Source organism: Jatrophihabitans sp. (assembly GCF_046262535.1).
GTDB lineage: Bacteria > Actinomycetota > Actinomycetes > Mycobacteriales > Jatrophihabitantaceae > Jatrophihabitans.
Window position 1 is genome coordinate 1 of the sequence record NZ_JBHEMO010000019.1, and the last position, 54,679, is coordinate 54,679.

Here is a 54,679-nt window from a genome sequence, read left to right on the forward strand (position 1 = left end):
CCAGACGGATCTCGGTGCGGCACTGCGCCGGTCCGGGCAGCGCGCGGTGGCCCGGGAGCCGTTGCGGATCGGTCTCTCACTGGCCGAACGGTGCGGCGCGCAGCGCCTCGCCGACCGGGCCGAGGACGAGCTGCGGCTCGCCGGCGCGAAGCCGCGACGCCGCGCAACGGGCGGCGTCGATTCCTTGACGCCCGGCGAGGCCCACGTCGCCCGACTGGCGGCCGGAGGCATGTCCACGCGGGAGATCGCGGAGGCCCTGTTCGTCTCCTCGAGGACGGTGGACAACCAACTGGGGGCCGCCTACCGCAAGCTCGGCATTGCCGGCCGCAGCGAGTTCGCTGCGGCGATGGCCGGCGAAACGTGGGCGGGGCCGTGACCGCCGACCCGTTCGACCTGAGCCGCTTCGTCGCGGCCCAGGACGCCGCCGGCACCTACGACCGCGCCCTCGCTGAGCTCCGCCAGGGCCGCAAGACCAGCCACTGGATGTGGTTCGTCTTTCCGCAAGTCGCCGGACTCGGGCGCAGCGCCACGTCGCGCCGGTACGCGATCAGTTCCCTCGACGAGGCCCGGGCCTATCTGCGGCATCCGCTGCTCGGGCCGCGGCTGCGGGAATGCGCGACCGTCGTGGCGGCGGCTCCCCCCGGCGCTGAGGCGATCTTCGGCAGCATCGACGCGCAGAAGCTGCAGTCGTCGATGACGCTGTTCCTCCGGGCGGCGCCGGACGAAGCGGTGTTCGCGCAGGTGCTGCAGCGGCATTTCGGCGGCCGTCCGGACCCGACAACCGACGGACTGGTTGCCGGCTGACCTCGCCGTTTCCGCCCGCGCTCGTGCGGGTAAAGGTTCTGTGAGGGCAGCTGCCCTCCGTGGTGTGGTCCGTTCGGTGCCGGCCCGAGCGCTCGACGTCGGCGTAGTTCTGCGGCATGCGCACCACGACTGAGCGGAGGTTGCCATGAAGACTCTCGTCATCGTTCTTGTCGTCGTCGCCGTCGTACTGATCGTTCTCGCCGCCGTACTCGTTCCGAAGATGCGGCGCCGCTCGGCCGAGCGCAAGCAGGCGGCGGTCGAACGTCGTCAGGTGGAGGCCCACGATCACCTGCTCGAATCCCAGCAGCACGCGGCACGAGCCGAGGCGGAACGAGCAGCAGCCGCCGAGCAGGCCGCGGCCGCGCAGCGCGAGCGCGCCGAGGCGGACCTGCGGGTCGCCGAGGCCGAGCAGCAGGCCCGCCAGAAGTTCGATGTGGCGAACGAACACGGCGAGAAGGCCCAGACGCTCCAGCAGCGCGCCGCCGAACTCGACCCGCGGCTGCAGAACGGGGAGGGCGGCTCCGAAGTCCGGCGGTGAAGCGGCTCGGCGGCCCCGCTCAGTTGTTCGGTGGTCGGCGCGCGTCGCGCACCGTCGCGACGTCGTAGAACGGCCGTTGCCGATCGGGCACTTCGAACGCATACCCGTCGACGTGCCGTCGGCTCATCAGGACCGCGCCGTCGCGGTGATCGAGCCGCGCTCGGATGTCGATGTCGAGCTGGATCCTGAAGCCGGCCCGCGCGAGTTGCCGGATAACCGGGTCCGTCGGCACTGCCCCGAACGGGTAGATCAGTACGTCGGTGTGCCCGAGTACCGGGACGGCTTCCTTCGCCCACTGCCGGGTGTCCCACGCGATGCTCGACGCGGAGCTGGTGCTGAAGTCGATGTGCCCCCAGCTGTGGCTGGCGATCGTCCAGCCATGCGTCTTCAGCCAATCGGCGAGCGCGGAGAGCCGCGCCTCGGCTGCGGGACGGCTCGGTTCGTGTTCGCCGAACAGACCCTCGTAGCCGGTGACCGCGAGCACGCCCCGCGCTCCGTCTGCTGAGAACTGCGGGTGCCGCTGGATCTCCTCCTCGACGAGCGGGACGACGTCCTGATCGGTGAGCCGCCCGTCCGGCAACTGGGCCAGGACGCGATCGCCGGCGAGCAGGAGACGGGTCGCGAGACCACGCCCGCGGAAGTAGGCGTAGTAGTTGACGTCGTCCTCGGACAAGACCAGTGGCTTGCGTCCGGCCGGTACGAGAACGCGGCCGGAGGCGGCGCGATGGACGTCGACGAGTGTCCAGCCCTTGCGCCACAGGTCGTCGAGAATGCGGCGGAACTCGAGGGCGGTGACGAAGTTGTTGCCGAACCCGAGGCCGAGAGTGTCGGCCGTGAACGCCAGGCGTGGGTCGATCACCAGCGGGTGGACGAACAGCTCCTCGACCGGTCCGCGCCAGACGATCATCCTCATTGGAGCGGGCGACGGCAGCGCCGTGTGTGGACCAACCCGCGAGACCAGCGCGTGCGGTGCCGAACCGGATCGGCTCGGGATCGCGTGAGGTGCCGATCGGCCCTCCGCGCATCCGGCGGCCATCGCCGTTCCCGCGAGAAGCGCGCACGCGATGACGGAACGGCCGATTCGCATGTCCATCTGACAGCCCAGCCCGACGCGGTGTTGCGTAGGGGCGCGCGAAGTCGAACACGCTCGACGGTCTGTCGCCACGCCACCAAAACTGTCAGACCCTGTTCCTATTATCGAATGCATGAGCGAGGCGTTGATCGAGGACGGCTGGGTGCCGCCGGACGGTCCGCTGGTCGCTGACGATGTCGCGTTCGAGGCGGTGCCTGCGGACTGGGCGGTGGTGCCGGGCGGCGATGAGGTGGCGGCGTGACCTGGACCAGCCCCACCGGCCACACCTACCGCGCACCACCAGGCCACTACGACACCCCCGACCAGGCCGACGACCCGCCACCGTTCTAGACGGCGACGGGCAACGAATCCCCCCAACGGCATGACGTTGTCGCGCTGCGTCGCAGGCTCCATCCGTTAGCCTCGGCGGCATGGCAGACGGTGATGAGCGGCCGGCGGAATCCCCGGCAACGTGGGAGAACGTCGTCGTGGGCGAGGCCAAGGAAATCGTCGGGCGCCTGGCCCGCGACAAGGACCTGACCGAGGAGGGCGAGGCCCAGGTTCAGATCGCCCATGAGGTCCGCGACGAGGCCGAGGCAGCAGCCGAGGGCGATCCGCGCGATCAGTAGGGCCTGAACCCGCCCGGTCGCAATGATCTGTCGGCCACGGTCACCCATGCGGGACAGCGTTCCCCAGCGGTTGGGGGCGATCAGGTCACTGCGAGACCGGCCAACGTCAGCGCGGTGCCGATCTCGACGAGGGCGCCGAAGACGTCACCGGTTACGCCGCCGAGGCGACGGGTCGTGTGGAGCCGGAATCCGGTCGTCACGGCCAGCGCAACCGCCTGGGCCACCGGCCATCCGACGACGCTCGCGTCGACCGACCAGGCGAGAAGGGCGCCGGCCCCGAGCACCGCTGCGGTCGAGAGGATCAGTGTCACCGGCGACATGGAGCCGGCCACGTGGGCGCCGAAGCCCGACGTGCGCGCTGCGGGGACGCGGCGGTGTGCGGCAAGCACGACGGCCACCCGGCCGGTCGCTGCGGCCACTGCCAGCGCCGCGGCCGGGCGCCACACCCCCCCATGCAACGAGGTCAGCGCCGACACGTCGATCAGTACCGCGAAGACGACCGCCAGAACCCCGAACGGCCCGATGTCGGAGCGGCGCATGATCTCCAGGGCCTCGGTCGCGGGCGCTCGCGCGCCCAACCCGTCCGCCGTGTCGGCCAGACCGTCGAGATGCAGTCCGCGGGTGAGGAGCGCGAGCAGCGCGATGGCGGCGACGGCACCGACGGACGTCGCTCGGGGCGCCCAGTGCAATACCGCGACCGCAGGCAGCGCCGCCGCCGCGCCGACGGCCGCGCCGACGAGCGGGAACCAGCGCAGCGCAGCGACGGCGTCGCTGCGCCGCAGCTCGGGCGCAGCCCGGACCGGCACGACGGTGAACAGTCCCAGGGCGCCCGTCAACCCGCTCATCGCAGTTGCAGCGGCACGCCGGCGACGACGAGATGTACTTCGTCGGCGATCGCGGCCAATCGCTGGTTGAGCAGGCCGAGCGTGTCCCGGAACCGCCGGCCCGACGCGGTGTCGGGAACGATGCCCAAGCCAACCTCGTCACTGACGGCGACGGCGAAGCGGGACGTGGCTGACCACGCGGCGTCCAGTCGCGCGACCCGCGAGTCGAGCTCGCCCGGCTTCTCGTCGGCCGTCCAGCAACCGCATTCGTCCATCGCCCGAGCGAGCCAGGCCGTGACGCTCTCGACGAGGACGGCCGGCCCGTCCGACTCGAGCACCGAGGCGGCGTCGCCGGTCTCCAGGGTGCGCCATCGGTCGCCGCGGCGCTCGCGGTGCACGCGCACCCGCTCCACCCACTCGGCGTCGGCGGGGTGCGGCGGCGCGGTCGCGAGGTAGTCGGCCTGGGCCGCGTCGGCGAACAGCGACTCGGCGAAGTGCGACTTGCCCGACCGGCTGCCGCCCAGGACGAGCACCCGCTGCCTCATTTCTCGGTGACGCCGGCGGAGTCGAAAGTCGCGACATCGCGCAGCACCCGGCCCGCGCTCTGCACGAGCGGCAGCGCGAGCACGGCGCCGGACCCCTCCCCGAGGCGCAGGTCGAGATCCACGAGCGGCGTGAGCCCGAGCGCGTCCAGCGCGATCGAGGCGCCTGGCTCTGCCGAACGATGCCCCGCGAACATCGCCGAGGTGCTGTCCGGCGCCAGCGCCCGCGCGACGAGCGCGGCCGAGCACGCGATCACCCCGTCGAGCACGACCGGTGTGCGCGACGCGGCTCCGCCGAGGATGAATCCGGCGAGAGCGGCGTGCTCGAGACCGCCGACCGCCGCCAGCACGCCGATCGGGTCGGCGGCGTCGGGCGAGTGCAGTGCGAGCGCCCGCTGCACGACGTCCACCTTGCGGGCCAGTGTCTCGTCGTCGATGCCGGTCCCCCTGCCGGTGACGGCTGAGGGGTACGCGCCGGTGAACGCGGCGATCAGCGCCGCAGATGCGGTGGTGTTGGCGATGCCCATGTCGCCGGTCAACAGGCAGCGGTTGCCGCCGGCCACGAGGTCGCGCGCGACCGTGATGCCGACTTCGAGGGCCCGCACCGCCTCGTCGCGCGTCATCGCCGGCTCCTGCGTCATGTCGCGGGTGCCGGCCCGCACGCGGCGCAAGAGCAGGCCGTCGACCGGTTCGAGTTCGGCCGCCACGCCGATGTCGACGACGACCACCTGCGCGCCGGTCTGCGCCGCCAACGCGTTGATCACCGCCCCGCCGGCGACGAAGTTGGCCACCATCTGCACCGTGACCTCTTGGGGCCAGGGGGTCACACCCTGTGCGTGGACGCCGTGGTCGCCGGCGAAGACCGCCACCACGGCGGGCTCGGGCAGCGGCGGCGGACACTGCCCGGCCAGCCCGGCCAATTGGACCGACACGTCTTCGAGGACGCCGAGCGAGCCGGGCGGCTTGGTCAGCCGGCCCTGCCGCTCCCGCGCGTCGTCCACCGCGCGCGCGTTCGGTCCGCGGATCTCGGCGATCGTCGCCGCCAACAGCGCATCGGTCATCGCAATACCTCCTGTAGGGCGTGGACGAAAGCGGCCGACGTGCCGGCGTCGCGGACGGCGACGCGGAACCAGGTCGGGTCGAGGCCGGGAAAGCTATCGCCCCGGCGCACGGCGAATCCCTTGTCCCGCAGCGTTTTCCAGATCCGTGAACGATCCGTACGGACGAGCAGGAACGACGCGCGTGCGTCGGGGACGACGTCCACGCCAGGCAATGCGGCCAACGCCGCGGCCAGGTGCTCGCGGCATGGACCGAGCGTCTCGGCCCACGCGCGGGCCTGCGCCACGGCAGCCGGCTCGGTACAGGCGACACACGCCGCCAGCGCGGGCGAGCTGACCGGCCAGTGCGGTTGGACCGCGCGCAACTGCTCGATGAGGGGCGGATCGGCCAGCACGTAGCCGACCCGCAGTCCGGCCAGCCCCCAGGTCTTGGTCAGGCTGCGGACGACGACCAGGCCCGGCTCGCCGGCCAGGGATTCGGGTTCGCCCGGCACACAGTCGGCGAAGGCCTCGTCGACCACCACGACCCGGCCCGGCCGCAGTAGCGCCCGGATCGTGTCGGCCGGGTGCAGCACCGAGGTCGGATTGGTCGGGTTGCCGAGCACCACCAGGTCGGCGTCCGCGCGGACAGCGGCCGGGCCGAGCAGGAACGGCGGCTCGAGCAGGACCCGGTCGACGTCGGACCCGGCCGCGCGCAGCGCGAATTCGGGCTCGGTGAACTGCGGATGCACGACGACGGCGGACCGGGTCACGAGCGCGCGGGCGATGAGCACGAACGCCTCAGCGGCTCCGGCGGTGATCAGCACTTCGTCCGGTGATCGGCCGTGGCGGGCGGCCACCGCGGCGATCGCGGCGGTCTGGTCCGGGTACCGGGCCAGGTCGACGGCGGCCAGCCGCTCTCGCAGCCACTGCGGCGGTGTGCCCGGACGCACGTTCACGGCGAGGTCGACGAGCCCCGGCACCGCATCGAGGTCGCCGTGGTGGCGCAGGTCGGTGGTCGAGCGCCCGGAGGTGCCGATGTTCACCGCCGCGCACTTCCGGCGAGGACCGCCTCGTGCACCGCGCGGGCCAGCCGGGCGCCCCACACCGAGCGCGGGCCGGCGAACGGCTCCGGCGGACCCTGCGTCGGGCAGAGCACCGTGACCGCATCCGACGCCGTCCCGGTTCCCGGAATCCCGGCCTCTAGCAACGCCTGACTCTTGGCCTCGGTGGCGGTGACGAGCGCGTTCAAGAGGGCCGCCTCGGCCAGGCGCACGGGCAGCGCCGCGACGATGTTGATGGTGCCCGGTGAGGTCGCGATCACGGCGTCGTCAGGCGCGGCGGCCCAGGTCGGATGTGACAGGCCCACGGTGGCGTCGACCGCGACGCCACCGTCCTCGGCGTGGCGATGGCGCTCGACGTAGGCGGCGGTGAACATCACGACGCCGGTGCCGTTGAGCCCCGCCGAGCGGGCGAGTTCGGCGCCGTGCTCCTCCTGGTCGCGTCGGCCGTAGTCGAGCGGGACCTGCGCGTTGATGACCCAGTGGCGCAGGCCGACGCCGCCGCCGACCGAGGCCGTCGACGCGGCCGTGCGGGCCTGGCTGTACGGCCACACCAGCATCGGCAGCGACGACCCGTTCTCGACGCGATGACGCAGGGTCGGGTTCATGTCGAGACCGCGCGGGCCGGTTTGCTGCGGGCCGACGAGCGTTGCGGCACCACGAGCAGGCCACCGTCGTCGTTGACGATCACCCGCACCCGGCCGCCGAAACACTCGGACAGGACTCGCTCGTCCAGCACCTGCTCGGGCGTGCCCGACGCGATGACCCGGCCGTCCGACATGAGGATCAGGCGGTCGGCGAACTGGGCCGCCAGGGTCAGGTCGTGCATGGCGCTGAGCACGGTGAGTCCCCGCTGGCGCCGCAGTTCGTCGACCAGTTCGAGCGCATCGACGCGGCGGCCGAGGTCCAATGCACTGGTCGGTTCGTCGAGCAGCAGCACCGGCGCGTCCTGGGCGAGCGCGCGGGCCAGCACGACGCGTTGCAGCTCGCCACCGGACAGGGTCGAGAGGACCCGGTCGGCCAGACCGCCGAGGCCGAGCTGGTCGAGAAGCTCGAGGCAGTGCCGGCGGTCGGCGTCGGACTCGACCCCGAAGTAGCTGATGTGCGGGGTCCGGCCGAGCAGGGCGTAGTCCAGGACCGACATTCCGGCCGGCAGCTCGGGTTGTTGCGGAACGTAGGCGACCAGTTGCGCCCGTCGCCGGCGAGTCAGGTGCGCTGTCGACTCCCCAGCCACCCGCAGGTCGCCGGTGTGCCGAACGATCTGTGCCACCGCGCGCAGCAGGCTGGACTTGCCGGCGCCGTTCGCGCCGATGAGCCCCACCCACTCGGCCGCGTCGAGTGATGCGCTGACGTCGCGGACCGCGTCCTTGCCGTCGTAACGGACCCCGACGCGATCGAGGTGCAACATCGGCGGCGTTGTCACAGCACGCCTTGTCTCGTCCGGCGGGACCGGAGCACGAAGAGGAAGAACGGCGCCCCCACCGCGGCGGTCACCACGCCGATCGGCAGCTCCGTGGGTGCCTCGATCGTCCGGGCGAGCAGGTCGGCCAACACCATGAACGACGCGCCGCAGATCATCGCCACTGGCAGCACCACGCGGTAGCTGGCATTGGTCATGAGCCGCACGGCATGCGGGACCACGATCCCGACGAACCCGATCAGCCCGCTGACCGACACCGCCGCTGCGGTACCGAGGGTCGCCGCGCCGACGATGAGCAGCCGGGTCCGTTCCGGGTGGATGCCCAAGGCGCCGGCCTCCTCACCGCCGACCCGCAGCACGTCCAGGATGCGGCGGTGCGCGAGCAGCACGGCGCCGCTGACCACGAGGTACGGCAGGATGAGGCGGACGTCGGCCCACGACGCCACCGAGAAGCTGCCGAGCAGCCAGTTGTAGATCTGGCGGATCTCCTCAGTGTGTTGCTGCTGCAGATACGTCTGCACCGCGGTGAGCATCGCGGCGACGGCCACGCCGGCGAGGATGATCGCGTACCCGCTCGCGCGGTTGCCGCCGACCTCGGCCACGACGTAGGTCAGCACCACCGCGAACACTGCTCCGGCGAACGCAGCGGCCGGAAGCATGAGCGAGCCGGACTTCCCGGCCACGATGACCGCGGTGGCGCCGAGTCCGGCGCCGGCCGCGACGCCGAGCAGGTAGGGATCGGCGAGCGAGTTGCGCAACACGCCTTGGTAGGACGTGCCGCCGGCGGCCAGCATGGCGCCGACCAGGGCGGCCAGGATCACCCGAGGCAAGCGGATCTGCCAGACGATGTCCTGATACACCGGCGCGGCCGAGCTGTGGAGGTGGAGCAGCGGCACGTGCGTCAGCAGGGTGGTGACGACGTCGCCCGGGTTGATGGCGACCGGGCCGATGGCGGTCGCGAGGAGCATGGCGCCGAGCAGGACGAGCAAGGAGACGGCGAGCGGGATCCGCGCCGGATGCGAGCGGCGCACCGGCCGGGCCGCGGTTGCGGCCCGGTCGGCGCGCCCCGACGCGTCCTGCTCGGTCGTCATTCCGCCCTCACGCCGCCGGGTGCTGCTTGATCGCCTGACCGACGGTGCGCAGCAGGTCCACGATCCGCGGACCCCAGCGTGAGGCGATGTCGTCGTCCAGCGCGATCATCCGTTGGCCGGTGACGGCATGGAGTGCCGACCAGCCGGGCCGCTTCGCCACCGTTGCCGGCGTCTGCTTGCAGCATTTGGTGTCGGCCAGGAACACGTAGGCCGGATTCGCCTTGACGATGAACTCGCTCGTGAGCTGCGGGTAGCCGCCGCTGGCCGCGGCCCCCTTCGCGGCATCAGCGATGCTCGTCAACCCGAAGAGCCCGAGCGTCTTGCCGATGAAGGTCGCCGACGTGACCGAGTAGTAGGTCTGGTCGAGCTCGTAGTAGTACTTCGTGCCGGCCGCCGGCTTCGGGGTGTCCTTCACGATGGACGCGATGTCGGCCTTCATCTTGGTGGCCTCGGTCGCCGCGCCGTCGGCATGGCCGGTGGCCTCGCCGAGCTGGGCGAGCTGCGCATACGTCCCCTGCAGGTCAGTGGCGGCCGGCTCGTCGAGGACCGTCATGTGCAGCGCGCGAAGCTGTGCGGCCTGCTTGGGCGGCAGGCCGGACACCACCACCAGGTCGGGCCGGTAGTTCGCCACCGCTTCGGCGTTGAGCTGGTACGAGTCGAGGTTGGTGTGCGGCGCGGTGGTCGGGTAGTCGGAGTTCTTGTCGACGGCCTTGACCTGGCTGCCGGCCCCGATCGCGAAGAGCATCTCGGTGGCTGTCGGCGACATCGAGACGATCGCGGTGGGCTTCTTGGCGATGGTCACCGCGCCGGCTGCGGTCTGGATCGTGACCGGGAACTGGGCCGCTGCGGCCGTCGACGCGGCCGAGGTCTTCGCGCCGCTTGTCTTCGCCGACTTGGCCGAGCCGGAACTGGAACACCCGGCGGCCAGCGCCGCCGTCGCCGCGAGGGCGATGAGGGCCGTTGCAGCCCGCGTTGAGTGGTTGAGCATCTTGCATCCTCCAGTGATTCCCGGAGGACGAAGTGCGCTCGCTGCGACACCAGCCGGATGAGGGCGAGGTCGAACGAACCGCCCTTCCTCCGAGGACAGGTCACGTCGGCGCAGGACAGGCGTCCGGGCTCGCCCCCGTTGCGGGAGCAGTACCGTTGCGGGACAGCGCCGGAATCTCACCGGTCTTCGCTGAACCTGCACCATTCCGGGAGTGCCCGGAACGCTGTAACCGTAGCAGGAACGCGTGCATCGGCCGCCGGCTGACCGGGGCCACTGTGCGGCGCGACACGCGGCGACTCGCCGCCGTTACGGGGCCAGGACGGACGTCAGAACGGGCAGGCCGGGCGGTGCACCGTGCTCGATCAGCGCGGTCAGGGCCGCCGTGTCGAGATGCTGCTGGACGAGGTCGGCGAGCACGTCGAAACGCCGGCGCCGAACGTCGGCGAACGACACGTCGTGCGCGCCGACGAAGCGACGTCCGGTCCGGCCGGCGAGGTCGGCGAGAAAAGCCCGGCGGAAGCCGTCGGCGTCGAACATCCCGTGCCACGTGGCGCCCCGCACCGCGCCGACTTCGCAGCCGTCCAGGAAGGGCGTCCCACCGTCGACCCGCACCCGGCCGTGATGGATGAGATACCCCTCGATCGGCGCGCCGAGCGCCGTGCCGGCCTGGAGCCCGAGCACCTTGTCCGCCCCGAACTCGGCGTCGGCCGGCAGCAGGCCGAGCCCCTCGACGCGTCCGCGTCGGCTCTCGACCTCGTCCACGATCACCCGCCCGAGCATCTGGAAGCCACCGCAGATGCCCAGGACCGGTCGCTCCGCGTGCGCCCGTTCGGTGATCGCGGCCGCGATGCCCGTCGCACGCAGCCAGCCCAGGTCGTCGACCGTCGCTCGGGTACCCGGCAGGATCACCAGGTCGGCGTCGGCCAGCTCGCCCGGCGCCGTGACCAGCCGGACGTCGACGCCGGGCTCGGCGGCGAGCGGATCGAAGTCGGTGACGTTGGACATGCGTGGCAGCCGCACGACCGCGACGCGCAGAGTCTCTCCCCCGACCGGCGGCAGCACCGTCCGTGGCCGCGAGGCGAGGTCGAGGGAATCCTCGGCGTCGAGCCACAGATCGCTGCGCCAGGGCAACACGCCCAGCGTGGGCCGGCCGGTCAGCTCGCGCAGCATGTCCAACCCGGGCGCGAGCAGGCGCGCGTCCCCGCGGAACTTGTTGACGACGAAGCCGGCGACGAGCCGCTGATCCTCGGGCGACAGCACCGCGAGCGTGCCGAACATGGCGGCGAGCAGTCCGCCGCGGTCGATGTCGCCGACGACGACGACCGGCAGGTCGGCCATCCGGGCCAGTCCCATGTTGGCCAGGTCCCGGTCGCGCAGATTGATCTCGGCCGGGCTGCCGGCACCTTCGCAGACGACCACGTCGTACCGGGTGCGTAGGTCGGCCAGCGAATCGCGCACGACGCGCTCCAGTCGTGGCTTGAGGTCGCCGTAGTCGAGCGCTCCGACGTCACCGATCGGGTGCCCGAGAACGACGACCTGCGCGCGGGTGTCACTACCGGGCTTCAACAACACCGGGTTCATGGCGGCCTCGGCTTCGATGCCGCACGCCTGGGCCTGCATCGCCTGGGCCCGGCCGATCTCGGCTCCGTCCCGCGTGACCGCCGAGTTGAGGGCCATGTTCTGCGCCTTGAAGGGCGCGACCCGAACGCCCTGGCGGGCCAGCCATCGGCAGATGGCCGCCGTCAGGACGCTCTTACCGGCATCCGATGTCGTCCCGGCAACGAGCAGCGCCCCCTTCACCGGCGTCTCCCGGTGACGGCGAGCAGGGCGGCAAGGACGGCGGCGGCTGCGGTCACCGCCGCGCACAACCGCCCGGCGCGGCGCAGGTCGTCCGACGTCGGCGGCCGTCCGCTGCCGATGCGTGGCCGGTGCTCCACCCGCCCGGCGTAGGCGTTGGTGCCGCCGAGCCGCAGTCCGAGCGCACCGGCGAACGCCGCCTCGCTGTAGCCGGAATTCGGGCTCGGGTGGTTGCGCCCATCGGCCATCGCCGTTTGCAGGGCCGCGCGGCCGCTGCCGCCCACGACGGGTGCGGTGATCGCGACGAGGCCTGCGGTCACCCGAGCGGGGACGATGTTGGCCAGGTCGTCCAGCCGGGCCGAGGCCCACCCGAACTTCGCGTACCGCGGCGAGCGGTAGCCGACCATCGCGTCGAGGGTGTTCACCGCGCGGTAGGCCAGTAGTCCGGGCAACCCCGCGACCGCCCCCCAGAACAGCGGTGCGACGATCGCATCGCAGGTGTTCTCGGCGACCGATTCGAGAGCGGCGCGGGCGACGCCCCCGGCGTCGAGGGCGGACGGGTCGCGCCCGACGAGGTGGGTCACCCGCCGGCGGGCGCCGGCCAGGTCGTCGGCGGCCAGCAAGTCGTGGACGGCCCGCCCCTCGGTCCGCAACGAGCGTGAGCCGAGGACCACCCAGGTACCGGCTGCGTTGGCGACGACGCACCAGCGTCCGGAGCGGCGCGCGACCGCGCGACCGGCCAGGGCGGCCCCACCGACGCAGATGGCGGCGAACAGACCGCCGCGGGGCCGACGGTCGGCCCACATGCGCCGCTCGAGCGCACCGGCGGCGGTTCCGAAGGCGGCAACCGGATGACCCCGGCGCGGATCCGGGACCAGCGCGTCGAGCGCAGTCCCGAGCAGCAAACCGGCGGCGAGCTCTCGACGGGGCGACACCGCGCGAACCTACCGAGGCCCGCTACCTTGCCTTGCGTGCATCCCAACTGTGCTGCCGTAAACGCTGTGCTCGAACAGGCCGGGGTCGCCGGCCGCGTCCGGATCCTCGACCAACCGGCGCCGACCGCCGCTGCGGCCGCAGCCCTCGTGGGCGTCGACGTCGGCGCGATCGCCAACTCGTTGATCTTCGCCACCGCAGACGACGAACCGCTCCTCGTGCTGACCAGCGGCGCGCACCGCGTCGACACCGGCAAGGTCGCCGCGTTCGTCGGCACCGCCAAGCTCAAGCGGGCCGACCCCGACTTCGTCTACCGACACACCGGGCAGCGCATCGGCGGCGTGGCTCCAGTGGCCCACCCGACGCCGCTGCGGACGCTGGTCGACACCGACCTGGCCCGGTATCCGCAGGTCTGGGCGGCCGGCGGAATCGCGCACGCGGTCTTCCCGACGACGTTCGCCGAACTGCTGCGCTTGACCGGGGGCGAACCCGCTGAGGTCGCGTGACGCCGGGTCGGTGGGGCACGATCGAGGGATGCGATCCGCTGAGCGCCCGCCGATGACCGGCGCCCGCATCGAGGAGTGGACCGGGGGCCAGTTCGGCGCTCGGGTCGACGAGGCCATGCGGATCTACGTCCGGGCCATGCGCTACCCCGACCACACCGGCGTCCAGCGCGCCGTCAGCGCTCGCAAACACGTATCCCTCAGCGGCTTCGCCTGCCGAGCGGCCGTCCTCGACGACGACACCCTCGTCGGCTTCGGTTACGGGTACACGACCAAGCCCGGCCAGTGGTGGCACGACCTCGTCCGCCGGGCCCTCGACGACGTCGCGGGTCGCGAATGGCTGGTCAACGCCTTCGAGCTGTCCGAACTGCATGTGCTCCCGGAGTACCAGGGCCTCGGCGTCGGTCGTCAGTTGCTGTCCACGCTGGCCTCGGGCCTGCCGCACACCGCGATGCTGCTGTCGACGCCGGACAGCGACACCCGCGCGTTCCGGCTCTACCGCGACACCGGATTCGTCGACCTGGCCCGGAACTACCTGTTCCCGGGTGACTCCCGACCCTTCGCCGTACTGGGCGCGCGACTCCCGCTGCGCGATGGTCGATGAGGCGCTGACCTCGCGCTCCTTCCCTGTCCCCGCCCTGTTGGCCGGTGCGGTGGTCGGGCTGCAGATCGCCTATCCGCTGGTGCACGGCGAGGTGCGCGATCACCTGATCGTGGCGATCGTCCTCGTCCTCGCGGCGGCCTGCGTCGCCCACGCGGCACTGACCCGCGGCCCGATGACCGCGGCCGCGGTGCTGCTGCTGACCGTCGTCCCCGGGTTCGCGGTGGAGGTACTGGGCGTGCACACCGGCGTGCCCTTCGGGCACTACAAGTACGCCGACTCACTGGGACCGACGCTGTTCGGCACGCCCCTGCTGATCGGACTCGCCTGGACGATGCTGGCCTGGCCCGCAGCCGTCGTCGCCCGCCGGCTGGTCCACGGCCGGCCGGCCCGCGTCCTCGTCGGCGCCTGGGCCCTCGCGTCGACCGATCTCTTCCTGGATCCGCAACTCGTGGCGGCCGGTGCGTGGACGTGGCGATCTCCGAACCCCCATCTGCCCGGTGTCGCCGACGTCCCGCTCACCAACTTCGCCGGTTGGCTGGCCGTAGCGCTCGTCCTCTCGATCGCGGTGCAGGCCGTTATCGGCGACGGGGCCGACGCCGTGCCGATCGCCCTGTACCTCTGGCTCTACGTGGGCTGGATCGTGGCCCTCGGCCTCTTCCTCGACCGCCCGGCAGCCGCAGGCTGGGGAGCGTTGGGCATGGGCGCCGTCGCCGTGCCGCTCGCGATCCGGTGCCGGCGATGAGCGGGCGGCTCGTGCGGCTCGGATCCGGGCTGGCTGTCGTCGGCCTGGCGCATGCGGTGAGTAACGCCCGCTTGTTGCGCCGCCCGCCCGCGCGTCCGCCCGACCCGCAGATGACGGTGGCGGTTCTCGTCCCGGCCCGGAACGAGGTGGACCGGATCGGCGACTGTGTGCGGTCGGTGGACGGCCAGGGCGCGGTGCTCGTCCTCGACGACGAGTCGACCGACGGTACGGCGACGGCGGCCCGGGCCGCCGGTGCCCGGGTGCTCGACGGGACTCCCCCACCTTCGGGCTGGCTCGGCAAGCCCTGGGCGTGCGCCCAGCTCGCGGCCGCGACCGACGCCGACGTGCTGGTGTTCGTCGATGCCGATGTCCGGTTGGCACCCCGCGCGGTCGCTGCCGCGGTCGCGGTCCTGGACGAGGCCGGCCTCGACGTCGTCTGCCCGTTCCCGCGACAGCTCGCCGGCACGGTGGCCGAGCGGCTGATCCAGCCGCTGCTGCAATGGTCGTGGCTCACGACGCTGCCTCTCCGCCCGGCCGAGCGCTCACCCCGTCCCTCGCTCACCGCGGCCTGCGGGCAGTTCCTCGTCGTGCGCCGAACCGCACTCGAGCAGGCCGGCGGCCACACCGCGATCCGCGATCAGGTGCTGGACGACCTGGCGCTGGTGCGCGCAGTGAAGGCCGCCGGAGGCCGCGGCGGCGTCATCGACGGAACCGACCTGGCGACGTGCCGGATGTATGACGGTTGGCCTGCGCTGCGCGACGGCTACCGGAAGTCGCTATGGGCCGCGTTCGGTTCGCCGGCCGGTGCGGGAGCGGCGCTGACGCTGCTGGGCGTCGCCTACATGGTGCCGGCCGTGGCCGCGCTGCGCGGTTCCCGGACCGGCACGGTCGGGTACCTGGCCGGCGTGGCATCGAGGGTGGTGACGGCACGCCGCACCGGCGGGCGCGCTCTGCCCGACGCATGCGCGCATCCGGTCTCGGTGCTGGTCCTCGGCCATCTGACGGTGCGATCGCTACTCGGCCGCCGGGCCGGGACGCTGAGGTGGAAGGGCCGACCGGTCTGAGGGTCGCGCCACCTGGATCACCGCGACGACCCCGGCTGCGGCCCACACCGAGGCGCACACGAGCAGCGGCCAGTGTGCCGAGGTCACGGCCGCGCTGCCGCACGCGAGCACGGCGCAGATCGCCCAGGTCGGGCGCTCGCCCACCGTGACCCGCGACGGCACCCGGCGCAGCCGCCGGACGCCGTCGACCATGAGCGCGAGGGCGCCGCACACTGCCGCGAACGCGAGTGGCACGCCACAGCGCCACAGCGCCGCCGCGAACGCGACGTCGGAGACCCGGTCGGCCACCGCATCGGCGCGGGCCCCGAAACCGGTGGCCCGGTCAGCGACGAGGGCGACCGCTCCGTCCAGACCGTCACACAGCACGGCGACGATCACGACGACGGCGGCGAGTGCCGGCCACGACCCGGCCAGCAGCACCGCGTCCGCGGCGAACACGACCCCGAGGACGGTGATCGCCGTGGGCGGCAGTCGGCGCAACGGCCGGGCCAGCCACCACATCACCCGTAGCCACGGCGCCAGCAACGGGACTGCCTCCGGGTCGATCCCGTGATGCAGCGCCGACCAGCGCTGCGCCGGCGAGCTCAGAGACGCGCGCCCAGCGCCAGGTTCGCCCAAACCTCGCGCGTCGCCTTCGAGCGGTTCAGCGTGTAGAAGTGCACGCCGGGCACGCCCTCTTCGAGCAGCCGCTCGGCCAACTTCGACGTCTCGTAGATGCCCATGGCCCGTACCGACTTCGGGTCGTGCGCCACCGCGGCGAAGCGGGCGCCGAGCTTGGCCGGGAACGGTGCTCCGGTCAGCTGCTCCGATCGCCGGATCATGCCGATGTTGGTCACGGGCATCAGGCCGGCGATGATCGGCGCGTCGCAGCCCGCGGCCGTCACGCGGTCGCGCAGCCGGAGGTAGTCCTCGGCGATGAAGAACATGTTGGTGATCGCGTACTCGGCGCCGGACCGGAACTTCTCCACCAGCTGGGCGGTGTCGTCCTCGAGCGTCACCGACCGCGGGTGGCCGTTCGGGAACGCCGCGACGCCCACGCAGAAGTCACCGTGTGCGCGCATCAGCCGGACAAGGTCGGACGCGTAGGCGACGCCCTCGGGATGCTGCACCCACTCGCCCTCGGGATCGCCCGGCGGGTCGCCCCGCAACGCGAGGACGTTCGTGACGCCGGCCGCGGCCAGCCCGCCGGCGATCGAGCGCAGCTCGGCGACCGAGTGGCCCACCGCGGTGAGGTGGGCGACCGGGAGCAGCGTGGTGTCAGATGCGATCTGCTCGGTGATCTCGATCGTGCGGGCCCGCGTCGAACCACCCGCGCCGTAGGTCACCGACACGAAGGACGGGTTCAGGGGCTCGAGCTCGCGGATGGTCTTCCACAACAGCCGGTCCTCGTCCAACGACTTGGGCGGGAAGAACTCGAAGGAGAAGGTCGGGCCGTCCTCGGCCAAGTAGTCCCGCACCATTCGCGCCATTCGACCAGCGTAATGTCCGCTCGGTGACGGCGCGGGGCGGATCGCTGATCGAGCGGGTCGACACCGAACTGGCCGCCTTCCTGGACGGCCGCGCTGCAGCGTTCGCCGCCCTCGGTTCCGACCTCCTGCCCGTGTCCGATGCCGCCCGCAGCATGGTCCTCGACGGTGGCAAGCGACTGCGGCCCAGCTTCGCCTACTGGGGATGGCGCACCGTCCGCGACAGCACCGATGACGACAGCGCCCTCGTCACAGCGGCGGCGAGCCTGGAGCTGCTGCACGCGTGCGCGCTGGTGCACGACGACGTGATGGACTCCTCCGACACCCGTCGTGGCCGCCCGGCGGCCCACACCGCGTTCGCCCGCATGCACCGGGATTCCGGGTGGACGGGCAGACCCGAGGCATTCGGCACCGCCGCGGCGATCCTGCTCGGCGATCTGCTGCTGTCGTGGGCCGACGCGATGTTCGCCTCGGTCGGACTCGCGCCCGAGGTGGCCGCACACGCACGCGTCGTCTACGACGAGATGCGTCAGCTCGTGATGGCCGGTCAGTACCTCGACGTGCTCGTCCAAGCGCGCGGGGCCTTCTCGGCCGACGAAGCGCTGCGGGTGATCGAGTTCAAGACCAGCAAGTACACCGTCGAGGGCCCGCTCCATCTCGGCGCCGCCGCTGCGGGGGCCCCCCCGGAGGTGTTCGCCGCGCTCACCGCCTACGGGCTGGCGCTCGGCGAGGCCTTCCAGCTCCGCGACGACGTCCTCGGCGTCTTCGGCGATCCTTCGGTCACCGGCAAACCGGCCGGCGACGACCTTCGCGAGGGCAAGCACACCCTGCTCACCGCGCTGGCGATGGCGGCTGCCGACGCGGAGCAGTCGCAGCTGCTGCGCGACAGCCTCGGCGATCGCGACCTCGACGACGACCAGGTCGAGCGGCTGCGAGGCGTCATCGTCGCGACCGGCGCCCTCGTCCAGGTCGAGCACCGGATCAGCGCGCGGACCGACGCGGCCCGGACGGCCCTGTCCACCCCGGCGATCGGCGAGGACGCCCGCGCGGCGCTCGACGCTCTCGCCCGCGCGGCGACCGAACGGCACGCCTGACTGCAGAAGCGGATCCGTGGGCGGCTCGCGCCGGGTCTGACCGGCGTCACTTCAGGCCGAGCCTCGGCGACCGGGTTGAGCGCGGCAAAGTAGCGTCCGAACCATGCGTACCGTCGACGGCCCCACCGAACACGTGGTGATCGTGGGCGCGGGCCTCGGTGGCTTGTCGGCGGCGCTGCATCTCGCCGGCGCCGGTCGCCGGGTGACGATCCTCGAGCGCGCCGACGTCCCGGGTGGTCGCTGCGGGCTTCTCGACGATCGCGGTTACCGCTTCGACACCGGCCCCACCGTGCTGACGATGCCTGAACTCGTCGCGCGTCCGCTCGAGGCCGTGGGCGAGAACCTGTCCGACTGGCTGACGCTGCACCGACTCGACCCCGCCTACCGCGCCCGCTTCGCCGACGGCTCGACGATCGAGGTTCGCGCCGACGTGGACGACATGGCCGACGAGATCGCGCGAACCTGCAGCGCGAAGGACGCGGCCGGGTGGTTGCGCTACGTCGCGTTCCTGCGCACCCTCTACCGCGTCGAGATGCCGCACTTCATCGAGCGCAACCTCGACTCGCCGCTCCAGCTGGCCGGCCTGCCCCTCGCCCGGCTCGCGGCCATGGGGGCGTTCCGCCGGCTCGCGCCGAAGCTGGCCGGCTACGTCGCCGACGAGCGGTTGCGCCGGCTGTTCTCCTTCCAGGCGATGTACGCCGGATTGGCGCCGGCGCGGGCGCTGGCGATCTACGCGGTGATCACGTACATGGACTGCGTCGAAGGGGTGTACTTCCCCGAGGGCGGGATGCACGCCGTACCGCGCGCGCTGGCCGGCGCGGCGGCGAAGCACGGCGTAGACTTCCGCTACAGCACCACCGTGGCCGCCATCGACGTGCAGGGCGGCCGGGCCCGCGGCGTCGTCACGACCGACGGTGAGCGGATCCCGGCCGACGTCGTCGTGGTCAATGCCGATCTGCCGACGGCCTACGCCGAACTCCTGCCGCCGCAGTACACGCCCCGACGGCTGTCGCGGCTGCGGTACTCACCCTCGGCGGTCGTGCTGCATGCCGGATCGTCGACGTCAGTGGACGGCCTCGCGCATCACTCGATCGACTTCGGCTCGTCGTGGGACACCACGTTCGGCGAGATCATCGACGACGGGCAGGTGATGAGCGATCCGTCCTTCCTGCTCACGACGCCGACGCGCACCGACCCGTCACTCGCCCCCGACGGCCGGCACACCTACTACACGCTCTTCCCGGCCCCGAACGTCACCGGACGGGTGGACTGGGTCTCCGAGCGCACGCGCTATCACGAGCACATCCTCGAGACGCTCGACAAACGCGGCTACTCGGCGTGTACAACCGGCATCGAGGTCGAGCACCTCGTGACGCCGGCCGACTGGCAGGCCCAGGGCATGGCCGCGGGCGCGCCGTTCGCCGCGGCGCACACCTTCGGCCAGACGGGCCCGTTCCGCTCCCCCCCCCTTGACCGCCGCATCGGCAACCTGGTGTTCTGCGGATCGAACGCCCAGCCCGGCGTCGGGGTTCCGATGGTCCTCGTCTCGGGCCGACTGGCCGCCGATCGGGTCACCGGGCCCCGATGAGCTCGACGTGAGCGCCCGGACCGAACTGGACGCAGCCGGGATCGAGGGCCCAGCCCTGCGGGCCGGGTACGCGCGCTGCCGGGCGATCAACGCCCACCACGGCCGGACGTACTACCTGGCAACGCTGTTGCTGCCGCCCCGCAAGCGGCCCTTCGTCCACGCGCTGTACGGCTTCGCGCGGCACGTCGACGACCTGGTCGACGACATGACGACGCGGCTCAGCCGCGGCCAGCGCGCCGAGCGGCTCGAGGAGTGGAGCGCGGACTTCCTCGCCGACCTCGAGTGGGGCTCGACCAGCGACCCCGTCAGCCGGGCCGTCATCGACACGGTGCAGCGGTGGCAGATCCCGACGTCCTACTTCGCCGACTTCCTCGAATCGATGCGGATGGATCTCGACGTCACCGCGTACGAGACGTTCGAGGACCTCACCCGGTACATGTGGGGGTCGGCCGCGGTGATCGGCCTCGAGATGCTTCCGATCCTCGGCCGGGCCGATCCGGGCACCAGGTGGGACGTGCTCGAGTCGCACGCCATCGACCTCGGCACGGCCTTCCAATTGACGAACTTCCTGCGCGACGTGGCCGAGGATCTGCGCCGGGGCCGGGTCTACCTGCCCGAGGAATCGCTGCGCCGGTTCGGCGTCGACCGCGACCGACTGGCCCGTGGGCAAGTGGACGAGTCGATCCGCAACCTGCTCGCGTGGGAGATCGAGCGGGCGCGGGGGCTGTATGCCAGTGCCGCGCCGGGTATCGACCTGGTCGAGGCGAGCTCGCGTGACTGCCTGCGCACCGCAACGACGTTGTACGCCGACATCCTCGACGAGATCGAGCGGGCCGACTACGACGTCTTCAGCGGGCGGGTCCAGGTGAGCGTGGCCCGCCGCGCGGCGGTGGGCATCAGCGGTCTGCGCGGCGCGCTGTCCGCGCGGCGCGCCGCCCCGCCGCGACCCACAGGCTGAGCGTCATCGTCACCATCGCGAACCCGAACAGCAGATCCTCGACCGGTGCGTACGCGATGCGCAGACCGAGGATCTCTGAGCCGTCGTAGCGCACGATGCGCAGACCGGTCAGCAGTCCGTTCACGGCCAGCTGGAATACGAGCACGATCGCGTACGCAGTCCAGAAGGCCTTGCGCCGCACGAGCCCCGTCCGTAGGACGAGGAGGTCGAGCACGACCGCACCGACAGCGCCCAGCACCGCGGCCATCGTGTAATTCATGCTTCATCGCCGATCAGCCACTCCGGCCGCCGAGCGCGGACCGCCTCGAGCGTGAGGACCGCGCAGGTGGGAATGACAAGGAAGAAGAGCAACTCTTCGAGCGGCAGCCGGCCCGGCAGCGTCACGCCGACGAGGTAGTGCGGGTCGTAGTGCCACCAGCGGGCCCGGATCGCGGCGAGGTCCCACATGCTGAAGACGACCAGCACGGGCAAGAGCGCGGCGAGCAGCCGGGGCCACCGCGCGTAGACCCGGGTGCGCAGCACGAACTCGAGCGGCAGCGTCCCCGCCAGGCAGGCGGCCAGGATCAGCACATAGACAGCGCGCACGCCGGCCGTCAGTATCCGGCGACCTGAGCGCGGCGCTTGACCTCGGACCCGCGGTTGGCCCGCAGCGCTTCGATGGCCGAGCCGGGCAGCGACTCGTCCTCGCGGAAGAGCCACTCGACGATCTCATCGTCCTCGAAGCCGGCATCGCGCAGCTGGGTGATCACCGACGGCAGCGACTTGACCACAGCGCCGTCCTGGATGAGCAGCGCGGGCACGCAGCGGACGCCGGCCTCGTTGCGCACGGCGAGCAGGTGGCCGTCACGCACGTACTGATGGACGCGGGTGACCGGTAACCCGAGCGCCTCGGCGGCGGCGGGCAACGTCAGCAACTCCATGGCGACCAGCCTGCCATCTCGCTCAGGGCCGAGCCCAGATGGTGTAGGTGCCGCCGGTGTGGTGCACCTCGCCGCCGGCCGCGTCGAGGGCGGCGAGCAGCGCCCTCTGCAGCTCGCGCAGCCGCTCGGCACCCAGGAGCAGGTGATTGCTCTGCGTGCCGATGTTGCCCACCCACTGCTCAGCCGAGTCCGTCCGCTGCCATTCATAGGTGTGTGTCGTGATCGACGAGAACACGCCAGTGGCCTCCAGCGTCGTCAGGTGAGTCCGGTCGTCGCCCGCGCTGGGTGGGTCGGCAAGTTCCGGCGCGAACCGTCGATATACGTCGTCGACGACGGCCTGCGTCTTCGGATCGAAGTCGGCGAAGTTCCAGAACAGGGCGGCGGTCCCGCCCGGGTTGAGCAGCCCGAGGATCTTCGGCGCGCCGAGCGCGGGATCGACCCAGTGCCAAGCCTGCGCGCAGGTGATGAGGTCGAAGGTGCGCCCCCGGTCGTCCCACTGCTCGAAGCCGGCGACTTCGACCTCGGTGCCGTGCGAGCGGGCCACCGCGGCCATGTGCGGGTCGATCTCGACGCCGAGGACGCGCAGGCCCCGCTCGGCGAGCAGCCGCGACGCCTTGCCGGTGCCGCAGCCGATGTCGAGCACCGCGCTGGGCCGCAGCGCGACGAGATCGTCGATCAGTTCGGTCGGATAGCCCGGCCGGTACCGGTCGTAGTCCGCGGCCACGGCGCCGAACGATTCGGCGCGCTCGCGCTGAGTATGGGTCAGCTCGTCGTGTGGCACTCGACCATCATTCCAGCGCATCATCCTGCATCCGGTCGTCCTCCGCTGTACCGATCCGCCACATCGCGTCCGGCGGCTGCGGCGAGCGCATCTGATCGCCGTCGGTCAGCGGCTTGGCGCCGCCGGCCAGACCGGTGGTGACGGTGCGCGGGAAGGCCGCGCGGGCCGAGGCCCGCTGGACCTCGGCGACCGGCAGTGCGGTGCGCGAGGCCGCGACGACGACGTTGCCGTACCGGCGGCCCTTGCGCACGGCCGGCTCGGCGATCACCAGCGTGTGGGGCAGCACGGCCCGGACGGTCGCCAGCAGCCGGCGGGTATAGGTGACGGGTGGCCCGTCGGCGATGTTGGCCAGGAAGATCCCGTCCGCGCGCAGTACCCGGGCGACGTCGGTCAGGAACTCGACCGTGGTGAGCTCCCCGGGCACCCGCCCACCGTGGAAGGCATCGAGGACCAGGACGTCGGCACTCGCGTCGGCCAGGCCGGTCACACCGGTGCGGCCGTCGAGCGGGCGGATGCGGATCCGGCTCCCGCGCGGCATCGGCAGCCGCGCGCGGACCAGGGCGGTCAGCGCGGTGTCGGGTTCGAAGACGATCTGCGACGACCGGGGCCGCGTCGCCGCCACGTAGCGGGCCAATGTGCAGGCGCCACCGCCGACGTGGGTGACGGCGAGGGGCCCGGCGGGCAGCGCGTCGAGCACGTCGGCCAGCGCCTGGACGTATTCGAAGTCGAGGTAGGTCGGGTCGTCGAGATCGACGTAGGACTGCCGGATCCGGTCGATGGTGAGCAGCCACCCCCCTGGTCGATCGGCGTCGGCGAGCAGTTCCACCCGGCCCAGCGATTGGTGCTCGGCGCCGGTCACGCCTGAGAGATTACGGGGCCCCGACCACGGGAACGGGGGCCCCGGCCCGGTGCGCCCCGACCGGTAAGCGGCGCGACGCCCGTAGAATCGCCGCGTGCAGACGGCGGCAACCGACACCTTGGTCGGCCGCTCGCTCGAGGGCCGCTATCGGATCTTGGAACGTATCGCACGTGGCGGTATGTCCACTGTGTACGCGGCCGTCGACGAGCGGCTGGACCGCCTCGTCGCCGTCAAGGTCATGTCGTCGGCGCTCTCGGCCGATCCCGCGTTCAGCGACCGGTTCGCCCGTGAGGCGCGAGCGGCGGCCCGCCTCACCCATCTGAACGCGGTCTCCGTCTACGACCAGGGACATGAAGTCGGCCCCGACGGTCACCACGTGTTCCTGGTTATGGAGCTCGTCGAGGGGCGGACGCTGCGCGAACTGCTGCGCGAGCGCGGGAAGCTGTCGCCTGCGGAAGCGGTGTCGATCATGGAGCCGGTGCTGAGCGCGCTGTCCGCGGCCCATCGCGCCGGCCTCGTCCACCGCGACGTCAAGCCCGAGAACATCCTGCTGTCAGACGACGGAGTGGTGAAGGTCGCCGACTTCGGCCTGGCCCGGGCGGTCGAGTCCGATGCCGCCGCCACCCGCACCGGGCTCATGATGGGCACGGTCGCGTACTGCGCACCGGAGCAAATCAGCCGGGGCAGCTCCGACCCGCGCTCGGACGTCTACGCCGCCGGCGTGGTGATGTTCGAGCTGCTCACCGGTACGCCGCCGTACAAGGGCGAGTCGGCGATGAACGTCGCCTACCAGCACGTGCACAGCCGGGTACCCGCCCCGTCCTCGCGCGTGAAGGGCATCCCCGACGAGATCGACGAACTCGTCATCGCCGCGACCGACAGCGATCCGACCGGGCGCCCGGCCGACGCCGGCGCGTTCCTCGGCGAGATCGCCGATCTGCGGGCCGCCCTCGCCCTGCCGGTCACACCGGTTCCGCCTCGGGCGCGCCCCCGCGGCCGGTCGGTGCGTCCGGACGCGCGTTACCGCACTCCCGACGGCGACACCACCGAAATGATCAGGTCGCAGAACGGCGACCACGACACGACCGTGGTGCCGCGCCGCCCCGAGCCGGGCAGTGGCGGCGCCGGGCCGACGCGCGACAACAGCGGGCCGCCGCCGCCGGTGGTGATCCGGCCGCCCAAGCAACGCCGCGACGTGCCGGAGAAGACCCGGCGGCGGCGCCGAGCTCTGATCATCGTCCTGATCCTGCTCCTCATCGGCGCGGCGGCCGGCTACGGAGGCTGGTGGTTCGCGGCCGGGCGGTACTCGCACATCCCGACCCTGCGGGGCATGGAGAAGGCCGCCGCGGTGGCCGAGCTGCGCCACGCCGGCTACGACGTGACCGTCCAGCCCGGTCCCGAGTTCGACGCGACCGTCCCGAAGGGCCGCGTGCTGCGAACCGATCCGGGCGCCAGGACACGGGCGGTCCGCGGCACCGGCGTCACGATCATCCTGTCGGCCGGCCCGAAGCTGTACCAGCTACCTGATGTCTCCGGCAAGACGTTCGACGACGCCGTCGGTGCCCTCACCGATCTGGGGCCGCTGAAGGTGGCCACCCAACCTGAGCAGCGCTACAACGACCGGGTACCGCTCACCAAGGTCATCGGGACCTCGCCCCCGGCCGGCACCAAGGTCAGGGCCGACCAGAAGATCACGATCATCGTGTCGCTGGGGCCGCCGATCGTCGACGTGCCCAACATCGCGCCGCAGACGCCGTTCGCCGACGCGCGCAAAGTACTCAGGGCCGCGAACTTCAAGGTGCGCGAGACCACCGAGTTCAACGACACCGTTCCGAAGGACACGGTGATCCGGATCGCCCCGGCCGACAAGGCCCGCAAGTTCAGCACCATCACGGTGACGGTGTCCAAGGGCCCGGAGATGGTGAACGTGCCCAACATCCCGGTCGGTACGCCCGTGGAAACGGCGAAGCGGGCGCTCACCGACGTCGGCCTGGTGCCCGACGTGAGGACATTCGGCGGAGGCACTCCGACCACCGTGCTGGCGATCAGCCCGACATCCGGCGTACCCGTGCACGTCGGTACAACGGTGACGGTCTACGCGATCAGCTGAGGCGCCGACGTCGGCGCCGGCGGAAGATGGGGGCAGCTGGCCGGGCCCCGCGGCCCAGGGGACTCCGGCCGCCGCTGGATAGGCTGACCGAATGGTCATCGTGATGGCGCCCGGCGCCGCGGACGCCGACGTCGCGAACATCGTGAAGCACATCGAGGCGCACAACGGGCAGGCCTTCGTCAGTCGCGGCGTGATGCGCACCATCATCGGCGTCGTCGGCACCGAGGACGTTCTGGAGACCCTGGACGTCGGCGGGCTTCCCGGCGTCGTCGAGACGATGCGGATCACCGCGCCGTACAAGCTCGTGTCGGCGCAGAACCACGCCAAACGCACGACGATCCGAGTCGGCGGCGTTCCCATCGGCCCCGACACGTTCACGTTCATCGCCGGCCCGTGTGCGGTCGAGACGCCCGAGCAGACGCTGGAGTCCGCGCGGATGGCCAAAGGCGCCGGCGCCACGTTGCTGCGCGGTGGCGCGTACAAGCCGCGGACCTCGCCGTACGCCTTCCAGGGTCTCGGCGTCGACGGTCTGCGGATCCTGGCGCAGGTACGCGACGAGGTCGGCCTGCCCGTCGTCACCGAGGTGACCGATGCCTCCGATGTGGACGTCGTCGCCGAGCACGCCGACATGCTGCAGATCGGCACGCGCAACATGCAGAACTTCGGGCTGCTTCAGGCCGTCGGCGTATCCGGCAAGCCCGTCATGCTCAAGCGGGGCCTCACCGCCACCTACGAGGAGTGGCTGATGGCGGCGGAGTACATCGCGCAGCGGGGAAACCTCGACATCGTGCTGTGCGAGCGAGGGGTGCGGTCCTTCGAGCCGTCGATCCGCAACATGCTCGACGTGTCCGCGGTCGCGATGGTGCAGCGGCTGTCACACCTGCCGGTGATCGTCGACCCGTCGCACGCGGCGGGGCGGCGCGACCTCGTGGTGCCGCTGGCCCGCGCCGGTATCGCCGCGGGCGCCGATGGCGTGATGGTCGACGTCCATCCGCACCCCGAGACGGCGCTCTGCGACGGTGCACAGGCGCTGTTCGGCGACAACCTGGCCGAGCTGGCCCAGGCGGTGACGACGATCCCGCCGCTGCTGGGCCGGACGTCGGCCGCCCACCTCGCCGGCTGACCCGCCGTCCGGGTTACTGCTGCGGCGGCGGCGGGGGCGGCTGGTAGCCACCCTGCTGGTGGGGCGGGAAGCCGCCCTGCTGCGGGGGCGGGAAGCCGCCCGGTTGCTGCCACTGGCCAGCGGGCGGCGGTCCGCCGAATGCCGGTGATCCGTAGCCGCCGGATGCGAGCTCCTTCTTGTGCCGACTGCGCTTCACGAAGCCGACGATCAGCAAGACGATTGCGGCAATCAAGAACAGCACGCCGAGGACGATCAGCAGCCCGGCGATGACCGTGCTCTTGGCGATCGAGGTGCCGAACGCCATTTTCGCCCCGGGCGGCGCGGCCGTATAGCCGGCGAACACCTTGTACTTGCCCGTCTCGCTGATGTGGAACTGCCATACCGCGACGCCCTTGTGACCCTTGTAGTCGTAGGTCAGTCGCTTGATCTTGTTGTCCGACCGATTGCCGTAGGGCGTCTTCAGGTCCAGCTCCTTGCCGCTGGGCGAGAGCATCCGGACGACCGGCTCGGGGATCTTGGTGATGCTGCTGCTGACGTCGGATGCCTCGTAGTAGGCGAGGTAACCGCCCGCCTTGGTGAACGTGATGGTGCGCAGCTGCGCCTCGGACGTCGGCGGCGACGTCAGAATCGTCACACGTTGGAAGTTGTTGACCTTGCTGAGGGACTTCTTTCCGGTGACACCACCCACCACGAACAGCACGATGGCGAGGGCCAGGAAGATCCAGCCGAGGCGGAGTGGCGTCCGGCCGCGTAGCCGGGTGGGGCCGGACGGCGGGGGTCCGTAGCCAGGTGCGGGCTGGTACGCCGGCTGTTCGCCGGGCGGGTTGGGGTAACTCATGACGGGCAGTCTGCCCGGCCCCGGCCGGTATTGGGCAGATACCCCGGGTCAACGCGCCGTAACGAGCGGTTTCAGCACCTCGATCGCCCGATCGATGCCGTCGTCGTCGACGTCCAAATGCGTCACGAGGCGCAGGAACCGTGGGCCGAGGGCCGAGGTGAGCACCCCGTGCTGCGCGGCGGCACCAGCGACGGCGGCTGCGTCCGAGACGTCCAGCACGACGATGTTCGTCTCGACCGCCGACGGGTCGGCCCCCAAGGCCTCGGCCAGCCGGCGCGCGCGGACGTGATCCTCGGCCAGCCGGTCGATGTGCCTCTCGATGGCGTACAAACCGGCCGCGGCCAGGATGCCGACCTGCCGCATGCCGGCCCCGTACCGCTTGCGCCAGACCCGGGCTTCCGCGATCCGCTCCGCGGTGGCCACCAGGACGGAACCGATCGGGGCGCCGAGACCTTTCGACAGGCAGACCGAGACGGTGTCGAAACCGGCGGCCAACTCGGCCAACGGCGTGCCAGTGGCCACCTGGGCGTTCCAGAGACGCGCGCCGTCGAGATGCAGGCCGAGGCCGCACGACCGGGCGAGCTCCTGCACTTCGGCCACCTGCTTGGCCGGCTGCACAGTCCCGCCGCCGAAGTTGTGCGTGTTCTCGACCTCGACGGCAGCTGTGGACACGAGGTAGGGGCCCGCGTCCGGCGAGATCAGCGCCCGGACGTCCTCCACGTCGAGCAGTCCGCGAGTCGCGCGCCAGGTGCGGAAGGTGATCCCCGAGAACACCGCCGCGGCGCCGAGCTCGGCTCGGGCCACGTGGGCCAGGGAGTCGCAGACGAGCTCTTGCCCGGGCCGGACGAGCAGACGTAGCCCGAGCTGGTTGCCCAGCGAGCCCGATGGCACGAACAGCCCGGCCTCGTAGCCGAGCAGCGCGGCGACCCGGCGTTCGAGCTCGATCGTCGTCGGATCCTCGCCGTAGACGTCGTCGCCCACGACCGCCTCGGCCATCGCCGACCGCATGCCTGGCGTCGGGCGGGTGACGGTGTCCGAGCGCAGGTCGACCGGGGTCACGTCCGCGCCTGCGCGTCGCGCCGGCGCCGGTCGGCCACGAGACGCTCGGCGACACGGAACGCCAGCTCGAGCGACTGCTCGATGTTCAGCCGCGGATCGCAGGCCGTCTCGTAGCGCCGGCCCAGGTCGGCCGCGGTCAGCTCGGCGGTGCCGCCGATGCACTCGGTCACGTCGTCACCGGTCAGCTCGACGTGCAGACCACCCGGATGGGTGCCGAGCTCGGAGTGCACGTCGAAGAAGCCGTCGACCTCGTCGATGATCCGGTCGAGGTGGCGGGTCTTCACACCGTCGGCCGTCTCCTCAGTGTTGCCGTGCATGGGGTCGCACTGCCACACCACGAGATGCCCGGTGGAACTCACCTTCTCGACGATCGCCGGCAAGACGTCGCGGACGCGGGCATTCGACATGCGGCTGATGAGGGTGAGGCGGCCGGGCTCGTTGGCCGGGTCGAGGCGCTCGACGAGCTCGGCGGCGAACTCCGGCGTTGTGGTGGGGCCGAGCTTCACCCCGATCGGGTTGGCGATGCGGGAGACGAAATCGAGGTGCGCCCCGTCCATTTGTCGGGTCCGCTCCCCGACCCACACGAAGTGACCGGACAGGTCGTACGCGCGGCCGTCCTCCACCCGGGTCAGCGCGCGTTCGTACTCGAGGATCAGTGCCTCGTGAGAGGCGTACAGCTCGACGCTCTCGAGAGCCGCGTCGTGGACGCCGCAGGCCCGCATGAAGCGGACGGCCCGATCGATCTCGGACGCGAGCTTCTCGTAGCGGATCCCCGTGTCGGTGCTGAGGGCGAAGGCGGCGTTCCACGCGTGCACGCGGTCGAGCGAGGCCAGGCCGCCGCCGGCGTAGGCGCGCAGCAGGTTCAACGTCGAGGCCGCGGTCGAGTACGCCCGCAGGATGCGGCGGGGGTCGGGCGTGCGGTCGCCGATGAGCTCGTTGACCATGTCTCCGCGGTAGGACACCTGGCCGGTGGCGTCGATGTTGGACGAGCGCGGCTTCGCGTACTGCCCGGCGATCCGGCCCAACTTCACCACCGGCACGGACGCCCCGTAGGTGAGCACGACGGCCATCTGCAGCAGCACCCGCACCTTGGCCGCGATGTCGGCCTGGGAACTGGTGGCGAACGTCTCGGCGCAGTCGCCGCCCTGCAGCAGGAAGGCCTCGCCGCGAGCCACGGCACCGAGCCGGTCACGCAACTGATCGACCTCGGAAGCGACGACCAGCGGCGGCATCCCGGCCAGCGTCAGGGCGGCCTCACGAAGCGCCACCTCGTCGGGCCACTCCGGCTGCTGCGCCGCGGGCAACGACCGCCAAGCGTCGAGGTCCGGCGGGTCGACGGAGTCGGGAGCGCCGGGCAGCGTGAACGTCACGTCACAAGGGTAGGCAGCCGCCAACCGGTTTGTGACCGGGGTGGCACTGCGGAGGGTGCCGCGGTGGTGCCGCGGTGGTGCCGCGGCGGCGGTCGGCCGCAGTCAACGCAGCCCGGCAGCATCCAGATAGCGGCCCAGCGCGAGCTTCGCGTCCACGCACAACTTCGCCGGCGCGGCGCCGGCTCCCGTCCAGGTCGCGGTCACGGCGAGCTGCTCGTACTGGCCGTCCGACGTCCGTCCCTGTGTCGAGAAGTACGCGCAAAGGTCGGGAGTGGTCGATCCGGCGTAGATGGCGTGGGTGCCGACGGTCGTGCTCGTGCCGCCCGCCGGGCGGCGGACGGCGTCGATGACGAAGTTGACGAAGAGGAATGCGTCGGCCGGCCGCACTTCACAGCCGGCGCCGAAGCTCATGCTGCGCACCTTCCCATTGGCGAAGCTCGACATCGCGAGAATGCCGGCCCGGCGGACGATGGTGCAGACGTTGAGGTCGCTGATCGTGGGGGCGGCCAACTGGAGGCGCGGAACGGCATCGTCGGCGACGGCCTCGGCCAGGCGCGCGGTCATGGCGTCCGTACCGCCGCAGGCGGTCGCCCGGTCGACCTTGCCGCCGGCCGCCGCCAGGCTGTCGACGACGATCCGCACGCCGTCGGCGGCGATCTCGCGCTCGCATCGGCCCGCACCCCCGTCGAACGGATAGACGTAGACAGTCTGACCGGACTCCGTGCGGGTCGTGCGCCCAGTGGCCAGCCGCACCTCCGCGCCGGTCGCGAAGACGCTGAAGGTGACCGCGGGCTTGTCGTCCTTGTCCGTGAGGGTGATCGCGCAGCCGGGCGGGTCCTGCCGCCCGTCGAACGTGGGCGTCAGCCCCGTGCCGACCGTCCGCAGGGGATCAAGTCCGACCGCGGCGCACAGATCGGCGGTCACCGGGTCGCCGATGGCGGTCGACACCGGCCTGCGGGACGCGCTACCGCTGGGCAGCGGTCGCGGCGGCGTGGAGGCCGACGCCGGATCCGATGCGCGGGTGGTTGCGGCGGTTCCCGACCCACCCGTCGTGGGCTGGGACGCCGCGGTCGGCCGGTGGGCGTGCGACGAGGTGCAGCCGGTCGCGAGCAGCAGCGCGAAGAGGCACGCGACACGACGGGTTCTCACCGCAGCCAGCCTAATGCGGTCGCGCTGCAGATCAGCCGAAGAAGACCTCGGCCTCGGCGTAGAGCTCGGGGCGGACCAGCTTCAGCTCGGTCGTTGCGTCGGCCAGCGGGACGCGGACGATGTCGGTGCCGCGCAGGGCGACCATCTTGCCCCAGTCGCTCTCGCTCGCCGCGTCGATCGCCTGCAGCCCGAACCGGGTCGCGAGCATCCGGTCGAAGGCGGTCGGCGTGCCGCCCCGCTGGATGTGCCCGAGGACGGTGGTGCGCGCTTCCTTGCCCGTCCGCTTCTCGATCTCACCGGCGAGCCATTCACCTATGCCGCCGAGGCGGGCGTGCCCGAAGGCGTCCAGCCCCTTCTCGATGATCGCGTTCTCGCCGCCGTCGGGCGTGGCGCCCTCAGCCACGACGATGATCGGCGCGTAGTGGGCCTGGAAGCGGCTCTCGACGTAGGCGCAGACCCGTTCGACCGAGAACGGGAACTCGGGGATGAGGATGACGTTGGCGCCGCCGGCCATGCCGGCGTGCAGCGCGATCCAGCCGGCGTGGCGCCCCATCACCTCGACGATGAGCGCGCGGTGGTGCGACTCGGCCGTCGTGTGCAACCGGTCGATCGCCTCCATGGCGATGTTGACGGCGGTGTCGAAGCCGAACGTGTAGTCGGTGGCGTTGAGGTCGTTGTCGATCGTCTTCGGCACGCCGACGACGTGGACGCCGCGCTCGGCCAACTTGGTCGCCACACCCAGCGTGTCCTCGCCGCCGATCGCGATCAGCGCGTCGACACCGAGGCTGTGCAGGTTCTCGGTGATCCGGTCGACCCCGCCGTCGACCTTGAACGGGTTCGTCCGCGAGGAGCCGAGAATGGTCCCGCCCCGAGGCAGGATGCCGCGCACGTCGGAGATGCCGAGCGGCATCGTCGTGTTCTCGAGGGGGCCGCGCCAGCCGTCGCGGAATCCGACGAATTCGTGGCCGTAGATGCCGGCGCCCTTTCGGACGACGGCGCGGATGACGGCGTTGAGCCCGGGGCAGTCGCCACCGCCGGTGAGCACTCCGATGCGCATGGGCTCGAATCTAGGACATGACCGAACGAGGCTCGATCGAACATATTGCCGGCCGGACTTCGGGCCGCGGGCGCGCCGGCAGTCCCGCCTACCTGTCGGCCGCCTTCGGCCGACAGGCAGCCGGCAGAGCAAAGGCGCTGGGACAGGTTTATGGACCCAACTCGCTTTATTGACCCAGCTCGCGAGGACGTCGAGTCTCAGCCGGCCGCGTGTCGCCCCGGGCCGGGCGACGTCCCCCACCCGTCAGCCGCTCCAGTCGTGGTCAGGGCCTGCCACCGGGCAAGGTTGTGCCGCGCGTCGGCCAACGCGTCGTGCTGGTCGCGCGGCGCGGCAGGAAGCGGTGGCGACCCGGCGTCCTCCCAGCGCTGCCGCAGCTCGTGCGTGAAGCGGGGAATCACCCGCGGCAAAGCCCGCATGTCGCCCCACAGCTGGCAGAGCGCGACGTGGTCGTAGGCCGACATCCACGCCCACAGCTCGATCGGCTCCCCCGGCTCGGTCAGGAACGACAGCAGATCGGCACGGATCTGCTCCAATGACCGCCACGCACGGTCGGCCGGTGCCGGCAGCTTGTCGAGAACGTTGCGGCGGACCCAGTCGATGGCCCGGGTCGGGTCGAACTCGGTCGAGACGGCATAGAACTCCCGGCCGGTCTCGTCCACCACACCGATCGACACCAGCTCGATCGTGCGGCCGTCCTCGATGAATTCGCAGTCGTAGAAGAAGCGCACGCCGATCAGGAGGCTCGGGTTCCGGGCACCCGGTTCCCGATCTCGCGGACGGCGTCGCGCTCCCGGCTGCCGAACCCGACGTCCTTGCCCTCGGCGGCCTTGACCTTCGCGGCGTACTGGTCGACGTACTCCTGCCCGGACAGCTGCATGAGCTCGTACATGATCTCGTCGGTCATCGACCGCTCGACGAAGCGGTCACCGGACATTCCCTCGTAGCGGGAGAAGTCGAGCGGCTTGCCGAACATGACACCGGGCCGCGGCCGCAGCTTGGGGAACAGCCGGCCGGCCGGCTGGATGATCTCGGTGTTGACCATCGCGCAGGGGATGACGAGAGCGCCGGATTCCAGCGCGAGGCGGGCGACGCCGGTCTTGCCGCGGTAGAGCCGGCCGTCCGGCGAGCGGGTCCCCTCGGGATAGATCCCGAGCAGCGTCCCTTCCGCGAGCACGCGGACGCCGGTGGTCAGCGCGGCCCGGGCGGCGTCGGAGTCGCCGCGATCGACCGGGACCATGCCGACCGCGGTCATGAAGCTACGGGTCAGGCGGCCCTTGATGCCCGGCGTGGTGAAGTACTCCGCCTTGGCCAGGAAGGTGACCTTGCGCCGGATGACGATCGGCATGAAGAAGGAGTCGCAGAACGACAGATGGTTGCTGGCGATGATCGCCGGACGGTCGGACGGGATGTTCTCGGCCCCCTGGACCCACGGTCGCCAGAGCATCCTGAGCAGCGGCCCGAGGAACACGAACTTGGCGAGCCAGTACCCCACGCCGTCTCCCGCTCCGTGTCAGTCTGCAGCGTCGATCGACAACGCTTCCCCGCGCCAAACCCTAGTCCGGCGGCTCGGCGCCCACCACCACGGCCGGGAACGCGCCGGGTCCGGCGTGCCCGGGTCGCCGATCGGCGCGTCCGGCAGGCATGATGGGGACGCAGCAACGAGCTTGGTGGAGGTCCCGATGGTGGCAGATGCCGAGCCCTTCTCGGCTGACGGCGGCCCGGTGGGCGTCGTGGTCAGTCACGGGTTCACCGGCATGCCGGGCAGCATGCGCCCCTGGGCCGAGCACCTCGCCGCCGCCGGCTACACGGTCCGCCTGCCCCTGCTGCCCGGGCACGGTGGAACCTGGCAGGACACCAACCGCACCCGCTGGCCGCAGTGGTACGAGACCGTCGAGGCGAGCTACCGGGAGCTGAGCGCCCGGTGCGAGAAGGTGTTCGCGGTCGGCCTGTCGATGGGCGGCACCCTCGTGACGCGGCTCGCCGAGGAACATCCCGATGGCGTCGCCGGTCTCGTCCTGGTCAATCCGGCCTACGGCACCCGCCGGCGCGACGCCAAGCTCGCGCCCTACATCGGGTGGGCGGTGCGGTCGCGTCCGTCCATCGGCGGGGACATCAAGAAGCCCGGCTCGGTCGAGCCGGCCGGCGACCGCACGCCGATCGTCGCCTTCGCGTCGCTGCAGAAGCTGTGGAAGGTGACCCTCGCCGACCTGGGAGCGGTGCGGGCGCCGATCCTGATGTTCCGTTCGGTCGAGGATCACGTCGTCGACGACCTGTCGGCCGAACTGCTGAAGGCCGGCGCGGTCAACACGACCGTGCGCGAGGTCCTGCTCGAGGACAGCTACCACGTCGCGACCATGGACAACGACGCGCCGAAGATCTTCGCCGGCAGCGTGGACTTCATCGAGTCGCTGACCGGCGCCACGCCACTGGGCGGCGCAGCGCCGTGAGGCCGCGCGACGCGTCGGAGCCCGGCGGCCCGGAGCCGGGCCGGTTGGACAACGGCCTGCGCGCCCCGACCTACGTCCCGCTCACCGACGTCGACCCAGAGGTCGGACGTCACCTGCTGACCGCCCTCGGCCGTGCCCGCATCGCCGCCTACCTCGGCCCGACCGCCGTCGCCGAGAGCGAGCAGCGCCGCCTGTTCGTCGCGTCCGACGAACGGGTCGACGCCCGCACGATCGTCGTCGCCGCCGTGCGGGCCCTCGGCGGCGAGCAGCCCGAACTGCCGCCGCCGAACGACCCGCTGGCCGGCGTCGACACCGATTCGACCTTCCAAGCGCTCGTCGCCGACTGGCACGTCGACACCGTCGCCGCCGTGCGCGAGGCGGAACGCGACCTCACCCGTGAGGACGCCGACTGGCGCGCGCGACTGCGCAAGCCGCCCGCTCGCGACGAGGTGTGGCTCGACGAGGACCACTACGTGCCGCCCCCGCCGCCCCCGCTCCCCCGGCTGGCTGCGCCGACGATCATCGCGATGTCGGTGCTGGTGATCTCGATAATCGTGCTCGGGCTCGGCGGCCAGTTCGGGTTGGCCAGCAACTTCAGCTTCATCCTGGGACTGACCGGGCTGCTGCTCGCCGGACTGATCCTGTTCAGCCGGGTGCGCGAGTACCGGCGCGACGAGGACGACGACGGCAGCGCGATCTAGCGGCACCCGCTAGCCCCCGTCGGGCAGTTCCAATTCGAGGACGAGGCCCGAGCCCGTCAGCGCAGTGGTGCCCACGGCGTCCACCCGGCCGTCGACGAAGATCCGCTCGGCGACGCCGACACGGTATTCGACCAATGCCTGCCAGGCGGGTGTCCCCGGGCGATCCGATCCCACCGTGCTGAGGATTGCCGGCGGCGCCGCGGGGACCACGCCCTCTATCGCGGCCTGGAGCTGCCGGGCCTGGGCGAGGCGATCGGCGGCGTTGCCGACGAGGGTGGCCGAGGCCAACACGAAGTCGGCGCCACGCAGCCGCAGCGCGGCCAGAGCCGCACCGGCCGGAGTCAGCACCGAGCCGGCCGGAAAGGCGACGTCCTGGACGGCGCTGACGTCGATCCCGAGCGTGGACAGCATCAGGTTGGCGCCGGCCAACCGGCCGCCGGTGACGACCACGAGGCCGGCTTGCCGGCCGATCGCCGCCGAGATCGAACGCCAGCGCAGCAGATGCGGACCGCCGTGCACACAGGCGACGTCGACCTCGGCCGCCGCGATCGCGCGGGCGAGGGCAGCGCGGTCGCGCCCGAAGTGCTGGGCAGCGACCGACAGCAGGCGCAGCGGGGTGGGCACGCAACGATCCTGCCGCAGACCTCAGGCGTAACGGCGGGCGAGGTCGGCCGCCCCGATGAGCCCGGCGTCAGGGCCGAGCTGGACCAGCTCGACGGCCGCCACGGGCCGGAAACCGCGCCCGGTCAGGGAGTGGGCGAACTCCTCGCGGGCCGGTCGCAGCAGGATGTCGCCGGCCTCGGACACCCCGCCGCCGAGGACGAACATGGACGGGTCGATCACCGCGGCCAGGTTGGCCAGCCCGCGGCCGAGCCAGCGGCCCATCGTCGTGCAGATCGACTGCGCCGCGGGGTCGCCGCCGGCGGCTGCGGCAGTGACCACGGGCCCCGTCAGCCCCTCGACTGAGCCGGCCAGCTCGAGCATCTGGGCCGCGGCCGCCGGCGATTCGGCGGCCAGCTCGCGGGCGTCGCGGGCGAGCGCCCGGCCGGAGGCGTACATCTCCAGGCAGCCGAGGTTGCCGCAGGCGCAGCGCCGCCCGTCCGGAACGATCGTCATGTGGCCGTACTCGCAGGCCAGCCCGTACGCCCCGCGGTACACCGATCCGTCGATCACCAGCCCGCCACCGATGCCTGTCCCGAGCGTGACGCAGACGACCACCTTCTGACCGCGGGCCGCTCCGAAGCGGTACTCCGCCCACGCCGCCGCGTTGGCGTCGTTCTCGACGATCAGCGGCAGCTTGATCCGTTCGGCGAGCGAGTCCCGAAGCGGCTCGTTGCGCCACGCCAGATGCGGCGAGAACAGGACAGTGGCGTGATCGTTGGCGATCCAGCCCGCGGCGCCGATGCCGACGACGTCGACGTCGGAGCGGTCGGCCAGCGTGCGGACGACGTCGACGATGATCGATTCGGTCTCGGTGACGTCGTGTCCTGGGGTGTCGCGCCGTTCGCGGTCCAGCACCCGCCCGGCGTCGTCGACCACGCCGGCCGCAACCTTGGTGCCGCCGATGTCGACGCCGATCGCCAGGGCCATCGGTTCAGGACTCGTCGGCTTCGTCGATGCGGATGTGTTGGACCCGCGGCGCCGGACGGGGCCGCCCGTTGCGGGCGCCGTCGGGCCGCTCGGCCTGCGCCCGGGCCAGCGCCGCGTCGCTGAGCGCCTTCATCGCGCCGGCCAGCGCCGCACCGGCCTCCGCGAGGCGCTCGGTCACCTCCGGATGTTCGCCACGCAGGATGCCGGCGAACTGGCAGATCGGGCACCACGCCACGCACTCGCTCGCCGGCGAATGGCGCTCGGCCGGAGCAGCGGCGAAGGCGTTGCGGGCCCAGTCCTGCACCGCGGACACGAGCTTGGCCGCCTCGGAGTTCAGCTCGTCGCCGTCAGCCACCGCTGCGCCCCTCTCCCGATGCCGTGCGCCGGCCCGGCTTCGGCCGGGGCCGGTTCGCCGGCCGGAGCGGGGCCGGCCAGAGTGCCGGGTCCGGCTGGAAGCGCACCCGCAGCTCGCGGCCGTCGAACTCCGCGCCCGAGACCGTGCAGCGCCGCAGGACGCTCGGCAAGGTCAGCACCCGTCGGTTGGGCCCGACCGTGACCACCAGGTCGTCCCCGGCCCGGACCGCGTCGACCGCAGCGCGCTGGGCCAGCGGAAGGGCCATGTGCAGCACGAACGCCTCACCCACCTGCTCGACCCTCAGCAGCTCGGACACCGGCGAACGCGGCGCCGGGTCGTCGCCGGGCAGCGCGCCGTAGAGCGCGTCGGCGACCTCACGCAGCGCCGCCGCCCCGACCGGCTCGGCGGCCCGGTAGGCGAGCTCGCGGACGGGCAGGCCGGCGAACGACTCGCGGATGCCGACGAGCTGACGCTGCTGGGCCTCGGCCCACCCGCGTCGCCAGTCGTCGTCCCCGGCCGGGAAGACCCGGTTGGCGATCACGAGGTCGACGCAGTACCCGTACAGCGCCAAGGCGGTGAAGGTTCGCCGCGCCTCGGCCGCGACCACCGACTCGGGCGTGAGCACGAGCCGGACCGACGTCACCGCGGGGTCACCGAGCAGCTGCCGGACCGAGGCCAGCTCGTCGTTCAGACGCAGCAGGGCCTCGAAGAGCGTGTCCGGCGGCAGCGCCTCGCCGCGCCCGAGGAGGGCCGCGATCGGGCGCATGCTCTTGGCGATCCGGCGATGAACCGGGAACACCCGCTCGAGGTACCAGGTGAGGGCCTCGGGCAGCGCGAGAAGCCGCAGCGTCTCCGCCGTGGGCGCGCAGTCGACGACCAGGGCGTCCCAGTTCCCGGTGAGGGCCAGCTCGCGGACCGCGAGCAGCGCGAGGACCTCGTCGACCCCGGGCAGCACCGTCAGCTCGTCGGCGGTGATCGCGTCGACTCCACCGCGGGCCAGCATGTCGACCAGGAAGGCCTGCACATCACGCCACGCGGCTTCGAAACGTCCCTGGGTGTCGATCTGTACGGCCCAGAGACTCGGCGCGACTTCGACCGGCTCGTCGCTGAGCTCGACCGCGAGCGCGTCGGCGAGCGAGTGGGCGATGTCGGTCGAGAGCAGCAGCGTCTTCAGGCCGCGATCGGCCAACCGCAGCGCGGTCGCCGACGCGGTCGTCGTCTTGCCGACGCCCCCCTTGCCGGTGAACAGGATGATGCGCATCGCGGTCAGACCCGCAAGCTCTCGACGCGGCGCTTGAGTTCTTTGAGGGCGGTGTCCATGACGACACGTTCAGCTTTGCGCTTGAGCAGGCCGAGCATCGGAATGACGAGGTCCACGGCGAGGGAGTAGGTGACATCCGTGCCGCCGGTGTCGCTCGGGCGCAGGGTGTAGGAACCGTGCTGGGCGCGCATCATCTGGCCCGCGGTGAGACTCCACTCGACCTTCTCGTTTCCCGTCCATATGTAGGCCAGCTCGTACTGATCGCGGATGATTCCGGCGTCGAGGCTGAACGCGACGCGGCGCCCGCGACCGTCGGGGCCGACCTCGAGGACCTGGGCCTTCTTGACCGACCCTGTCCACACCGGATAGTTCTCGAAATCGGCGATGACGGCCATGATCTGCGCCGGGTCGGCGTCGATGACTATCGACTGCGTCGACTCCTCGGGCATGGGAATTGAGGCTACCTGTCGGTCGTCAGCGGGTCGCGGCGTGCGAAGTGGAGGTGTGCCGCGCCATTCGGCTCGGATCGAGCTGGTCGGCGAGGGGCCAGAACGCGTGCTTGGTCCGCAGCCGGTAATGGTCGGTGACGCGTCTGCGCCGGCGTCGCGACAGCCGGCCACCCGGAGCCGGATCGAGCCGCAGGAAGAAGTGCGCGACCACGCCGTCGAACATCGGCTCGAGCCACACCTCGGCCGACCCGCTCAGGCCGCTCGCCGGACCGGCGGCCGATGGCACCGACCAGCGCATGCCCTTGTCACCGCGCCATTCGTCGACCTCGAGCGCGAGGTCGGGCCACCACCGCCGCCAGTTGCCGGGCTCGGCGACTATGGCGGCGACCACCGTCGGACGCGCCGCGAACCAGGTCGAATCGACCACGTCGATGACAGGCACGATCGACCCTTCCTCAGCTCGCGGTTCGCTCGGTGGGCCGCCAGCATCGCACGGCGGCCCCGCTCCCGCTCGCCCGTCTCGGGGGCGCCGGATACCGTCACCGGACATCGGCAACAATGGTTGGCGAGCCTCGCAGGACCGGTCTGCCGAGAAGGGACCCCGCACAGTGCAGGAACTGCATGTCGCGAGCAAGATCACTACGCTGACCCAGATCAACACCGCCGACTTCGTCTTCGACAACGCCGCCGAGCGGCCCGACCACGTCGCGCTGCGCCGCCGCGAGGGCGCGCAGTGGCACGACGTCACGGCCGCGCAGTTCGCCGACGAGGTCACCGCGGTCGGACAGGGTCTGATCGTGGCCGGCATCGTCCCAGGCGACCGCGTCGCCGTGATGAGCAAGACGCGCTACGAGTGGACGGTCGCGGACTTCGCGCTGTTCACCGTCGGCGCGGTGGTGGTGCCGATCTACGAGACGTCGAGCGCGGAGCAGGTCCAATGGATCCTGTCCGACTCCGGCGCCCGCGGCATCTTCGTCGAGACACCGGAGCACGCCAGCATCGTCGAGTCGGTCCGCGCGGAGCTGCCCGACCTCGTGCACGTCTGGCAGTTCGAGGAGGACGCCGTCGCCGAGCTGGTCGCCCGCGGCAAGGACGTCGCACCCGCTGACGTGACCGCCCGCCGCAACGCGGTCAGCCTCGACGACCTCGCGTCCATCATCTACACGTCGGGGACCACAGGCCGGCCGAAGGGCTGCGAGCTGACCCATCGGTGCTTCGTCACCGAGGCTGTCGAGTTGCTCGACCTGCTCGAGGACTTCTTCAACGCCAACACGTCCACGCTGTTGTTCCTGCCGATCGCCCACGTCTTCGGCCGGGCCATCGAGATCGGCGCCCTCGCTGCCGGCTGCACCCTCGGGCACACCGCCGACGTCAAGAACCTGATGAGCGACCTCGCCGGATTCCGGCCCACATTCGTGCTCGCGGTGCCCCGCGTTTTCGAGAAGGTCTACAACACCGCCAAGCAGAACGCGCACGGCAGCGGCAAGGGCCGCATCTTCGACCGCGCCGAAGCCGTGGCGATCGCCTACTCGCAGGCCACCGAGAAGGGGCCGGCGCCGTTGCTGCTGAAGCTTCAGCACCTGGTCTTCGACAAGCTCGTCTACACCCGGCTGCGGGCGGCACTCGGCGGGAAGTGCGTCGCGGCGGTCTCCGGCGGCGCACCGCTCGGCGCTCGCCTCGGTCACTTCTTCCGCGGCACCGGCGTCACGATCTACGAGGGCTACGGCCTGACCGAAACGACCGCCGGCGTCGCCGTTAACCGGCCGAACGCAATCCGGGTCGGCACGGTCGGCCGGCCGATCGGAGGTACCACGGTCCGGGTGGCCGACGACGGCGAGCTGCTGTTCAAGGCGCCGCACATCTTCCGCGGTTACTGGAAGAACGCCGAGGCCACGGCCGAGGCGCTCGAGAAGGACGGCTGGTTCCACACCGGGGACATCGGCGAGATCGACGACGACGTGTTCGTCCGGATCACCGGCCGCAAGAAGGAACTCATCGTCACTGCCGGCGGCAAGAACGTGGCTCCGGCGGTGCTCGAGGACCGGGTGCGCGCGCACTGGCTGGTCAGCCAGGCGCTCGTCGTCGGGGATCAGAAGCCGTTCGTGGCCGCGCTGGTGACCATCGATGCCGAATCCCTGCCCACCTGGCTGGAGAAGACCGGCCGTCCGGCCGACACGCGCCTCGACGACCTCGTCGAGGACCCGGAGCTGCGCACCGAGGTGCAGACGGCGATCGACGATGCGAACAAGGCGGTGAGCAAGGCGGAATCCATCCGCAAATTCGCCATCCTGGCCGAGGACTGGACGGAGGCGGGCGGGCAGATGACGCCGTCGCTGAAGCTCAAGCGCAACGTGGTGCACAAGGAGGCGGCCGACCAGATCGAGGCGCTCTACAGCGGCGCCAAGTCGGACTGATTCGACGCAGTGACCCGCGCGACCGGTCAGCCGTCGAGCAGTCCACCCAACCGCTCGGCGAGCACCTCCCAGCGCCAATCGCGCTGCATCCAGGCCCGTCCGGCGGTGCCCAGCCGGTTGCGCAGACCTGCGTCGAGCAGCAGCTCGGTGAGCCGCGCGGCCACCGCGGGCACGTCGCGTCCGTCGACGAAATAGCCGGTCTCGCCGTCGCGAACGGCGTCGGGCGCGCCGCCGGAGTCGCCGACGAGAACGGGCAGCCCCGACGCCGACGCCTCGAGGTAGACGATGCCGAGGCCCTCGACGTCCAGACCGCCACGCCGGGTACGGCATGGCATGGCGAAGACGTCGCCCGCCGCGTAGTGCGCCGGCAACTCGTCGTGCGCGATGCCGCCGGCGAAGGTCACCGCATCGGCGACGCCAAGCGACCCGGCCAGCGTCTCGAGCTCGTCGCGATAGGTCCCGCCGCCGACGAGCAGCAGCATCGCGTCGGGCAGCTGCCGGCGCACGGCCGGCAGCGCGTGGATCAGCGTGTCCTGCCCCTTGCGCGGGACGAGCCGCGACACGCAGACGATCACCCGCCGGCCGGTCAGTCCGTGGCGCGCCCGAACCGCAGTGCCGTCGACGCCCGGGTGGAACACGTCGATGTCGACACCGGGGGTGAGCTGCACGAGTTCGGCGCAGCGGCCCAGCGAGCCGGCCAGGCGTTGCCGGAAGTACTCGCCGAGATAGGTGACGACGTCGCAGCCGGCGCTGATGCGCCGTAGCGCCTGCCGGGCACCGGGCAGCATCGCCCACCCGGCTTCGTGCCCGTGAGTCGTGGCCACGATCCGGGTGGCCCCGGCCTCGCGCAGGGCCGGCGCGAGCAGTCCGAGCGGGGCGGCCGCGCCGAACCAGACCCGGCTGCAGCCGAAGTCGCGCAGCGCCGTGACGGCCCGGCGCCGTGCCGCCGGCGTCGGCAGCAGCAGTCCCGTCGGGTGCCGCAGCACGGGAAACGGCTGCTCGGCGTCGAACGCCGCCGACCCAGCGTGATCGGAGGCGTAGACCACCAGGGAACCCGGTGGCCGGCGGATGGCGAGTTCGTGCAGGAAGGACTGGATGCCGCCCTGGCGCGGTGGGAAGTCATTGGTGACGAGCAGCGTGCGCCCGGCCGCGCTCATCGGCGCAGCTCGGAGCGGACGTAGGCGCGCCACTGCGCGGTGAACGCCGCGGTGGTCTCGTGCAGCACGCCCTCCAGCGCCGCGGCGACGGCCGCGTCGGCGTTGCCCGGCGACGCACCCACCAGCTTGTAGAACCGCACGAGCGCTGGTTGCCCGGAGCGCGCGGCGATCAGCCGGCAGGCCAGCCACGCCCCCTCGTACGCCTGCGCAGCGGCGCCGTTGGTCTCGAACGCCGCGTCCTTCGGCAACGTCGTGGGTAGCTTTCCGGCTCGCACGTCGCGGCCCAACTCGGCCGCAGCGGTTCGTGGTGACTGGCCGCTGCCGAGGTTGCCCACGTAGTCGGCGAAACCCTCGACCAGCCATCGCGGGCTGGCCTCGGTGGTCGCCTGGGCGTCGGCGATGTGGGTGATCTCGTGCCGGACGACGATCTGCCGGCCGACCGAGCTGAGCCGGCTGAACGCCGCGGAGTTGACGATCAGTCGCTGGCCGGCCGGGGCGTCTCCCAAGGTGGCGTCCCCGTCGGAGATCGCCACGGCGGCGACCGCGGTGGTGATCGCCGAGGTTTGTCCGACCTGGGCGGCGAGCTCGGCCGGCGTGGACGGGACGACGACCGCGACGGTGCGCGCCCAGGCCGTTCCCCAGACGGCCGAGACGGCGGGTACGGCGGACTCGACGGCCGCCCCGATGGCCCGCAGCGTGCCGGCGGCGACCGTGTCGGTGTGGCCGAGCACCAGGCTGTGGGCGGTGCGCTCGACGTCGAGCGGGCCGAAGTCCCACGGCCCCTGCCAACTCACTCCGCCGGCCTCGGCCAACCCGTTGTCGGCCACCGCGACCACGCGGCCGTGCTGCCGGATGAACGTCCACCAGAGGTCATGACTGGTCGGCGTGCGGTCGACGCCGCGCAAGGCATAGCTGAGCGACGTCCGCACGACGACCGCCCGGGTGCCGTACCGCTTGGTCGCGGCCGTCTCCACTTCGCGGTCATCGGTCCTCGACACCCCGCCGTACGACCACGCGGCCAGCGGCAGGCGGCGCAGGTTGTCGAACGCGTCCTCCTGCCGGCCGCGGAACTCGGCCGCCTTCGCGCCGGTCCCGAGGCCGGCAAGGAACGCCGTGCGATCATGAGCGAGCACCGCTTTGCCGTGCTGGGCCAGGACGGTCGCGATCTCCGCCAGCGACGGCGGCCCACCCGACGAGGACGACGAGCAGCCGGCTGTGCCCAGCCCGGCCACCATTGCCGACGCGAGCACGGCAGCGCGTAAGGACGGCCGCCGACCGGCGACCGGACGCCGCACGGTCATGAGGACCAGCGTGCCAGGATCCCGGCTCAGGTGAGCCGCGTGGCTCCTGTGTAGTCGCCATTGAACGCGCTGAGCGGCACGACGGAGACGTTCTCGCCCTCGGTGGGGGCCGACACCATCAGGCCGTCACCGATGTAGATCGTGACGTGCCCGATCGGCTGGTAGAAGAAGACCAGATCGCCGGGCGCCAGCTGGTCGCGGGACACGTGGTGGCCGTAGTTGTACTGATCGGCGGCCGAGTGCGGCAGGTTGACGCCGCCGGCGCGCCAGGCCTGCATCGTCAGCCCCGAGCAGTCGTAGGCGCCCGGGCCGGCCGCGCCGAACACGTAGGGCTTGCCGACCTGGGCCAGCGCGAACTGAACGGCGCGCTGGGCCGCCCCCGACCCGGCTGGGGTCAGCTTCATCTTGGCCACGCTCGTGGCCGCGACCGACGGGTTCGACGCCCGCTGGTAGGCGTACTGCTGCGCCGAGGTCAGCGAGGCGAGCAGGCGCTGGTACTTCGTGATCTGGGCTGAGACGGTCTTGCGCTGCGCGGCGAGGGCGTCGCGTTGGCTCGTCGCCGTCGACAGCAGACTCCGCGCCTTCGCTGCGGCCTGAACCGCCGCGTCGCGGGCGTCGGACACCTGCGCGACGACCTCGGCCGTGTGCGTCGACATCATGCCGAGCGCCTCGAGCCGGTCGAGGTAATTGGTGTCACTGTCGCTGCTGAGCAGTGCGCCCGTGGCGCCGAGCGAGTCGGTCTCGTACTGCGCCTGGACGATCCGGGCGAACAGTGCGTGCGCCTGCCGGTAGGTCGCGCTCGCCTTGGCGGCGCCGGCCTGGGCGGCTTTGAGCGCCTTCTCCTGCTTCTGCACGCCCACCTGGGCCTGGTTGTACTTCTCCACCAGTTGGGTGTTCTTCAGCGCCAGGGTGCCGAGCTGCTTCTGGACCGTGGTCACCGACGGGTCGGCGTGCGGGCTCGCCGAGGCCAGGGTCGGGGCCACGGAGACGGCCGCACCGAGTACGGCCAGGACGATCAGGGGACGAACACGACGCGCGAAACGGATCGCCACAGCTGGCGGATCTCCTTCTTCCTCGACCGCCTACCGAGTTAGCTGACGGGTTCGGGCCGGAAGTAGCCCTACGGACCGGCCGCTGCCGTGACCGACGCTGATCCAGCGACGGCGCACCACTACGACCACTCCGATTCACCCCGAGGGAACACGTGGGTCCCCGGTTCGCCACCGTGAAAGACGCGCAGGCGCCCACCACGATGTACGTGCGATTCGGCGGAATCCTCCGGCGATGGCCGTGTTGGCCACCCAGGAACCGAAAGATCTCGGAAAGATTACGACCCCGAGCCGAAGCTGTGCAACGCGACCCCCCGACCTGGGTACAACTTGCCGCGTTTCGTCACGCGATATCCCTGATGACTCGTGACGAATCGGGCACAAGCCGCAGGGGTGGCACCAATCCGGCGTCGGCGAGGCTGCCGATCGCGGCCTCCTCGGCCGCGTCGAGCTCCAGCGGCTCGGGAGCGGCGGGCTTCAGGTCCAAGAGCACCGTGATGACGCAATCGCCGCACGCGTGGTCGCGGGCGATGCAGGTGTCACAGTCGATGAGCATCGGCACTTCCTCCTCGATCCGGGGCCGGTAGTCCGGCAGGTCGAGACGGTAGGAAGGCCCTCCGACAGTTTTGGCCCGGCTGCCGGTCAGGCGCTCAGCCGGTCAGGCGGTCAGGCGGTCAGCCGGTCAGGCGGTCAGGCGGTCAGCCCAACCGGGCCAGGAGCACGGCCGACGGCACGGACCACGCACCGTCGCGGGCCGTGTCGAGGATCACCTGCCGGTCGCTCGTCACCACGACGACCGGCCGTCCGGTCGGCTCGGCCGCCACGAGACGGCGAATCAGGTCGTCGGCGATCTCGTCGCCGGCACTGAACAGCACCCGGACCCCTCGCGGGGTGGGCGGCTGCACCGGTGGCTTGGCTCCGCCGTCGAAGGCCACGGTGACCTCGGCGCCGGATTGAGCCACCAGTGGAGCCAGCGCCCCCACCAGCCGGGTGCGCTGCTCGGCGAGCGAGAGCTCGCCGTAACCGGTCTTGGTGACGTTGTAACCGTCGATGACGAGGTGGACGTTGGGCAGGGCCAGCAACCGGTCGAGCGCAGCGGGATCGTCCGCGGCGCGCCGCCCGGTCGTCTCCCCCGCCGACTCAACCGTGTCGGCGGGGCGCACGGCCGGCGGCGACAGCGAGAGCTCCCGGCGGACGCCGGTGGCAGCCTGCACGAGAGTGTCGATCAACAACCAAAGCCGCGCGTCATCGATGTCGCGCTCGGTGCGCAGGTCGCGGCGGGCCGCCTCGGCGGCGCGCTCGGCCTCGGCGTGCCTCGCCCGATGACGGCGCAGCTCAGCGTCGTGCGCGCCCGCCAGCGCATCGACCCGGTTGCGCAGCTCGGCCTCACTCTCGCGGGCCGCGTCGCGGTCACGTTCGGCCGCCCGTAGCTCGCGGGTGCGGTCGCGCAGCGAGCGCCTGAGGGCGACCAGCTCGGCCTCGGCCGCGGCGCCGGCCGCGGCGAGCGCCTCTCGCACCCGGGCCGGCTCGCCACGGACCTGCGTGCGCAACTCGGCCAGCTCGCCACGCAGCCGCTCGACCTCGCCGGTACGGGCGGCCGTGACGCCGCGCTCGGCCGTCCATCGGCTGTTGGCGGCGGTGAGGACGTCGCGCCATCCCTGGGGACGGGTCAGGTAGGCGATCACCGCGACGTCGATGGGATCGGCTGCCGCGGTCGAGGTGCCTTCGCGGACGGCGGCGGTCAACTCGGGCGAGGCCTTCGCGATCGCGTCGGCCACCTTCTCGCGGAAGGATTCGTCGCTGTCGAGCGCGGCGGCCAGCGCCACGCCCCCCAGCCGTTGTCGCTTCGCGGGAGCGAAGCGCGCGATGGCCCGCAGCGCGCTCGGCACCTCGTCGGCCGGAAGCCGGCCGAGGATGTCGGCGGCGAGCCCGATCACCTGGGCGCGCGCAGGCTCGACGAGCACGACACCCTCGTCCGCAGCCGCCATGTGCGCGAGGGTACGTCCGGCACGTGGGCGCGTCTGCGCGGTTTCGTCGGACCCCCGGCCTAGCTTCCGAGGCATGCGATCGTCAGCGGAGCAGCTCAGCCTCGATGAGCTCAGCGAACCGTTGCGCACGACCACTTTCGTCATCGTCGACCTGGAGACCACAGGCGGTGCCGCGAACGGCGACGCGATCACCGAGATCGGGGCCGTGAAGGTACGCGGCGGCGAGGTCCTCGGGGAGTTCCAGACCCTTGTCGATCCCGGCCGGCCCATCGACCCGTTCGTCAGCGTCCTCACCGGCATCACCGACTCGATGGTGTGCGGCTCACCGGGCATCGGCGCCACGGTTCCGGCGTTCCTCGAGTTCGCGCACGGCAGCGTCCTGGTGGCGCACAACGCGCCGTTCGACGTCGGCTTCCTCAAGTCGGCGTGCGCGCAGCTCGCCCTCCCGTGGCCCGCGTTCGCCGTTGTCGACACCGCTGTGCTGGCCCGTCGGGTCCTCACCCGTGACGAGGTGCCCAACTGCAAGCTCGCGACCCTCGCGCCGTTCTTCCACGCGCAGACGATGCCCACCCATCGCGCTCTGGATGACGCCCGCGCGACCGTCGACGTCCTGCACGGCCTGATCGGCCGGTTGGGCAACCTCGGCGTCCACTCGCTGCCGGAGTTGAAGGCCTTCACCGCCCAGGTCAGCGAAGCGCAGCGCCGCAAGCGCCGTCTCGCTGACGGGCTGCCGGCCGGGCCGGGCGTCTACATCTTCCGCGACGCGCAGGGCCGCCCGCTCTACGTGGGCACCAGCCGCAACCTGCGCGCCCGGGTCCGGCAGTACTTCGTGGCCAGCGAGACCCGCAGTCGCATGGGCGAGATGATCGGGCTGGCCGAGCGGGTCGATCCCATCCCGTGCGCGCACGCCCTCGAGGCGCAGGTCCGGGAACTGCGGCTCATCGCCGCGCACAAGCCGCGCTACAACCGTCGGTCGAAGTTCCCGGAACGCTCGGTGTGGCTCAAGCTGACCGTCGAGCCCTACCCGCGGCTGTCCGTCGTGCGGGTGCGGCGCGACGACGGTGGGTCCTATCTCGGCCCACTGCGCTCGCAGCGGCAGGCCGAGGCGGTGCGCGACGCGATCCACGACGCGGTGCCGCTGCGCCAGTGCAGCGACCGCCTGTCGCTACGCCGGTTCGTGCGGGCCGCGTGCGTGCTGGCCGGCATCGGGCGGTGTCAGGCGCCGTGCGAGGGCGGGACGAGCCCGCAGCAGTACGCGGCTCTGGTGGGGCTGGTCGCGTCCGCGTGGATCGGCGACGTGCGCCCGCTCGTCGAACCGCTCGAGCGCAAATTGGCCACACTGGCCGAGAGCCAGCGCTACGAGCAGGCCGGTGTGGTCCGTGATCGCATCGCCACCGTCGTTCGGGCCTGCGCCCGCATGCAGCGGCTGTCCTCCTTGCAGTCGGTCGCCGAACTGGTGGCGGCCCGTCCCGACGGGGACGGCGGGTGGGAGCTGTCGGTCATCCGGTCCGGACGGTTGGCCGCCGCGGGGCATGCTGCTCGCGGAGTGCCGCCCTGGCCGGTCATCGACGCGCTGCGGGCCACCGCCGACGTCGTCGACGAGAGCACGGCTCCCCTCGCCGAGGAGACGGAGTGCATCCTGCGCTGGCTCGAGGAACCGGGGACCCGGCTGGCCGATGCCAGCGACGCCTGGACCATGCCGGCGTTCGGCGCCGGCGGGTTGCGCAGCTATCTCGCCGGTTCGCGCGAGGGCGCCGACCCGTTCGCCGACCGGCGCCGCCTCCCTGTCGTCAGCCGCCCGGCCCGCCCTAAGCTGACGGCATGAGCGACGCTTGCGCAGCGATGGGGGTATCGCGGCTCGGCCGGCCCGAACGGAGTGAGGGCATGAACGCCGAGGTTCGTCCATGATCACCGCCATCGTGATGATCGCGACGGAGTCGGACAAGATTCCCGAGGTCGCCGAGTCGATCGCCGGACTCGACGGCGTCAGCGAGGTCTACTCCGTGGCCGGCGACGTCGACCTCATCGCCGTCGTCCGGGTCCGGGAGTTCGAGGCGATCGCCGACGTCATCGCCGGCCGGCTGTCCAAGATCCCGGGCGTGCTGCACACCGACACCCACATCGCGTTCCGCGCCTACTCCCGCCACGACCTCGAGAGCACGTTCTCCATCGGCGTCGAGTAGGCCGCCCCTATCTTGCCGTTGATCAACAGAGGGATCGGGTCGAATATCGACGAAAGCGGTCTGTTGATCAAGGGCGGGACGCGGTGATTACGGCTGGTTGAGCTTGGCCAGCCAGTCGTTGTACGCCTGCCGCGCGGCGTCGTCCTCGTCGTCGACGGTGTCCGCGGTGGCGCTACCGGTGTTGGCGGCGAAGGTCGTCCCGCGGGCCTGCTCCAACCAGCCCTTCTCGGCCGGCGCGCGGTCGACCGCCTGCAGCCAGCGCAGCACCAGACCGATCATGATCGCCGCCATGATCGCGTCGCCGCCGAACCACATGATGGCGCCGCCGGTTCGGGTGTCGGACAGCGCATCGACGTCGAGCGCCGACGGCTCCAGATGCACCGCGTGCGTCCCCTGCATGAGGACGATGCCGGTGAAGGTGTCGACCGCCATGCCGATCGCTAGCAACAGCCACCGCGCCGGTGAGGCGAGCCGCCACCGGATGGGCTCGCGCCCGACGACCAGGACGAAGAACTGGCAGCCAGCGACCAGGTACACCAGGTGCTCGACCTGCCCGGCCCACGTGTTGCGCATGATCGTGTCCATGACGCCAGTGAGGTGGCTGCCCACGATGACGAGCGCATAGGTGGCCAGGGCAACCGGCGGCGCGGTGACGAACGCGATCCCCGGGCCGCGGAAGACGCGCTCCAGCCGCTCGCGCCGGCCCGGTGGCGCGGCCGACAAAGCCAGCGTCAACGGATGGCCGGCGACCAGCAGCGCCGGCGCGACCATCACCAGCGCCAGGTGGCCGGCCATGTGCGCGGTGAACAGGACCTGGTCGTAGACCGCGATGCTGCCGTTCGTGGCAAACGCGCAGACCGCGAGGCCGCCGAGGAAGGCGCCCGTCCGGCGCGCGGGCCAGCGGGTGCCCGGCGTCCGCACCGGAACGAGCGCCGCCCCGGTCAGATAGGTGGCGGCTGCGAGGACGAGCACGGCCACCGCGACCGCGTCCAGATGCCAGGCAGTGAAAAGCGCCGACCCGAACAGCGGGCGCAACGGGTTCTGGGAACCGGCGCGGGTCAGCGCGTCGGCGGTGTGCATGTGCATGCCGGTCCCGGTGCGCAAGTAATGCGCGACCGCGAATCCGAGCCCGACGAAGCCGACTGCCGCGGCCGCCCAGGCCGCGACCGCGAGTCGAGGCAGGCGGGACGGCGTCACCCGTCCAGTATCCGCGTCGCCGAAGGTGCGTCAGGCGCTGGTGCGAGCAGCCCGGCTGGACGCGACCCACCGGTCCAGCAGCGCCGCGGCGGCACCGGAGTCAATCGCCTCGGTCGCCACTCGCAGTCCGCGCGCGAGGGCGTCGTGCAGCCGCTCCGCCGTCAACCCGTCGTAGGCCGCGATGGCGGCGGCGGCGTTCAACAGCACGACGTCCCGGATTCCCGGCGCCCCGCCGCCCAGCACATCACGCACCACGGCCGCGTTGAACACGCGGTCGCCACCGCGCAGTGCCCCCGGGGACACCGGCGTGATACCCAGCGCGGCCGGGTCGATCGTCGCCGGCGTCACGACCCCGTCGGCCGCGACCCAGGCACTCGAGGTCGTCGTCGTGGTCAGCTCGTCGAGCCCGTCGTCGCCGCGAAAGACCAGCGCAGTGTCCCCGCGGTCAGCCAGGACGGCTGCCATCACCGGTGCCATGCGCAGGTCCGCGCAGCCGATGGCGGCGGCCGTCACGCGGGCCGGGTTGGTCAGCGGCCCCAGGAAGTTGAAGACGGTGGGCACGGCCAGCTCGCCGCGGGTCGGTCCGGCATGCCGCATGCCCGGGTGGAACACCGGGGCGAAACAGAAGCCGATGCCGACTTCGTTCACCGTGCGGACGACGCCGGCGGACGGCAGGTCGATCGCGACGCCGAGCTCCTCCAGGACATCGGCGGCGCCGCAGGCCGACGATGCGGCGCGGTTCCCGTGCTTGACGACCCGCCGCCCCGAGCCCGCCACCACCAGCGCGGCCATCGTCGAGATGTTGACCGTGTGCGCCCGATCCGCTCCGGTGCCGACGACGTCAACGGCGCGGCCCTCGACCGTCAGCGGCGCGGCGCGGTCGAGCATCGTCCGCACCAGGCCGGCGAGCTCCTGTGGCGTCTCGCCCTTGGCCCGCAGCAGCACGGCGAACGCGGCCAATTGGGCCGACGTCGCGTTGCCCGACATCACCTCGTCCATGGCCCACGCCGTGTCGTCGGCGCCGAGCTCGGCACCGGACATGAGCGCGGTGAGCACGGCCGGCCAGGTGTTTCCGGCGGCGGTCGTCATGGGCTAGCGGACGACGGGAATGCCGCTGTGCCGGCGGCGCAGCTGTTCGGCCACCACCGCGGCACTCTCGACCGGCTCGATCGGGGTGTTGATCACCGCGTCCGCGAGGGACCAACTGGCCAGCCAACCGTCCTGCCGGCGGGCGATCAGGACGATGATCGGTGGGCAGTCGTCGAGCTCGTACTTGAACTGGCGGGCCAGCCCCATGCCGCCGGTAGGCTGCGCCTCACCGTCGAGGATCGCGACGTCGACGCCGCCCTCGTCGAGCTCACGCTGCAGGTCGGCGTTGGACATGCATTCGATCCAGTCGATCCGGCCGGTGTCGGGGGCGGGACGACGCCCGACGGCCGTGCGGACCTGGGCCCGTACGTCGGCCGAATTGCTGTAGACGAGGACGGTCACTCGCTCCGGCACACTGCTCACCGGGCGATCGTATCGGGGCCCGGAACCGGTTCGCTCCGGCGTCCGTTGAAGGAGCCCGACACTCCCCACCCCGGACGCTGAACCCCGGTCGTCGCAGGCCATAATGCGAGGGTGACCTCGACCGCCACAGCGCCAGGCTTCGACTCGAGCCGGATTCACTCCCTGACGCGTCCGAACATCGTCAGTGTCGGGACCATCGTGTGGCTGTCCAGCGAGCTCATGTTCTTCGCCGGGCTGTTCGCCATGTACTTCACTGTCCGGTCGGTTCACCCCGGTGACTGGCCGATGACGCTGCCCCACGGGGAGTCCATCAAGCTCAGCGTCGGCTACGCCCTGCCGTTCACGATCATCCTCGTGCTGTCCAGCGTCACCTGCCAGCTCGGCGTCTTCGCGGCGGAGAAGGGCGACGTCTTCGCGCTGCGCCGCTGGTTCGTGCTGACGTTCTTCATGGGCCTGATCTTTGTGCTCGGGCAGGCCAACGAGTACCGCATGCAGGTCCACGACGGCAACACGATCTCGGCCACGGGTTACGGGTCGGTCTTCTACCTGACCACCGGCTTCCACGGGCTGCATGTCATCGGCGGCCTGATCGCCTTCATCTTCTTCCTCATCCGGACCGCGCTCGGGAAGTTCACGCCGGCCCAGGCCACCGCCGCGATCGTCGTGTCGTACTACTGGCACTTCGTGGACGTCGTGTGGATCGGGTTGTTCGCCGTGATCTACCTCATCAGATGACCGCGCCATTCGAAGTCCGCCGGCCGCCGATCGTGAAGGGAACCCCTTGAGCGAGGAGAACGACTTCGACAGCGAGCTCGGTTTCGAGCCCGCCGTCTCGGTCACGGGTGCCTCTGCCGATGACGCGCGCCCGCGCGCTGAGAAGCGGTCGACCAAGCGGGGGCCGGGATTCCGTCGCCGCCTGGGTGCCACCGCCGTCCTGCTCGGCGCGCTGGCCTCGATGGGGGGCGCCTACGCCGCCTTCGCCAGCAGCTCGGGCGCGAACGACACCGGAACCAGCGCCAAGGACATCGCGGCGGGGCGTCAGCTGTACCAGGTCAGCTGCATCACCTGCCACGGCCGCAATCTCGAGGGCATCAAGGGCCAGGGGCCGGCGCTCATCGGCGTGGGCAACGCGGCGGTGTACTTCCAGGTCTCCACCGGCCGTATGCCGGCCGCTCGCCAGGGCACGACCGAAGAGCGCAAGGTCGCCAAGTTCAACGAGGAGCAGACCCGGCAGCTCGCGGCCTACGTGCAGTCGGTCGGCGGCGGCCCGGTCCTACCGCAGGGCAACCTCAGGGGCGCCCCGGGCACGATCGCCCTGGGCGGTCAGATCTTCCGGATCAACTGCGCTTCGTGCCACGGCACCACATTCAAAGGCGCGCCGCTGTCCGGTGGCAAGCAGGCGCCGTCGCTGTACGAGGCGACCGACAAGCAGATCTACGCGGCCTTGCTGTCCGGCCCGGAGAGCATGCCGGTGTTCAGCGACAACCAGATCACCCCGGCGGAGAAGCGGGCGATCATCGGCTACATCCAGACGTTGAAGGCGTCGAAGGACCCGGGCGGTCACGGCATCGACCGCATCGGTCCGGTGTCGGAAGCGATCGTCATCTGGGTCGGCGGCGTGGGCGCGGTCATGATCGCGATCCTGTGGATCGGAGTGAAAGAGCGATGACCGACGGCAGTCACGGCGGCACAATGCCGTCGGAGGAAGAGATCCGCAGGATGACGCCGGAAGAGGCGATGATCGCCGGCGCCGAGGTCGACGGTGTGCGCATCGTCCACCGTCGCGACCGCTTCCCGATCCGCGGCACCAAGGCCGAGAAGCGGGCCGAACGCGGCGTCGCCATGGCGTTCATCGTCTCCGCGCTCGCCGGGCTCGGTTTCATCGTCGCCTTCATCGCCGTCCCGTTCAGATGGCATCTGCCCGGAACGGCACAGAACTTCAAGTACTACACACCGGCGCTCGGCGGACTGCTGGCCATCATGCTGATCTTCCTCGGCATCGGGATGGTGCTCTGGTCGAAGTGGCTGATGCCCGAGGAAGAGGCGATCCAGGATCGCCACGACGTCCCGTCCAGCGAAGAGGACAAGCTGCTGACCGAGGCGGCGCTGATCGTCGGCCTCGAGGACACCGGACTGCCCCGACGCGGGCTGCTCATGCGCTCGCTGCTGCTGGCCGGCGGAGCCATGGCGACCGTCCCGCTGGTGGCCCTCGTCGGCGGGATGATCAAGAAGCCGGGCGACAAGCTGTTCCACACCCTCTTCAAGCCCAACCCGAAGATGTTCCCGGAGTCCGGCGGCCGGGTGCCGATCGTGTACTCCGACTGGCGCCGGGTCAGCCCCGACGACCTCGAGCCCGGCGGCCTTGCCACGGTGTTCCCCGGAGTGCGCGACGAGGTCAACGGCTACAACGGCGTGAACGACGCGTCCTCCCCCACCCTGCTGATCCGCCTCAAGCCCGGGCAGACGGTGAAACCGCGCAAGGGCCAGGGGACGTTCGGCTGGCCGGCGCACAATCCTGAGTACATCGCGTTCTCCAAGATCTGCACGCACGCCGGCTGCCCGGCCTCGCTGTACGAGCAGCAAACCGGCCGCCTGCTGTGCCCGTGCCACCAGTCGCAATTCCAAGTGCTCGAAGATGCCAAGCCGGTATTCGGCCCGGCCACTCGCAGCCTGCCCAAACTGCCGATTACTGTGGAGACGGGGAAGGACGGGCGACAGTACTTCGTCGCGCTGTCCGACTACAAAGAACCGATCGGCCCCGGTTTCTGGGAGCGACCATGACGAGTACGCAGACCCGCAGGTCCGACGTCCCACGCACGCCGCAGGGCAAGGCCGGCAAGTTTCTCGACGACCGGCTGATGCTCGCGGGGCCGATTCGCAAGCAGCTGCACAAGGTCTTCCCGGACCACTGGTCTTTCATGATGGGCGAGATCGCCCTCTACTCCTTCATCGTCCTGCTGCTGACCGGCACGTACCTCACCTTCTTCTTCGACCCGTCGATGGCCGAGACCGTGTACCACGGGCGGTACGTGCCGATGCAGGGCGTGCCGATGT

61 protein-coding genes, 1 pseudogene and 2 riboswitches (1 of these 64 cut by a window edge) are annotated in these 54,679 nt (G+C 71.5%); of the genes and pseudogenes, 23 read left to right on the forward strand and 39 right to left on the reverse strand.

Features of this window, described 5'->3' with window-relative positions; translation table 11 throughout:
- From ABR571_RS02315 to ABR571_RS02325, 3 genes are all read left to right on the forward strand, one after another.
- The coding region (locus ABR571_RS02315) for a helix-turn-helix transcriptional regulator (protein ID WP_409451573.1) at positions 1-376 on the forward strand (376 nt) is incomplete at its 5' end.
- Positions 373-804: a DUF1810 domain-containing protein gene (locus ABR571_RS02320; protein WP_409451574.1), complete on the forward strand. Its 432-nt coding sequence runs from the start codon at positions 373-375 to the stop codon at positions 802-804. The genes ABR571_RS02315 and ABR571_RS02320, both read left to right, overlap by 4 nt.
- A 145-nt stretch (positions 805-949) precedes the next feature.
- Positions 950-1,342 (forward strand): hypothetical protein, encoded by a 393-nt coding sequence (locus tag ABR571_RS02325; RefSeq protein WP_409451575.1) that lies wholly within the window; start codon positions 950-952, stop codon positions 1,340-1,342.
- Between the two features lie 19 nt (positions 1,343-1,361).
- On the opposite strand, the gene ABR571_RS02330 is transcribed toward ABR571_RS02325, so the two are convergent.
- Positions 1,362-2,255: a hypothetical protein gene (locus tag ABR571_RS02330; protein ID WP_409451576.1), complete on the reverse strand. Its 894-nt coding sequence runs from the start codon at positions 2,253-2,255 to the stop codon at positions 1,362-1,364.
- A gap of 292 nt (positions 2,256-2,547) precedes the next feature.
- Here ABR571_RS02330 and ABR571_RS02335 point away from each other — a divergent pair, with 292 nt between their 5' ends.
- Together ABR571_RS02335 and ABR571_RS02340 are read left to right on the forward strand one after the other, a co-directional pair.
- Positions 2,548-2,676: a hypothetical protein gene (locus tag ABR571_RS02335; RefSeq protein WP_409451577.1), complete on the forward strand. Its 129-nt coding sequence runs from the start codon at positions 2,548-2,550 to the stop codon at positions 2,674-2,676.
- Between the two features lie 169 nt (positions 2,677-2,845).
- Positions 2,846-3,043 (forward strand): hypothetical protein, encoded by a 198-nt coding sequence (locus ABR571_RS02340; RefSeq protein WP_409451578.1) that lies wholly within the window; start codon positions 2,846-2,848, stop codon positions 3,041-3,043.
- A gap of 80 nt (positions 3,044-3,123) precedes the next feature.
- Here ABR571_RS02340 and ABR571_RS02345 read toward each other — a convergent pair whose 3' ends face one another.
- The 10 genes and pseudogenes from ABR571_RS02345 to ABR571_RS02390 form a co-directional block, all read right to left on the reverse strand.
- Positions 3,124-3,888, reverse strand: coding sequence for an adenosylcobinamide-GDP ribazoletransferase (locus tag ABR571_RS02345; RefSeq protein ID WP_409451579.1), 765 nt, complete (start codon positions 3,886-3,888; stop codon positions 3,124-3,126).
- Positions 3,885-4,412, reverse strand: coding sequence for a bifunctional adenosylcobinamide kinase/adenosylcobinamide-phosphate guanylyltransferase (locus ABR571_RS02350; RefSeq protein WP_409451580.1), 528 nt, complete (start codon positions 4,410-4,412; stop codon positions 3,885-3,887). Before ABR571_RS02350 ends, ABR571_RS02345 begins: the two co-directional genes overlap by 4 nt.
- Positions 4,409-5,458: pseudogene (cobT, locus tag ABR571_RS02355) on the reverse strand (nicotinate-nucleotide--dimethylbenzimidazole phosphoribosyltransferase); the annotation flags it as partial. The pseudogene cobT and the gene ABR571_RS02350, both read right to left, overlap by 4 nt.
- Before the next feature lie 8 nt (positions 5,459-5,466).
- Complete coding sequence (cobC, locus tag ABR571_RS02360) at positions 5,467-6,492, reverse strand: Rv2231c family pyridoxal phosphate-dependent protein CobC (protein ID WP_409451581.1); 1,026 nt, start codon at positions 6,490-6,492, stop codon at positions 5,467-5,469.
- Positions 6,489-7,115: an adenosylcobinamide amidohydrolase gene (locus tag ABR571_RS02365; protein WP_409451582.1), complete on the reverse strand. Its 627-nt coding sequence runs from the start codon at positions 7,113-7,115 to the stop codon at positions 6,489-6,491. Before ABR571_RS02365 ends, cobC begins: the two co-directional genes overlap by 4 nt.
- Positions 7,112-7,915 (reverse strand): ABC transporter ATP-binding protein, encoded by an 804-nt coding sequence (locus ABR571_RS02370; protein ID WP_409451635.1) that lies wholly within the window; start codon positions 7,913-7,915, stop codon positions 7,112-7,114. The genes ABR571_RS02365 and ABR571_RS02370 overlap by 4 nt, the downstream gene beginning before the upstream one ends.
- 11 nt (positions 7,916-7,926) lie before the next feature.
- Positions 7,927-9,018, reverse strand: coding sequence for a FecCD family ABC transporter permease (locus ABR571_RS02375; protein WP_409451583.1), 1,092 nt, complete (start codon positions 9,016-9,018; stop codon positions 7,927-7,929).
- A 7-nt stretch (positions 9,019-9,025) separates the two neighbouring features.
- Positions 9,026-10,006 (reverse strand): ABC transporter substrate-binding protein, encoded by a 981-nt coding sequence (locus tag ABR571_RS02380; protein WP_409451584.1) that lies wholly within the window; start codon positions 10,004-10,006, stop codon positions 9,026-9,028.
- A 96-nt stretch (positions 10,007-10,102) separates the two neighbouring features.
- Positions 10,103-10,240: riboswitch (cobalamin riboswitch) on the reverse strand.
- Between the two features lie 72 nt (positions 10,241-10,312).
- Positions 10,313-11,806 (reverse strand): cobyric acid synthase, encoded by a 1,494-nt coding sequence (locus tag ABR571_RS02385; RefSeq protein ID WP_409451585.1) that lies wholly within the window; start codon positions 11,804-11,806, stop codon positions 10,313-10,315.
- The gene (locus ABR571_RS02390) at positions 11,803-12,738 is read right to left on the reverse strand and encodes a cobalamin biosynthesis protein (protein WP_409451586.1); all 936 of its coding nucleotides are present in this window, start codon (positions 12,736-12,738) and stop codon (positions 11,803-11,805) included. Before ABR571_RS02390 ends, ABR571_RS02385 begins: the two co-directional genes overlap by 4 nt.
- 36 nt (positions 12,739-12,774) lie before the next feature.
- On the opposite strand from ABR571_RS02390, the gene ABR571_RS02395 reads away from it, so the two are divergent.
- Genes ABR571_RS02395 through ABR571_RS02410 form a run of 4 tightly spaced genes read left to right on the forward strand, consistent with a single transcriptional unit; the run spans position 12,775 to position 15,649 of the window.
- Positions 12,775-13,242 carry a YbaK/EbsC family protein gene (locus ABR571_RS02395; protein ID WP_409451587.1) on the forward strand — a complete coding sequence of 156 codons (468 nt, stop codon included), beginning with the start codon at positions 12,775-12,777 and terminating at the stop codon, positions 13,240-13,242.
- Between the two features lie 28 nt (positions 13,243-13,270).
- Positions 13,271-13,843, forward strand: coding sequence for a GNAT family N-acetyltransferase (locus ABR571_RS02400; protein ID WP_409451588.1), 573 nt, complete (start codon positions 13,271-13,273; stop codon positions 13,841-13,843).
- The gene (locus tag ABR571_RS02405) at positions 13,785-14,585 is read left to right on the forward strand and encodes a carotenoid biosynthesis protein (RefSeq protein ID WP_409451589.1); all 801 of its coding nucleotides are present in this window, start codon (positions 13,785-13,787) and stop codon (positions 14,583-14,585) included. Before ABR571_RS02400 ends, ABR571_RS02405 begins: the two co-directional genes overlap by 59 nt.
- A complete protein-coding gene (locus ABR571_RS02410) occupies positions 14,582-15,649 on the forward strand; it encodes a glycosyltransferase (RefSeq protein WP_409451590.1) in 1,068 nt (355 codons plus the stop codon). Before ABR571_RS02405 ends, ABR571_RS02410 begins: the two co-directional genes overlap by 4 nt.
- Here ABR571_RS02410 and ABR571_RS02415 read toward each other — a convergent pair.
- Entirely contained in the window at positions 15,599-16,174 is a 576-nt protein-coding gene (locus ABR571_RS02415; RefSeq protein ID WP_409451591.1) for a CDP-alcohol phosphatidyltransferase family protein, read from the reverse strand. The two genes, ABR571_RS02410 and ABR571_RS02415, sit on opposite strands and share 51 nt — an antisense overlap.
- 59 nt (positions 16,175-16,233) lie before the next feature.
- Positions 16,234-17,118 carry a methylenetetrahydrofolate reductase [NAD(P)H] gene (gene metF, locus ABR571_RS02420; protein WP_409451592.1) on the reverse strand — a complete coding sequence of 295 codons (885 nt, stop codon included), beginning with the start codon at positions 17,116-17,118 and terminating at the stop codon, positions 16,234-16,236.
- A 23-nt stretch (positions 17,119-17,141) separates the two neighbouring features.
- On the opposite strand from metF, the gene ABR571_RS02425 reads away from it, so the two are divergent.
- From ABR571_RS02425 to ABR571_RS02435, 3 genes are all read left to right on the forward strand, one after another.
- Positions 17,142-18,209, forward strand: coding sequence for a polyprenyl synthetase family protein (locus ABR571_RS02425; RefSeq protein ID WP_409451593.1), 1,068 nt, complete (start codon positions 17,142-17,144; stop codon positions 18,207-18,209).
- A 103-nt stretch (positions 18,210-18,312) separates the two neighbouring features.
- Positions 18,313-19,797, forward strand: a complete 1,485-nt coding sequence (gene crtI / locus ABR571_RS02430) for a phytoene desaturase family protein (RefSeq protein WP_409451594.1) — start codon at positions 18,313-18,315, stop codon at positions 19,795-19,797.
- Positions 19,798-19,804: 7 nt separating this feature from the next.
- Positions 19,805-20,755 carry a phytoene/squalene synthase family protein gene (locus tag ABR571_RS02435; RefSeq protein ID WP_409451595.1) on the forward strand — a complete coding sequence of 317 codons (951 nt, stop codon included), beginning with the start codon at positions 19,805-19,807 and terminating at the stop codon, positions 20,753-20,755.
- Here the strand turns inward: ABR571_RS02435 and ABR571_RS02440 are convergent.
- The 5 genes from ABR571_RS02440 to ABR571_RS02460 are packed head-to-tail and all read right to left on the reverse strand — an operon-like array spanning position 20,694 to position 23,315.
- Positions 20,694-21,014 (reverse strand): lycopene cyclase domain-containing protein, encoded by a 321-nt coding sequence (locus ABR571_RS02440; RefSeq protein ID WP_409451596.1) that lies wholly within the window; start codon positions 21,012-21,014, stop codon positions 20,694-20,696. The genes ABR571_RS02435 and ABR571_RS02440 overlap by 62 nt on opposite strands.
- Positions 21,011-21,340: a lycopene cyclase domain-containing protein gene (locus ABR571_RS02445; RefSeq protein WP_409451597.1), complete on the reverse strand. Its 330-nt coding sequence runs from the start codon at positions 21,338-21,340 to the stop codon at positions 21,011-21,013. The genes ABR571_RS02440 and ABR571_RS02445 overlap by 4 nt, the downstream gene beginning before the upstream one ends.
- An 8-nt stretch (positions 21,341-21,348) precedes the next feature.
- Positions 21,349-21,675, reverse strand: coding sequence for an Rv2175c family DNA-binding protein (locus tag ABR571_RS02450; protein WP_409451598.1), 327 nt, complete (start codon positions 21,673-21,675; stop codon positions 21,349-21,351).
- A gap of 22 nt (positions 21,676-21,697) precedes the next feature.
- A complete protein-coding gene (locus ABR571_RS02455; protein ID WP_409451599.1) occupies positions 21,698-22,456 on the reverse strand; it encodes a class I SAM-dependent methyltransferase in 759 nt (252 codons plus the stop codon).
- A gap of 7 nt (positions 22,457-22,463) precedes the next feature.
- Positions 22,464-23,315, reverse strand: coding sequence for a spermidine synthase (locus ABR571_RS02460; protein ID WP_409451600.1), 852 nt, complete (start codon positions 23,313-23,315; stop codon positions 22,464-22,466).
- A 94-nt stretch (positions 23,316-23,409) separates the two neighbouring features.
- Here ABR571_RS02460 and pknB point away from each other — a divergent pair, with 94 nt between their 5' ends.
- Both pknB and aroF read left to right on the forward strand, forming a co-directional pair.
- Positions 23,410-25,425, forward strand: coding sequence for a Stk1 family PASTA domain-containing Ser/Thr kinase (gene pknB / locus ABR571_RS02465; protein ID WP_409451601.1), 2,016 nt, complete (start codon positions 23,410-23,412; stop codon positions 25,423-25,425).
- 91 nt (positions 25,426-25,516) lie between these two features.
- Positions 25,517-26,548, forward strand: coding sequence for a 3-deoxy-7-phosphoheptulonate synthase (gene aroF, locus ABR571_RS02470; protein WP_409451602.1), 1,032 nt, complete (start codon positions 25,517-25,519; stop codon positions 26,546-26,548).
- Between the two features lie 13 nt (positions 26,549-26,561).
- On the opposite strand, the gene ABR571_RS02475 is transcribed toward aroF, so the two are convergent.
- The 7 genes from ABR571_RS02475 to ABR571_RS02505 all read right to left on the reverse strand — a co-directional run bounded on the left by ABR571_RS02475 (position 26,562) and on the right by ABR571_RS02505 (position 33,513).
- Positions 26,562-27,386, reverse strand: coding sequence for a hypothetical protein (locus tag ABR571_RS02475; protein WP_409451603.1), 825 nt, complete (start codon positions 27,384-27,386; stop codon positions 26,562-26,564).
- 48 nt (positions 27,387-27,434) lie between these two features.
- Positions 27,435-28,394, reverse strand: a complete 960-nt coding sequence (locus tag ABR571_RS02480; protein WP_409451636.1) for a threonine aldolase family protein — start codon at positions 28,392-28,394, stop codon at positions 27,435-27,437.
- Between the two features lie 47 nt (positions 28,395-28,441).
- A complete protein-coding gene (locus tag ABR571_RS02485; RefSeq protein WP_409451604.1) occupies positions 28,442-29,815 on the reverse strand; it encodes a class II 3-deoxy-7-phosphoheptulonate synthase in 1,374 nt (457 codons plus the stop codon).
- 102 nt (positions 29,816-29,917) lie between these two features.
- On the reverse strand, positions 29,918-30,964 hold the full coding sequence (locus tag ABR571_RS02490) for a hypothetical protein (RefSeq protein WP_409451605.1): 1,047 nt from the start codon (positions 30,962-30,964) through the stop codon (positions 29,918-29,920).
- 31 nt (positions 30,965-30,995) lie between these two features.
- A complete protein-coding gene (locus ABR571_RS02495; RefSeq protein ID WP_409451606.1) occupies positions 30,996-32,021 on the reverse strand; it encodes a 6-phosphofructokinase in 1,026 nt (341 codons plus the stop codon).
- Positions 32,022-32,218: 197 nt separating this feature from the next.
- Positions 32,219-32,749 (reverse strand): polyadenylate-specific 3'-exoribonuclease AS, encoded by a 531-nt coding sequence (locus tag ABR571_RS02500; RefSeq protein ID WP_409451607.1) that lies wholly within the window; start codon positions 32,747-32,749, stop codon positions 32,219-32,221.
- 5 nt (positions 32,750-32,754) lie between these two features.
- Positions 32,755-33,513 (reverse strand): lysophospholipid acyltransferase family protein, encoded by a 759-nt coding sequence (locus ABR571_RS02505; protein WP_409451608.1) that lies wholly within the window; start codon positions 33,511-33,513, stop codon positions 32,755-32,757.
- Between the two features lie 187 nt (positions 33,514-33,700).
- Between ABR571_RS02505 and ABR571_RS02510 the strand changes: the two genes are divergently transcribed.
- Positions 33,701-34,468: an alpha/beta hydrolase gene (locus tag ABR571_RS02510; protein WP_409451609.1), complete on the forward strand. Its 768-nt coding sequence runs from the start codon at positions 33,701-33,703 to the stop codon at positions 34,466-34,468.
- A complete protein-coding gene (locus ABR571_RS02515; RefSeq protein ID WP_409451610.1) occupies positions 34,465-35,169 on the forward strand; it encodes a hypothetical protein in 705 nt (234 codons plus the stop codon). The genes ABR571_RS02510 and ABR571_RS02515 overlap by 4 nt, the downstream gene beginning before the upstream one ends.
- A gap of 9 nt (positions 35,170-35,178) precedes the next feature.
- Here ABR571_RS02515 and ABR571_RS02520 read toward each other — a convergent pair whose 3' ends face one another.
- From ABR571_RS02520 to ABR571_RS02545, 6 genes are read right to left on the reverse strand one after another with little or no spacing between them, the layout of a single operon-like run.
- Positions 35,179-35,793 carry a hypothetical protein gene (locus ABR571_RS02520; protein ID WP_409451611.1) on the reverse strand — a complete coding sequence of 205 codons (615 nt, stop codon included), beginning with the start codon at positions 35,791-35,793 and terminating at the stop codon, positions 35,179-35,181.
- Positions 35,794-35,814: 21 nt separating this feature from the next.
- Complete coding sequence (locus tag ABR571_RS02525) at positions 35,815-36,759, reverse strand: ROK family glucokinase (protein ID WP_409451612.1); 945 nt, start codon at positions 36,757-36,759, stop codon at positions 35,815-35,817.
- A 4-nt stretch (positions 36,760-36,763) separates the two neighbouring features.
- Positions 36,764-37,114, reverse strand: a complete 351-nt coding sequence (locus ABR571_RS02530) for a hypothetical protein (RefSeq protein ID WP_409451613.1) — start codon at positions 37,112-37,114, stop codon at positions 36,764-36,766.
- Positions 37,107-38,375, reverse strand: a complete 1,269-nt coding sequence (locus ABR571_RS02535) for an ArsA family ATPase (protein WP_409451614.1) — start codon at positions 38,373-38,375, stop codon at positions 37,107-37,109. Before ABR571_RS02535 ends, ABR571_RS02530 begins: the two co-directional genes overlap by 8 nt.
- 5 nt (positions 38,376-38,380) lie before the next feature.
- Entirely contained in the window at positions 38,381-38,824 is a 444-nt protein-coding gene (locus tag ABR571_RS02540) for an SRPBCC family protein (protein WP_409451615.1), read from the reverse strand.
- Positions 38,825-38,849: 25 nt separating this feature from the next.
- Positions 38,850-39,266, reverse strand: a complete 417-nt coding sequence (locus ABR571_RS02545) for a polyketide cyclase / dehydrase and lipid transport (protein ID WP_409451616.1) — start codon at positions 39,264-39,266, stop codon at positions 38,850-38,852.
- A gap of 166 nt (positions 39,267-39,432) precedes the next feature.
- Here ABR571_RS02545 and ABR571_RS02550 point away from each other — a divergent pair, with 166 nt between their 5' ends.
- On the forward strand, positions 39,433-41,238 hold the full coding sequence (locus ABR571_RS02550; protein WP_409451617.1) for an AMP-dependent synthetase/ligase: 1,806 nt from the start codon (positions 39,433-39,435) through the stop codon (positions 41,236-41,238).
- Positions 41,239-41,264: 26 nt separating this feature from the next.
- On the opposite strand, the gene ABR571_RS02555 is transcribed toward ABR571_RS02550, so the two are convergent.
- The 5 genes from ABR571_RS02555 to ABR571_RS02575 form a co-directional block, all read right to left on the reverse strand.
- Positions 41,265-42,395, reverse strand: coding sequence for a glycosyltransferase family 4 protein (locus ABR571_RS02555; protein ID WP_409451618.1), 1,131 nt, complete (start codon positions 42,393-42,395; stop codon positions 41,265-41,267).
- On the reverse strand, positions 42,392-43,696 hold the full coding sequence (locus ABR571_RS02560; RefSeq protein WP_409451619.1) for a hypothetical protein: 1,305 nt from the start codon (positions 43,694-43,696) through the stop codon (positions 42,392-42,394). Before ABR571_RS02560 ends, ABR571_RS02555 begins: the two co-directional genes overlap by 4 nt.
- Before the next feature lie 26 nt (positions 43,697-43,722).
- Positions 43,723-44,748: a C40 family peptidase gene (locus tag ABR571_RS02565; RefSeq protein WP_409451620.1), complete on the reverse strand. Its 1,026-nt coding sequence runs from the start codon at positions 44,746-44,748 to the stop codon at positions 43,723-43,725.
- A 12-nt stretch (positions 44,749-44,760) separates the two neighbouring features.
- Positions 44,761-44,977: riboswitch (cyclic di-AMP (ydaO/yuaA leader) on the reverse strand.
- A gap of 111 nt (positions 44,978-45,088) precedes the next feature.
- Complete coding sequence (locus ABR571_RS02570; RefSeq protein ID WP_409451637.1) at positions 45,089-45,301, reverse strand: hypothetical protein; 213 nt, start codon at positions 45,299-45,301, stop codon at positions 45,089-45,091.
- A gap of 142 nt (positions 45,302-45,443) precedes the next feature.
- Complete coding sequence (locus ABR571_RS02575) at positions 45,444-46,733, reverse strand: NYN domain-containing protein (protein WP_409451621.1); 1,290 nt, start codon at positions 46,731-46,733, stop codon at positions 45,444-45,446.
- Positions 46,734-46,806: 73 nt separating this feature from the next.
- Between ABR571_RS02575 and ABR571_RS02580 the strand changes: the two genes are divergently transcribed.
- Together ABR571_RS02580 and ABR571_RS02585 are read left to right on the forward strand one after the other, a co-directional pair.
- Positions 46,807-48,558: a DEDD exonuclease domain-containing protein gene (locus ABR571_RS02580; protein WP_409451622.1), complete on the forward strand. Its 1,752-nt coding sequence runs from the start codon at positions 46,807-46,809 to the stop codon at positions 48,556-48,558.
- A gap of 79 nt (positions 48,559-48,637) precedes the next feature.
- On the forward strand, positions 48,638-48,916 hold the full coding sequence (locus ABR571_RS02585) for an Lrp/AsnC family transcriptional regulator (protein ID WP_409451623.1): 279 nt from the start codon (positions 48,638-48,640) through the stop codon (positions 48,914-48,916).
- A gap of 87 nt (positions 48,917-49,003) precedes the next feature.
- Here the strand turns inward: ABR571_RS02585 and ABR571_RS02590 are convergent, their stop codons facing one another.
- Genes ABR571_RS02590 through ABR571_RS02600 form a run of 3 tightly spaced genes read right to left on the reverse strand, consistent with a single transcriptional unit; the run spans position 49,004 to position 51,625 of the window.
- Entirely contained in the window at positions 49,004-50,113 is a 1,110-nt protein-coding gene (locus ABR571_RS02590; RefSeq protein ID WP_409451624.1) for a cytochrome c oxidase assembly protein, read from the reverse strand.
- 30 nt (positions 50,114-50,143) lie between these two features.
- Positions 50,144-51,202, reverse strand: a complete 1,059-nt coding sequence (gene trpD, locus ABR571_RS02595; protein ID WP_409451625.1) for an anthranilate phosphoribosyltransferase — start codon at positions 51,200-51,202, stop codon at positions 50,144-50,146.
- Between the two features lie 3 nt (positions 51,203-51,205).
- Positions 51,206-51,625: a hypothetical protein gene (locus ABR571_RS02600; protein WP_409451626.1), complete on the reverse strand. Its 420-nt coding sequence runs from the start codon at positions 51,623-51,625 to the stop codon at positions 51,206-51,208.
- Positions 51,626-51,736: 111 nt separating this feature from the next.
- On the opposite strand from ABR571_RS02600, the gene ABR571_RS02605 reads away from it, so the two are divergent.
- From ABR571_RS02605 to ABR571_RS02620, 4 genes are all read left to right on the forward strand, one after another.
- Positions 51,737-52,360 (forward strand): heme-copper oxidase subunit III, encoded by a 624-nt coding sequence (locus ABR571_RS02605; protein ID WP_409451627.1) that lies wholly within the window; start codon positions 51,737-51,739, stop codon positions 52,358-52,360.
- Positions 52,361-52,541: 181 nt separating this feature from the next.
- Positions 52,542-53,294, forward strand: coding sequence for a c-type cytochrome (locus tag ABR571_RS02610; RefSeq protein WP_409451638.1), 753 nt, complete (start codon positions 52,542-52,544; stop codon positions 53,292-53,294).
- Positions 53,291-54,406: a ubiquinol-cytochrome c reductase iron-sulfur subunit gene (locus tag ABR571_RS02615; protein ID WP_409451628.1), complete on the forward strand. Its 1,116-nt coding sequence runs from the start codon at positions 53,291-53,293 to the stop codon at positions 54,404-54,406. Before ABR571_RS02610 ends, ABR571_RS02615 begins: the two co-directional genes overlap by 4 nt.
- Positions 54,403-54,679, forward strand: partial view of a cytochrome b gene (locus ABR571_RS02620; protein ID WP_409451629.1) — the 5' end (the start) only. It continues 1,364 nt past the right edge of the window; the window shows 277 of its 1,641 coding nt (coding positions 1-277); the start codon lies at positions 54,403-54,405; the stop codon falls past the right edge of the window. The genes ABR571_RS02615 and ABR571_RS02620 overlap by 4 nt, the downstream gene beginning before the upstream one ends.

Excerpts from the sequence above, each read along its gene's own strand:
- ABR571_RS02580 (WP_409451622.1), top strand. The coding sequence starts at position 46,807 with ATGCGATCGTCAGCGGAGCAGCTCAGCCTCGATGAGCTCAGCGAACCG.
- ABR571_RS02570 (WP_409451637.1), bottom strand. The coding sequence starts at position 45,301 with ATGCTCATCGACTGTGACACCTGCATCGCCCGCGACCACGCGTGCGGC.
- ABR571_RS02540 (WP_409451615.1), bottom strand. The coding sequence starts at position 38,824 with ATGCCCGAGGAGTCGACGCAGTCGATAGTCATCGACGCCGACCCGGCG.
- ABR571_RS02560 (WP_409451619.1), bottom strand. The coding sequence starts at position 43,696 with ATGACCGTGCGGCGTCCGGTCGCCGGTCGGCGGCCGTCCTTACGCGCT.
- ABR571_RS02350 (WP_409451580.1), bottom strand. The coding sequence starts at position 4,412 with ATGAGGCAGCGGGTGCTCGTCCTGGGCGGCAGCCGGTCGGGCAAGTCG.
- ABR571_RS02555 (WP_409451618.1), bottom strand. The coding sequence starts at position 42,395 with ATGAGCGCGGCCGGGCGCACGCTGCTCGTCACCAATGACTTCCCACCG.
- ABR571_RS02450 (WP_409451598.1), bottom strand. The coding sequence starts at position 21,675 with ATGGAGTTGCTGACGTTGCCCGCCGCCGCCGAGGCGCTCGGGTTACCG.
- ABR571_RS02480 (WP_409451636.1), bottom strand. The coding sequence starts at position 28,394 with ATGCGGTCGGCGATGGCCGAGGCGGTCGTGGGCGACGACGTCTACGGC.
- ABR571_RS02400 (WP_409451588.1), top strand. The coding sequence starts at position 13,271 with ATGCGATCCGCTGAGCGCCCGCCGATGACCGGCGCCCGCATCGAGGAG.
- ABR571_RS02410 (WP_409451590.1), top strand. The coding sequence starts at position 14,582 with ATGAGCGGGCGGCTCGTGCGGCTCGGATCCGGGCTGGCTGTCGTCGGC.
- ABR571_RS02345 (WP_409451579.1), bottom strand. The coding sequence starts at position 3,888 with ATGAGCGGGTTGACGGGCGCCCTGGGACTGTTCACCGTCGTGCCGGTC.
- ABR571_RS02330 (WP_409451576.1), bottom strand. The coding sequence starts at position 2,255 with ATGAGGATGATCGTCTGGCGCGGACCGGTCGAGGAGCTGTTCGTCCAC.
- ABR571_RS02365 (WP_409451582.1), bottom strand. The coding sequence starts at position 7,115 with ATGAACCCGACCCTGCGTCATCGCGTCGAGAACGGGTCGTCGCTGCCG.
- ABR571_RS02575 (WP_409451621.1), bottom strand. The coding sequence starts at position 46,733 with ATGGCGGCTGCGGACGAGGGTGTCGTGCTCGTCGAGCCTGCGCGCGCC.
- aroF (WP_409451602.1), top strand. The coding sequence starts at position 25,517 with ATGGTCATCGTGATGGCGCCCGGCGCCGCGGACGCCGACGTCGCGAAC.
- ABR571_RS02440 (WP_409451596.1), bottom strand. The coding sequence starts at position 21,014 with ATGAATTACACGATGGCCGCGGTGCTGGGCGCTGTCGGTGCGGTCGTG.
- ABR571_RS02525 (WP_409451612.1), bottom strand. The coding sequence starts at position 36,759 with ATGGCCCTGGCGATCGGCGTCGACATCGGCGGCACCAAGGTTGCGGCC.
- ABR571_RS02375 (WP_409451583.1), bottom strand. The coding sequence starts at position 9,018 with ATGACGACCGAGCAGGACGCGTCGGGGCGCGCCGACCGGGCCGCAACC.
- ABR571_RS02335 (WP_409451577.1), top strand. The coding sequence starts at position 2,548 with ATGAGCGAGGCGTTGATCGAGGACGGCTGGGTGCCGCCGGACGGTCCG.
- crtI (WP_409451594.1), top strand. The coding sequence starts at position 18,313 with ATGCGTACCGTCGACGGCCCCACCGAACACGTGGTGATCGTGGGCGCG.
- ABR571_RS02585 (WP_409451623.1), top strand. The coding sequence starts at position 48,638 with ATGATCACCGCCATCGTGATGATCGCGACGGAGTCGGACAAGATTCCC.
- ABR571_RS02380 (WP_409451584.1), bottom strand. The coding sequence starts at position 10,006 with ATGCTCAACCACTCAACGCGGGCTGCAACGGCCCTCATCGCCCTCGCG.
- ABR571_RS02340 (WP_409451578.1), top strand. The coding sequence starts at position 2,846 with ATGGCAGACGGTGATGAGCGGCCGGCGGAATCCCCGGCAACGTGGGAG.
- ABR571_RS02475 (WP_409451603.1), bottom strand. The coding sequence starts at position 27,386 with ATGAGTTACCCCAACCCGCCCGGCGAACAGCCGGCGTACCAGCCCGCA.
- ABR571_RS02325 (WP_409451575.1), top strand. The coding sequence starts at position 950 with ATGAAGACTCTCGTCATCGTTCTTGTCGTCGTCGCCGTCGTACTGATC.
- ABR571_RS02370 (WP_409451635.1), bottom strand. The coding sequence starts at position 7,915 with ATGTTGCACCTCGATCGCGTCGGGGTCCGTTACGACGGCAAGGACGCG.
- ABR571_RS02535 (WP_409451614.1), bottom strand. The coding sequence starts at position 38,375 with ATGCGCATCATCCTGTTCACCGGCAAGGGGGGCGTCGGCAAGACGACG.
- metF (WP_409451592.1), bottom strand. The coding sequence starts at position 17,118 with ATGGCGCGAATGGTGCGGGACTACTTGGCCGAGGACGGCCCGACCTTC.
- ABR571_RS02495 (WP_409451606.1), bottom strand. The coding sequence starts at position 32,021 with ATGCGCATCGGAGTGCTCACCGGCGGTGGCGACTGCCCCGGGCTCAAC.
- trpD (WP_409451625.1), bottom strand. The coding sequence starts at position 51,202 with ATGACGACCGCCGCCGGAAACACCTGGCCGGCCGTGCTCACCGCGCTC.
- ABR571_RS02615 (WP_409451628.1), top strand. The coding sequence starts at position 53,291 with ATGACCGACGGCAGTCACGGCGGCACAATGCCGTCGGAGGAAGAGATC.
- ABR571_RS02510 (WP_409451609.1), top strand. The coding sequence starts at position 33,701 with ATGGTGGCAGATGCCGAGCCCTTCTCGGCTGACGGCGGCCCGGTGGGC.